At 43.0% G+C, this 57,671-nt stretch carries 50 protein-coding genes, 3 pseudogenes and 2 riboswitches (1 of these 55 only partly in view); of the genes and pseudogenes, 32 read left to right on the plus strand and 21 right to left on the minus strand.

The features are described from left to right. Positions 1–194: hypothetical protein (locus tag IEW67_RS00360; protein ID WP_188631066.1), on the plus strand; the 194-nt coding region annotated here is incomplete at its 5' end. Between the two features lie 649 nt (positions 195–843). Here the strand turns inward: IEW67_RS00360 and IEW67_RS00365 are convergent. The 3 genes and pseudogenes from IEW67_RS00365 to nrdD all read right to left on the minus strand — a co-directional run. Then, positions 844–1,179 (minus strand): annotated as a pseudogene (locus IEW67_RS00365) (DoxX family protein); the annotation flags it as partial. Positions 1,180–1,241: 62 nt separating this feature from the next. Then, a complete protein-coding gene (locus IEW67_RS00370; protein ID WP_188631068.1) occupies positions 1,242–1,901 on the minus strand; it encodes a 4Fe-4S cluster-binding domain-containing protein in 660 nt (219 codons plus the stop codon). A 21-nt stretch (positions 1,902–1,922) separates the two neighbouring features. Then, on the minus strand, positions 1,923–3,866 hold the full coding sequence (nrdD, locus tag IEW67_RS00375) for an anaerobic ribonucleoside-triphosphate reductase (RefSeq protein ID WP_188631069.1): 1,944 nt from the start codon (positions 3,864–3,866) through the stop codon (positions 1,923–1,925). 181 nt (positions 3,867–4,047) lie between these two features. Between nrdD and IEW67_RS00380 the strand changes: the two are divergent. Together IEW67_RS00380 and nagZ are read left to right on the plus strand one after the other, a co-directional pair. Continuing rightward, positions 4,048–4,206, plus strand: a pseudogene (locus tag IEW67_RS00380) (DUF2200 family protein); the annotation flags it as partial. A 275-nt stretch (positions 4,207–4,481) separates the two neighbouring features. Further along, on the plus strand, positions 4,482–6,185 hold the full coding sequence (gene nagZ / locus IEW67_RS00385) for a beta-N-acetylhexosaminidase (protein ID WP_188631070.1): 1,704 nt from the start codon (positions 4,482–4,484) through the stop codon (positions 6,183–6,185). 367 nt (positions 6,186–6,552) lie between these two features. On the opposite strand, the gene IEW67_RS00390 is transcribed toward nagZ, so the two are convergent. Then, on the minus strand, positions 6,553–7,326 hold the full coding sequence (locus IEW67_RS00390; protein ID WP_188631071.1) for an SDR family NAD(P)-dependent oxidoreductase: 774 nt from the start codon (positions 7,324–7,326) through the stop codon (positions 6,553–6,555). 98 nt (positions 7,327–7,424) lie between these two features. Further along, positions 7,425–8,312, minus strand: a complete 888-nt coding sequence (locus IEW67_RS00395; RefSeq protein ID WP_229671628.1) for a glycine betaine ABC transporter substrate-binding protein — start codon at positions 8,310–8,312, stop codon at positions 7,425–7,427. Positions 8,313–9,143: 831 nt separating this feature from the next. Here IEW67_RS00395 and IEW67_RS00400 point away from each other — a divergent pair. The 4 genes from IEW67_RS00400 (at position 9,144) to IEW67_RS00415 (ending at position 15,860) form a co-directional block, all read left to right on the plus strand. Further along, positions 9,144–10,754, plus strand: coding sequence for a BCCT family transporter (locus tag IEW67_RS00400; protein WP_188631072.1), 1,611 nt, complete (start codon positions 9,144–9,146; stop codon positions 10,752–10,754). A gap of 184 nt (positions 10,755–10,938) precedes the next feature. Then, complete coding sequence (locus IEW67_RS00405) at positions 10,939–13,110, plus strand: hydantoinase/oxoprolinase family protein (protein ID WP_188631073.1); 2,172 nt, start codon at positions 10,939–10,941, stop codon at positions 13,108–13,110. Between the two features lie 32 nt (positions 13,111–13,142). Beyond that, on the plus strand, positions 13,143–15,335 hold the full coding sequence (locus tag IEW67_RS00410; protein ID WP_188631074.1) for a hydantoinase B/oxoprolinase family protein: 2,193 nt from the start codon (positions 13,143–13,145) through the stop codon (positions 15,333–15,335). A 12-nt stretch (positions 15,336–15,347) separates the two neighbouring features. After that, positions 15,348–15,860, plus strand: coding sequence for an acetone carboxylase subunit gamma (locus tag IEW67_RS00415; protein ID WP_188631075.1), 513 nt, complete (start codon positions 15,348–15,350; stop codon positions 15,858–15,860). A gap of 227 nt (positions 15,861–16,087) precedes the next feature. On the opposite strand, the gene IEW67_RS00420 is transcribed toward IEW67_RS00415, so the two are convergent. Further along, entirely contained in the window at positions 16,088–16,633 is a 546-nt protein-coding gene (locus IEW67_RS00420; protein ID WP_188631076.1) for a TetR/AcrR family transcriptional regulator, read from the minus strand. A 272-nt stretch (positions 16,634–16,905) separates the two neighbouring features. Between IEW67_RS00420 and IEW67_RS00425 the strand changes: the two genes are divergently transcribed. The 3 genes from IEW67_RS00425 (at position 16,906) to IEW67_RS00435 (ending at position 18,761) form a co-directional block, all read left to right on the plus strand. Then, positions 16,906–17,658, plus strand: a complete 753-nt coding sequence (locus IEW67_RS00425) for an SDR family NAD(P)-dependent oxidoreductase (protein WP_188631077.1) — start codon at positions 16,906–16,908, stop codon at positions 17,656–17,658. 7 nt (positions 17,659–17,665) lie between these two features. Then, a complete protein-coding gene (locus IEW67_RS00430) occupies positions 17,666–18,094 on the plus strand; it encodes a MarR family winged helix-turn-helix transcriptional regulator (RefSeq protein WP_229671629.1) in 429 nt (142 codons plus the stop codon). A gap of 175 nt (positions 18,095–18,269) precedes the next feature. Then, positions 18,270–18,761, plus strand: a complete 492-nt coding sequence (locus IEW67_RS00435) for a PaaI family thioesterase (protein ID WP_188631078.1) — start codon at positions 18,270–18,272, stop codon at positions 18,759–18,761. A gap of 110 nt (positions 18,762–18,871) precedes the next feature. On the opposite strand, the gene IEW67_RS00440 is transcribed toward IEW67_RS00435, so the two are convergent. The 3 genes from IEW67_RS00440 to IEW67_RS00450 are packed head-to-tail and all read right to left on the minus strand — an operon-like array spanning position 18,872 to position 21,043. Continuing rightward, the gene (locus IEW67_RS00440) at positions 18,872–19,630 is read right to left on the minus strand and encodes a P-II family nitrogen regulator (protein ID WP_188631079.1); all 759 of its coding nucleotides are present in this window, start codon (positions 19,628–19,630) and stop codon (positions 18,872–18,874) included. Further along, positions 19,584–20,354 (minus strand): DUF1538 domain-containing protein, encoded by a 771-nt coding sequence (locus IEW67_RS00445; protein ID WP_188631080.1) that lies wholly within the window; start codon positions 20,352–20,354, stop codon positions 19,584–19,586. Before IEW67_RS00445 ends, IEW67_RS00440 begins: the two co-directional genes overlap by 47 nt. Further along, entirely contained in the window at positions 20,351–21,043 is a 693-nt protein-coding gene (locus IEW67_RS00450; RefSeq protein WP_188631081.1) for a DUF1538 domain-containing protein, read from the minus strand. Before IEW67_RS00450 ends, IEW67_RS00445 begins: the two co-directional genes overlap by 4 nt. A gap of 240 nt (positions 21,044–21,283) precedes the next feature. Between IEW67_RS00450 and IEW67_RS00455 the strand changes: the two genes are divergently transcribed. The 3 genes from IEW67_RS00455 (at position 21,284) to IEW67_RS00465 (ending at position 22,591) form a co-directional block, all read left to right on the plus strand. Then, a complete protein-coding gene (locus tag IEW67_RS00455; protein ID WP_188631082.1) occupies positions 21,284–21,856 on the plus strand; it encodes a TetR/AcrR family transcriptional regulator in 573 nt (190 codons plus the stop codon). A 73-nt stretch (positions 21,857–21,929) separates the two neighbouring features. Further along, positions 21,930–22,277, plus strand: a complete 348-nt coding sequence (locus IEW67_RS00460; RefSeq protein ID WP_188631083.1) for a DMT family transporter — start codon at positions 21,930–21,932, stop codon at positions 22,275–22,277. Then, the gene (locus IEW67_RS00465; protein ID WP_188631084.1) at positions 22,277–22,591 is read left to right on the plus strand and encodes a DMT family transporter; all 315 of its coding nucleotides are present in this window, start codon (positions 22,277–22,279) and stop codon (positions 22,589–22,591) included. Before IEW67_RS00460 ends, IEW67_RS00465 begins: the two co-directional genes overlap by 1 nt. A gap of 324 nt (positions 22,592–22,915) precedes the next feature. On the opposite strand, the gene IEW67_RS00470 is transcribed toward IEW67_RS00465, so the two are convergent. Together IEW67_RS00470 and IEW67_RS00475 are read right to left on the minus strand one after the other, a co-directional pair. Beyond that, a complete protein-coding gene (locus IEW67_RS00470; protein ID WP_188631085.1) occupies positions 22,916–23,977 on the minus strand; it encodes an NAD(P)/FAD-dependent oxidoreductase in 1,062 nt (353 codons plus the stop codon). Between the two features lie 371 nt (positions 23,978–24,348). After that, positions 24,349–24,804 (minus strand): DinB family protein, encoded by a 456-nt coding sequence (locus IEW67_RS00475; protein ID WP_188631086.1) that lies wholly within the window; start codon positions 24,802–24,804, stop codon positions 24,349–24,351. 148 nt (positions 24,805–24,952) lie between these two features. Between IEW67_RS00475 and IEW67_RS00480 the strand changes: the two genes are divergently transcribed. The 3 genes from IEW67_RS00480 to wrbA all read left to right on the plus strand — a co-directional run bounded on the left by IEW67_RS00480 (position 24,953) and on the right by wrbA (position 28,923). Next, positions 24,953–26,038: a carbohydrate kinase gene (locus tag IEW67_RS00480; RefSeq protein ID WP_188631087.1), complete on the plus strand. Its 1,086-nt coding sequence runs from the start codon at positions 24,953–24,955 to the stop codon at positions 26,036–26,038. Further along, on the plus strand, positions 26,035–26,952 hold the full coding sequence (locus IEW67_RS00485) for a pseudouridine-5'-phosphate glycosidase (RefSeq protein ID WP_188631088.1): 918 nt from the start codon (positions 26,035–26,037) through the stop codon (positions 26,950–26,952). Before IEW67_RS00480 ends, IEW67_RS00485 begins: the two co-directional genes overlap by 4 nt. Before the next feature lie 1,365 nt (positions 26,953–28,317). After that, positions 28,318–28,923 (plus strand): NAD(P)H:quinone oxidoreductase type IV, encoded by a 606-nt coding sequence (gene wrbA, locus IEW67_RS00490; RefSeq protein WP_188631089.1) that lies wholly within the window; start codon positions 28,318–28,320, stop codon positions 28,921–28,923. 691 nt (positions 28,924–29,614) lie between these two features. Here the strand turns inward: wrbA and IEW67_RS00495 are convergent. After that, positions 29,615–30,616 carry an LLM class flavin-dependent oxidoreductase gene (locus IEW67_RS00495; protein ID WP_188631090.1) on the minus strand — a complete coding sequence of 334 codons (1,002 nt, stop codon included), beginning with the start codon at positions 30,614–30,616 and terminating at the stop codon, positions 29,615–29,617. 293 nt (positions 30,617–30,909) lie between these two features. Between IEW67_RS00495 and rlmN the strand changes: the two genes are divergently transcribed. The 4 genes from rlmN (at position 30,910) to IEW67_RS00515 (ending at position 34,965) form a co-directional block, all read left to right on the plus strand. Continuing rightward, positions 30,910–31,977: a dual-specificity RNA methyltransferase RlmN gene (gene rlmN, locus IEW67_RS00500; protein WP_188631091.1), complete on the plus strand. Its 1,068-nt coding sequence runs from the start codon at positions 30,910–30,912 to the stop codon at positions 31,975–31,977. Positions 31,978–32,373: 396 nt separating this feature from the next. Next, complete coding sequence (locus tag IEW67_RS00505; RefSeq protein WP_188631092.1) at positions 32,374–33,546, plus strand: ParM/StbA family protein; 1,173 nt, start codon at positions 32,374–32,376, stop codon at positions 33,544–33,546. A 9-nt stretch (positions 33,547–33,555) separates the two neighbouring features. Continuing rightward, on the plus strand, positions 33,556–34,098 hold the full coding sequence (locus tag IEW67_RS00510; protein ID WP_188631093.1) for a hypothetical protein: 543 nt from the start codon (positions 33,556–33,558) through the stop codon (positions 34,096–34,098). A gap of 210 nt (positions 34,099–34,308) precedes the next feature. Beyond that, a complete protein-coding gene (locus IEW67_RS00515) occupies positions 34,309–34,965 on the plus strand; it encodes a DUF421 domain-containing protein (RefSeq protein WP_188631094.1) in 657 nt (218 codons plus the stop codon). A 33-nt stretch (positions 34,966–34,998) separates the two neighbouring features. On the opposite strand, the gene IEW67_RS00520 is transcribed toward IEW67_RS00515, so the two are convergent. From IEW67_RS00520 to dapA, 3 genes are all read right to left on the minus strand, one after another. Then, positions 34,999–36,411 (minus strand): Na+/H+ antiporter NhaC family protein, encoded by a 1,413-nt coding sequence (locus tag IEW67_RS00520; protein ID WP_188631095.1) that lies wholly within the window; start codon positions 36,409–36,411, stop codon positions 34,999–35,001. 64 nt (positions 36,412–36,475) lie between these two features. Next, the gene (locus IEW67_RS00525) at positions 36,476–38,113 is read right to left on the minus strand and encodes a BCCT family transporter (RefSeq protein ID WP_188631096.1); all 1,638 of its coding nucleotides are present in this window, start codon (positions 38,111–38,113) and stop codon (positions 36,476–36,478) included. A gap of 308 nt (positions 38,114–38,421) precedes the next feature. Continuing rightward, complete coding sequence (gene dapA, locus IEW67_RS00530; protein ID WP_188631097.1) at positions 38,422–39,309, minus strand: 4-hydroxy-tetrahydrodipicolinate synthase; 888 nt, start codon at positions 39,307–39,309, stop codon at positions 38,422–38,424. A gap of 113 nt (positions 39,310–39,422) precedes the next feature. Then, a riboswitch (Lysine riboswitch) is annotated at positions 39,423–39,603 on the minus strand. A 198-nt stretch (positions 39,604–39,801) separates the two neighbouring features. Continuing rightward, a riboswitch (cobalamin riboswitch) is annotated at positions 39,802–39,992 on the plus strand. 114 nt (positions 39,993–40,106) lie between these two features. On the opposite strand from dapA, the gene IEW67_RS00535 reads away from it, so the two are divergent. The 3 genes from IEW67_RS00535 to IEW67_RS00545 are packed head-to-tail and all read left to right on the plus strand — an operon-like array spanning position 40,107 to position 43,775. Next, positions 40,107–42,320, plus strand: a complete 2,214-nt coding sequence (locus IEW67_RS00535) for a ribonucleoside-diphosphate reductase subunit alpha (RefSeq protein WP_188631098.1) — start codon at positions 40,107–40,109, stop codon at positions 42,318–42,320. Next, complete coding sequence (locus IEW67_RS00540; RefSeq protein ID WP_188631099.1) at positions 42,317–42,751, plus strand: flavodoxin; 435 nt, start codon at positions 42,317–42,319, stop codon at positions 42,749–42,751. Before IEW67_RS00535 ends, IEW67_RS00540 begins: the two co-directional genes overlap by 4 nt. Next, positions 42,732–43,775, plus strand: a complete 1,044-nt coding sequence (locus IEW67_RS00545) for a ribonucleotide-diphosphate reductase subunit beta (protein WP_188631194.1) — start codon at positions 42,732–42,734, stop codon at positions 43,773–43,775. Before IEW67_RS00540 ends, IEW67_RS00545 begins: the two co-directional genes overlap by 20 nt. A gap of 129 nt (positions 43,776–43,904) precedes the next feature. On the opposite strand, the gene IEW67_RS00550 is transcribed toward IEW67_RS00545, so the two are convergent. The 3 genes from IEW67_RS00550 to IEW67_RS00565 all read right to left on the minus strand — a co-directional run bounded on the left by IEW67_RS00550 (position 43,905) and on the right by IEW67_RS00565 (position 47,188). Further along, positions 43,905–45,173 carry a hypothetical protein gene (locus IEW67_RS00550; protein ID WP_188631100.1) on the minus strand — a complete coding sequence of 423 codons (1,269 nt, stop codon included), beginning with the start codon at positions 45,171–45,173 and terminating at the stop codon, positions 43,905–43,907. 243 nt (positions 45,174–45,416) lie between these two features. Then, on the minus strand, positions 45,417–46,313 hold the full coding sequence (locus tag IEW67_RS00555) for an N-acetylmuramoyl-L-alanine amidase family protein (protein ID WP_188631101.1): 897 nt from the start codon (positions 46,311–46,313) through the stop codon (positions 45,417–45,419). Positions 46,314–46,852: 539 nt separating this feature from the next. Next, on the minus strand, positions 46,853–47,188 hold the full coding sequence (locus IEW67_RS00565; protein WP_188631103.1) for a DUF3889 domain-containing protein: 336 nt from the start codon (positions 47,186–47,188) through the stop codon (positions 46,853–46,855). Between the two features lie 287 nt (positions 47,189–47,475). On the opposite strand from IEW67_RS00565, the gene IEW67_RS00570 reads away from it, so the two are divergent. After that, complete coding sequence (locus IEW67_RS00570; RefSeq protein WP_188631104.1) at positions 47,476–49,164, plus strand: aryl-sulfate sulfotransferase; 1,689 nt, start codon at positions 47,476–47,478, stop codon at positions 49,162–49,164. An 84-nt stretch (positions 49,165–49,248) separates the two neighbouring features. Here IEW67_RS00570 and IEW67_RS00575 read toward each other — a convergent pair whose 3' ends face one another. Both IEW67_RS00575 and IEW67_RS00580 read right to left on the minus strand, forming a co-directional pair. Then, complete coding sequence (locus tag IEW67_RS00575) at positions 49,249–50,502, minus strand: ABC transporter permease (protein WP_188631105.1); 1,254 nt, start codon at positions 50,500–50,502, stop codon at positions 49,249–49,251. After that, entirely contained in the window at positions 50,495–51,421 is a 927-nt protein-coding gene (locus IEW67_RS00580) for an ABC transporter ATP-binding protein (protein WP_188631106.1), read from the minus strand. The genes IEW67_RS00575 and IEW67_RS00580 overlap by 8 nt, the downstream gene beginning before the upstream one ends. 506 nt (positions 51,422–51,927) lie before the next feature. Between IEW67_RS00580 and IEW67_RS00585 the strand changes: the two genes are divergently transcribed. After that, the gene (locus IEW67_RS00585) at positions 51,928–52,146 is read left to right on the plus strand and encodes a hypothetical protein (RefSeq protein ID WP_188631107.1); all 219 of its coding nucleotides are present in this window, start codon (positions 51,928–51,930) and stop codon (positions 52,144–52,146) included. Between the two features lie 176 nt (positions 52,147–52,322). Beyond that, a complete protein-coding gene (locus tag IEW67_RS00590) occupies positions 52,323–52,835 on the plus strand; it encodes a DoxX family protein (protein ID WP_188631108.1) in 513 nt (170 codons plus the stop codon). Here the strand turns inward: IEW67_RS00590 and IEW67_RS00595 are convergent. Further along, positions 52,822–52,968 carry a hypothetical protein gene (locus IEW67_RS00595; RefSeq protein ID WP_188631109.1) on the minus strand — a complete coding sequence of 49 codons (147 nt, stop codon included), beginning with the start codon at positions 52,966–52,968 and terminating at the stop codon, positions 52,822–52,824. The genes IEW67_RS00590 and IEW67_RS00595 overlap by 14 nt on opposite strands. A 54-nt stretch (positions 52,969–53,022) precedes the next feature. Here IEW67_RS00595 and IEW67_RS00600 point away from each other — a divergent pair, with 54 nt between their 5' ends. From IEW67_RS00600 to IEW67_RS00625, 6 genes and pseudogenes are all read left to right on the plus strand, one after another. Further along, the gene (locus IEW67_RS00600; RefSeq protein ID WP_188631110.1) at positions 53,023–53,616 is read left to right on the plus strand and encodes a superoxide dismutase family protein; all 594 of its coding nucleotides are present in this window, start codon (positions 53,023–53,025) and stop codon (positions 53,614–53,616) included. A gap of 577 nt (positions 53,617–54,193) precedes the next feature. Next, positions 54,194–54,475, plus strand: a complete 282-nt coding sequence (locus IEW67_RS00605; RefSeq protein ID WP_373288462.1) for an MFS transporter — start codon at positions 54,194–54,196, stop codon at positions 54,473–54,475. Positions 54,476–54,709: 234 nt separating this feature from the next. Then, a pseudogene (locus IEW67_RS00610) lies at positions 54,710–55,651 on the plus strand (MFS transporter); the annotation flags it as partial. Between the two features lie 122 nt (positions 55,652–55,773). Continuing rightward, positions 55,774–55,998: a DUF1659 domain-containing protein gene (locus tag IEW67_RS00615; RefSeq protein WP_188631111.1), complete on the plus strand. Its 225-nt coding sequence runs from the start codon at positions 55,774–55,776 to the stop codon at positions 55,996–55,998. 31 nt (positions 55,999–56,029) lie between these two features. After that, positions 56,030–56,164 (plus strand): YvrJ family protein, encoded by a 135-nt coding sequence (locus IEW67_RS00620; protein WP_188631112.1) that lies wholly within the window; start codon positions 56,030–56,032, stop codon positions 56,162–56,164. A 201-nt stretch (positions 56,165–56,365) separates the two neighbouring features. Beyond that, positions 56,366–57,671, plus strand: partial view of a DEAD/DEAH box helicase gene (locus tag IEW67_RS00625; RefSeq protein ID WP_188631113.1) — the 5' end (the start) only. It continues 1,859 nt past the right edge of the window; 1,306 of the gene's 3,165 nt are visible here — the first part of the coding sequence; it begins with the start codon at positions 56,366–56,368; its stop codon lies beyond the right edge, outside the window.

The following is a 57,671-nucleotide window of genomic DNA, read 5'->3' on the forward strand; positions in this document are numbered from 1 at the left end:
AATTTTCAGTTCCAGGAAAGGGAAAATTCACCCTTGTACTACAGGAAGAAGATGAAAATTCAATCAACTTTGATGTAGAAAAAAATCCTCAGCTTAAACAAATGATTAAGGAAAGCAGAAGTGAATATAAAAATGGAAAAGGTATGTCAACTTCAGAATTATTAAATTCACTTTCTGCAAGGGATTTCGAATAGTGAGTGTTTAAAATATAATCTGGCTACCGGTTGTAAGAGAAAAGCTTCTACAGTTTAGGAGTGAACGTTTCACATCGGAAGAGACCCTGGAATTTATATTTAAATTGATTTTAGATATTGAGGAATTCTTGCAAAATGAGTTTGTTGAACAAACTTACACAGAAGAATTTGGTACCTATAAGGGTCTATCCCGAATCGTTATTAAAAAATTTCGGGTTTATTACGAAAAAAATCAGGATAACATTATAGTCCTTGGTATCCTGGATTCCCGGAAAAAACACGATTTTATAACGGGAAATGCTGGTATAACAGGATTTTTAAAATTATTAACTCGTTATATATGCATTTATGTAACGAGAGGAGAATGTTGCTTTGTCGGTAATTGTAGACTGTCTCGTTATACATTCCGGAAACGCAGGTTGGTATACTATTTCCTGGTGAATAATAAATTCTCCTTTAGCAACGATTCCCCTGTGACAGATTATTGGACTAAGAAAATCCTGTATTGCAGAATTGGGCCATTTTATTGAGTAACTTGTTGTGAAAAATGAAGGAAATCAAGGTGAGGTGATTTTAACAAACTGACAGGATTACTTGTTCCAGGGTAGGACACGCGTGACAATGTTTTTCGTATGCATGACGGTCTTCATTAAAAAGTGAACGTGTCGATTGCCCATTTGCCGGGATCCGCTAAATCAATACCAACGGCAATGGAAAGCTTAGTCAGGGGGAATTCATAGCCGCCATTGCTGCTAAAAGATCCACTTTTAATGTGGACTTTGAAAATAGCAACAACCATCGGGATAGTGATTAAAAGGGAAGCAAGTGGTGTCAGTAAGCCAAGAATAAACAGGACCCCTCCTCCGATCTCCGAAAGATCCGCCAAAAAAGCCATGGTGACACCATTCTTCATTCCCATCGATTCAAACCTTTTTCCCATACCCTGCAATCCGAGGCCACCAAACCATGCGAATAGTTTTTGCGCCCCATGTCGTGCGGCCTCAACCCCTTATACATAGATGATCCGCGAGACTTATATCTTTACGATCAACTTTCTGAATAAATAAAATCATTCAGAAAATAAGGTACAACGCTCTCATAATAGGCTTTTCGGTCCTCTACAAAATGCCTTATCTCTGTAAAAAAAGCCTCTTCCAACAATGGGTATCGCACTGTTCGAACTTGGTCTAAGATTGAGTTATGTTCAATAACTGCGTCAACACTTGCTATTAATTGATCAACAAGTTTTTTGCTAGGTGTTACTCCCATAATATCCTTATAAATTTGTGCATCTTCTTTTACATCTAGTACATGATATGGCAGCTTCATATCGATATGGATGCCATCAACGAGATTTTCCTCGTATAACGTACGGATTTTTTGGTAATAGATTCCGCTTGTTGTGACAATTATTTTCCCGTTAAAAAGTGTTCTCACTTTTTGTAGCAGGGCACGTATCTCATCTAAAGGGTTTTTCAGAAATTCACCGCCGCTAATCATAACGGCATCGAATAAATAGCCGCTCTTCTTCAGATAATCATATAAATCATCTGTCGTTTTATATTCTTTTGGTGTGCTGGCAATGATTTCGTTGTAATTAAGACAGCCGAAGCATTTCAACGGACACCCCGATAATGAATGGATCAGTAATGTCGTATGATTGGGAAGATCGGTAAATGTGCGAATAAAGTTATTGTATAGTTTCATTGTTATGCATGCACCGGTTAATTACCGGTGCATAACCTCCTTCAATCCATCATCTTTCAACCGTTTTCTGAAGGTCCAGTCATGTCTTCTTGCTTTCGACCAAAAATTATATTTTCCTTCATAATAACCTTTATCATCTACATGTATGTTATTTCTGGAAATCATTTTTAAATACCCAATCACCCTGCTGAATGTTGCAATATCTGTTGATTCACAGACAGGGCAGTGATGAATATTTTTAGCATCTTCCGCAACAATCTTCTGACCGCATGTCATACAGGATGTAATCGTTGGTGTCAAGGTGATATAATTAATCGGTTTGGTAAATATTTTATCCAGATAGTTTGCCAAGTTTTCAGGTTTTACTTTTGATTCGAGAAAATGATGCAAAACACTGCCAGATGTAGCATAGCCTTGAAATTCAGCACTATTTTCCAGTTGTTCTAAAAGATCCTCTTCAGAGTACGGGGTCATACAACCGCTTGTTAAGTATGGATTTTCACCTTCTCCTTGTACGAAAATCTCTCGTCCATTGACTTTTGCCCATTTTAGGTCATGGCGAGCAAGTTTGATAGCAGCATTTTCAGCAGGTGCATATTCGATGCCGCATGCCACTTTATCTCTCACGATAAATTCGTTCACAATTTTAGTCATGTATTGCATTATTTCATGGGCAATCATTTTCCCGCTATTGTTCTTAATTCCGTCCTTATAACCTATATTCATGAGGCCTTCATTCATACCGGTCAAGGCGAATACGTTGAAATAATTTTTCAAATCCTTATTATAGGCAAAAAAAGTCGGATATAATTCTTTGTTTTGTTCAATCCACTTCCTTTTTTTTATGTGAGCTTCCTGCATGACTTCCATATATTCACGTATTTTGACTTTTACAAGATCCAGATCATGTCCGAATTCCAGTAGCACTCTATTCATATTTAAATTGAGCACCTGCACTGCACCTGTGGAACCTGTTGATGATCCGAATACACCGCCACCCGCTTTGGAAAGTGTTTCTAAATTAATTTGCAGCCGACAGCAAAGGCTTCTACTCACTTCTGGGTCTTTTGCCTGAATGAACGGATTTAATGCTTTGTAATAAGAGTCTTCAAATGGATTTGTTTTAAAGTTTTCAAAATAAACACCACCCCAATGATACATTTTATCCAATAGCTCGATAAATAATGGGTTTTGGTAATTAAAGTGATCATCGATTTGCACTGTTATTAATGGAAAAGTAAAAGGAATCCCATCACTTCCTGTTCCGTTTTTCATCACATCAATAATAGCTTGGTTTATGCGGTCAAAGAAAGTTGCCGGGATATCCTTATATTGTATATTCCGTCCTTCACCTCCGATGACAATGTATTGATCTTTTATTTCTTCAGAGGGTTTCCCGAACTCTAATGTAATATTGGAAAAGCTGCTTTGAGCTCCAGACCTCAGTGGCATATTTAGTTCCCAGATGAGACTTTGAAACAATTCAACGAGTTCCTCATCTGTGTATGTAATACCTCGACTTTCCTCATCATGCAAGTAAGAAGCAGTAATTGTTGATAGTTGTGCCAGCATGACTGCACCTGATACTTGTTGTGATATTAATGTTACGACATTACTGAAATGTCGTAATAATGTTGAAATCCGCTTAGTTGGTTTGGAAGAAATCATATTTTTTGCCAGAGACGGGATCCCTTTTGTAGCGATGTCCATACAACTAATGGATACACAGTATGGTGCGAGCTGTTTATCGTGTACATAGACAACCCCTTCATCATATAACTCTTTTATTTTTGGAGGAAGAATATGATTAAAAAGAAATGCTTCTTCCCCATGATTCGTCAAATTATGCCTTAAAAGTGACAAGGAATAAACATAATTACTATTCTCATGTCTGAGATAATCTGTTTGCTTGTTTTCTTGCTGCGAAGTAAATTTGTTGATAATATCAATCGAATTTTGGAACATGTACAAACCTCTCCTTTAGTTTTTAATGGTTAACCTTTAGTTAATTCATCCTTACTATAAAACTATATAAAGTGTTATATAGTGATGTTAGTCACTATATGTTGATTAAATTTAAAGGGAAAGGTTTGATGCAGTACCCCCTCAAAAAATTTCACAGGATAAAAACATACCCTTTCCTCAAGAAAAACAGACAGACTTTGAGACCTTCTTTGCGGAAGCTCCCCAACTGAATCCTTCCCGGACTTTGATCAAAGGTGTGGTCTGTGGTGTCCGAGTGGAAGACGTTGAAGAACCAACTATGCAGGAAATTCGTGATTTAGAGAAGCTAATCGGTGAGTGAGCAAAGGGAAAAGAGGTGAAGAAAATGTGGTGTTGACCCGAAAATTTTTTCGAAAATAATAATTAAGGCGAAGAAGTGGGAAAAGTTGATTCGTAGTGGAAAAGGTGACTCTCCTCCATTTTTTCTGAAACAGGCCATTTTATGAAGGGAAGGAAGGAGTTTTTAGGCGGAGCCCTACATGTTAAAATAATAGTCCCCTTATGGGGAGTTGGAGATGTATATGGGAAGTAACACTGCTATCTAATTATGGCATAACTATTTTCGGAGGAATTACTGTGTTCAAACGTATTACAATTATAGTCATCATTGCTGTCATCGCTCTTGGGGCGGTATTCTTTTTCATCCGTTCATTGGGTGATACACATGATAAACAAGCAGACCAACAACCAAAGAATCCATCACCGGATCATGAGAATGAAGAGGCCCAGGAGCCTGGGACAGCTTTGGACAACATATTCAACTTAGCCAAACAAGGAAAAATCCCGGAAAGCAATATCGTTGTCGGTGAAACGACCACCGATGCCGTGCAAAAAACTTGGGGGAAACCGGATAAGACCTCAGATACGGATGTTGGTCGTTTTTTGATCTATCCGTCACATGACATCAAGGTCGGTATTACAGACAACATTGTGTCAGATTTGCGCTCTTCGCAAGATCCATTCACATCATTTGATCTGGACGCGATAAAGTCATATGAAAAACCCGATGACTCGCATTACTATCAGGATGACGATTACAATCAAATCATTCTTGTTTATAAGCTTTCCAATGGTTATGTCTTGAAATGGGTGCTGCCGAAGCCTGACAGCGATACAGATAATCCTGATGTAGATCATATTTCCTTATCGAAGGAAGTAAGCGAAGATGATAAAAATGGAGAGGAAGGCATTCAACCAGGTGATATAGAAAATATGAGCCTTGATAAAAAAATTGGGCAAATGATTTTCAGCGGGGTCGACGGAACGGAAATGACCGCTGAGACAAGACATATCATTCAAAAGTATCATGTGGGAGGTATCATTCTATATGGTGATAACATTGCAGGCACGACGCAAACTGTCAACTTTTTAAATGAGATGAAAGCTGTGAATGCTGACAATCCATATCCATTATTGCTGGGAGTCGATGAAGAAGGCGGCAGTGTGACGCGAATGCCTGATGGGGTGAAAAGCCTGCCCACGAGCCGTTCAATTGGGAATTTGAATGATCCGGATGTATCCTTCAATGTCGGTACTATCCTTGGTGAGCAGATGCAGGCACTTGGTTTCAATTTGGACTTCGCGCCTGTCCTGGATGTTAACAGCAATCCGGATAATCCTGTCATCGGCGACCGTTCGTTTGGTGACAACCCGGATATCGTGACCCGGCTGGGCATCCAGACGATGAAAGGGCTCCAGAATGAGGAGGTTATTTCGGTCATGAAGCATTTTCCCGGGCATGGGGATACGGGAAAGGATTCCCACTTGAAACTTCCGAAAGTTGATAAAAGCTACGAGGAACTGTCCAAGTTGGAACTTGTGCCATTCAAGAAAGCCATTTCGGAGAGTGCCGATGTCAGCATGGTTGCCCATATCCTGCTGCCAAAAATCGATGAAAATTATCCTGCATCCATGTCGAAAGAGGTGATTACAGGCATTTTACGAAAGGATTATAATTTTGATGGTGTCGTTATTTCCGATGACTTGACGATGGGTGCCATCACGGATCATTATAATGTTGCTGATGCAGCAGTTCAGACAGTGAAAGCGGGTGGAGATCTATTACTTGTTGGACATAATCCGGATTTGATTGCCACTGTTTTTGATAAACTGAAGACGGCTGTTGAAGATGGGGAAATAAGTGAGAGCAGGATTGACGAAAGTATCGAACGCATCACACATTTGAAGGCAAAATATCAGTTGTCGGATGAAAAGACACCAATACCCAATTTTCAATCGATTAATGCGAAAGTGGAAGCCATTCGGGAAAAGGTGTCCTGATTAACCAGAAGGCAGTATACTGAGTCGTTGAATGAAAGCGCATAGCCACCTATTTCAACACCTATCTTGGACATAAGTGAAATAATCAGGCATAAACACGAATGATGAATCCCTTTAGCGCAGGAAATATACGGAGACTCCTGCGGGAGAAAAAGCATAGGTGAGACCCTGCAGTGCGACAGCACTAGGAGGCTCACCAGCCGCCCTAAGGTGCGCGGAGTATATTTCCGGAGCGGGTAATATCCAATAACTTAAATTCGGATTTTCCTGTAATAAAAATACTTTTGTCCAAGCCTCCTAGGGCACCTATCCAAGTATAGATGCCCTAGCTCAAGCTTTTGACTATTATTTTACACTCAAACCATTATCAATGTTTTGCACCTATACCGCCATCAATGCGATACTGACTACCGCTGATAAAACTACTATCATCGGAAGCAAGAAAGAGGACAAGATTGGATATATCATGTGTTTCCCCGTAGCGTGCCATCGGTATTTCATTCATGAGGGCTTCCTTTGCCTTAGAGTCGTCTTCAGGATTTACCCCCGATTCTATGGAGCGCATCATTCGCGTATTCACAGAGGTAGGATGAATAGAGTTCACACGAACATTGTCACTCGCCACTTCTAAAGCGGCTGTTTTAGTGAGTCCTACAACTGCATGTTTTGATGCTGCATAAGGGCCGATCCCAGGGTCTCCCGACAATCCAGCATCAGAGGATGTATTGATAATGCTACCACTTCTTTGCTTACTCATGACAGGAAGGACATGTTTCAATCCCAGAAAAACGCCATGTACATTCACTTTAAATACTTTATCGAAATCTTCTATTTCCTGAGCAACAATTGGAGCAACCTTTCCTTCAATACCCGCGTTGTTAAAAAAGATGTCAATGCGCCCAAATTTCTCAACAGTCTCATTGACATAGTTTTTGACATCATCTTCATTAGAAACATCAGCTTTAATCGTGATGACTTCCCCATAATGTTTAAGATTTGATTTTGCCTTATCAAGAGAATCTCTATTCATATCTACAAGAATAACCTTGGCGCCTTCTTTCAAAAACTTCTCGCCTGTTTTTTGGCCGATTTCCCCTGCTCCGCCTGTAACAATAGCAACCTTGCCTTCTAATCTTGGCATTTTTGTTTCTCCCTTCATTACTTAAATTTGTTTGTTTACTAATTGTTTATGTCATGATTGAATTATCCATATGAAAGGTTTTAATAAATAGTATGTCATCAATTCGTACCCTTCATTTTATTAATCTTGTCTTGATTATTATCAATCCAGGTTTGTGCAACATCTTCAGGATTTTTTCCTTTGTCAATTTTGGTAATCATATCTTCAATATCCTGAATGGATATACTCCAATTGCTTAAAAACTTATAAGCATCAGGTGCCTTCTCTTTCAATCCCTTATGAGCAACAACGTGGACAGTAGAGCTGCTAAAAAGGTTTGGTGCTTTATTATTTGTTAATAATTTTATATCAAGTTGATTAAACATGCTATGCGGTCGCCATCCAAACAGCACAACCGGTTTTTTCTTATCTATTCTCTCTTTAGCTGCAGCTAACATGGCTGCCTCTGAGGAATTTACCATTTTCATGTCTAGATCATATTTGTCAATGGCCTTTGGGATATCTTTCACTGCTGGATCACTTTCTGCTATTGCCAATGCTTCATTGTTGACTGTGTCTTCCTTACCTTTTAAATCCCCGACGTCATTCACATTCTTCATATATTTAGGAACCGCCAATCCCCAATCCGCATCTTTATAACTTGTAGATACAATCTTCACTGAATCAGAGTTTTCTTCTAGGTAATGTTTGTGTTGTGGTTCCCAGTAATCCATAAATATGTTAACGTCGCCATTTGATAAACCTGCAAAAACGACTCCAAGATTGGCCTGTTTTTCCTTTACTTTATAACCCATATCCTCCAAAACCTTTTTAGCTATTTTTGTTGGTGGAACAGTACTTGTCCATGGCGTTTTGCCAAAAGTTAATGTTGGTTTTTCTTCCTTGTTGTCACCTGTATCATTCGATCCATCACTACTTGATACGCAACCGTACATAGTGATTGATAATAAAAGTGTTACAACAATAATAATTGTTTTAATTTTCACGTTAAATCTCTCCTATAAATTGGATATTCCTTTCTTTGGTATATTCCACATTGTGTGTTTTGCCAACTCCCCGACAAGATGGATTACGTTTTTCCTTATGCCTTTTCCGGTTCTGTTATTTTACAATTATATCCGTTGATTTGAAGAAGTTATGTGCCTCCAGATGACAAAGGTACTCCTACTTTTATCCAACTGTTACCAGCATACCGAACATTCGCACCCTCCCGATTTTTCTTTGTAACGTCAGAAAGTATAAATTATGGATGACCTTATAAGAAAAGCTTCGGCATTCACTATAAGACGAACGAGGCGAATGCCGAGTTTTTCTAAAATCGATATTAATCTCCAATAGTCCTTCCTTACCACATGTTTACCTCCTCAATTAATTTGAAGCTACCATACCATAAACGAGAAGAGATTCCCAAATGACAATTTTCGAGCATTTCAAAGTAATATTGAGGAATTCTAAAATAAATGCACAAATAACGTTATACAGAAACAATTTTACAAACCAACTGGACGGTATAGATTGTATAAACATTTTATACAAAATTTTCTTTACGATATAATGTTCAATTTAGAAGGAGATTCCTTAATCTTGGGATGCTATAAAAAATACCTTTCGGGGGGATGTTTAATTATAAACTAGAGAAATCGGCAGAGTTGCTGAGAAGAAATGAACATCTTCAATTTCTGACTCCAATTGATTTTAAAAAGATTTCAGGTCTTTAACACGAATTCGGGTATTATGAAAATTTCGAAATTCAGGTGCTTAAATGGGGTAACGTTATAACCACTTTAAAAGTATTAAATTTAAAAGGAGTGCATAAAGTGAAAAAATTGGATGTTGAAAATAAAGTGCTATGGCCTGTTCTAGTAATTTTACTGTTAGGGTTAGTTCCTGTTGGAATAAATCCTTCAGCTGCGGCAAATATTGTAGGTACAATATTAGGCTTCATCACAGGAAATTTTGGTTGGATTTTCGTCATGTTCCCATTAATGATACTTATCTTTTTTGCTTGGCTTGTTTTTAGCAAGTTTGGTCAAATCAAGTTAGGGGGCCCTAGCGATAAGCCGGAATTTTCAAATTTCAGTTGGTTTGCCATGATTTTTACTACGGGAATAGGTGCGGAAATTATGTACCTATCGATTATCGAGCCTATCACCTTTTTTAATGGCCCGCCCTTTGGAATAGAATCTGGAACATTAAGTGCAGCAGAGTGGGCTATCCCTTATGGTTTCTTTAATTGGGGAATACTCGCGTGGGCTATTTATGCTCTTCCCAGTATTCCTATGGCATATGCCTTATATGTGAAAAAAATACCTCACTTTAGACTTAGTGCTGCTTGTAAACCAATTCTAGGTAAACATTCTGAAGGTTTACCAGGTAAAATCGTCGATATTGTAATGATGCTTGGTTTGATCGGGGTAGTGGGAACAAGCATAGGATTGGTAGCTCCCATGATCGCACAGCTTTTGGGTGAAATGTTTAATATACCTGTAACTTTTGGGTTATTGGTAATCGTTATAGCTCTTTGGGTGATTCTATTTGGAGGAAGTGTATATTTGGGTCTAAGGAATGGAATTAAAAGATTATCAGATTTTAATCTAATCATTGTTGCAGCAATACTTGTCTTTGTGTTCCTTGTGGGTCCAAAAACCTTTATGCTAGATAATTCCATACAATCTTTAGGTACAATGTTTAACGATTTTTTTAACATGAGTTTAAGTTTGGGAGCCATTAATAATGCAAGTTTCCCTCAAGATTGGACTGTTTTCTATTGGGCATGGTGGATTGGTTATGCATCATTAATAGGTTTGTTTACTGCCAGGATATCCAAGGGACGTACAATAAAACAAGTGATCATTACCCAATGCTTGGTAGGACCGGTGGGTTGCTGGGTATTTTTTGGTGTTTTTGGAAATTACGCATTGAATCTTCAATTATCCAAAGTAGTTCCAGTTAATTCAATAATGGCTAATAGTGGACAAACGGAAGCTATAATGGCAGTTATTAACACGTTACCTTTTAGTACGATCATAATACCGCTACTAGTAATCGCCTACCTAATATTTTCGGCAACTACTTTTGATGGTGCTTCATTGATTTTGTCATCTGTTGCGAGTAAGAAACTGGGTAGAACCGGTCAACCGCCTCGAATCCATAGATTATTTTGGGCGTTAATTCTTGGAGGGGTAGGCATAACTATATTAGCCATAGGCGGGTTGGAGGCAGTTCAATTGTCTTCAGTTATTGTCGGTGTCCCCATGATTTTGGTCTTTTCCTTGATGACGTTCTCTTTTGTTAAATCTGTCAAAGAAGATTTTGGACAGGAAAAAACAACCTTAATAAAATATTCCGAACCACCTATATCGGATGCTAAAAATGATACGGTAGCTGAGAAAAAAGAAGGCGTTCTTCTAGGAGAGGAAGAGAGATAGAGCACTAGGGATGAAAGATAATTTTGAATAAAATTCACTTTTTAGTGTTGACAAAAAACCGTCTGGACGGTTAACCTATTTATAGGAGATCCAACCTAGGGGCGCAAAATTTTATTTAATTGATCTTAGTGCCCCTCGAAACAAGATTAAATCAAACAAGGCTAAACGAAGGAGGATACAAGCTATGAAAAAGACAACACCACTTGTGCTCGGCATCGATGCTGGCGGCACGATGACCGACACGATTCTTGTAGACAAACAGGGCAACTTTGCTGTCGGTAAGGCGCCAACCACACCTAATTACGAATCGGAAGGATTTATTGAATCTGCACAGGATGCCACAAACATCTGGAACCTGGATATCAACAAAACCTTTGAGGAATTGGAGGTCGCCTTATATTCAGGTACAGGCATGTTAAATACGTTGCTGTCCAGAACAGGTAAACGCATCGGCCTCATTGTGACCCGGGGCATGGAGGATGCCGTTCTCATGGGAAGAGGTTTGCAGTCATGGGCGGGCTATTCATATGAGGATCGCTTGCATGCGGTCACTCACGCCCATCCTGATCCCCTTGTTCCCCTTAGCCGAGTGCGTGGCGTGACCGAGAGGATCGACCATTTCGGCCAGGTAGTCATTCCCGCTTATGAGCATGAGGCAGTCAGCGGTGTAAAAGAGCTCTTAGAACAAGACATCGAAGGGCTATGCGTCTGCTGTATGTATTCTCATGTCAACCCCGAACATGAGCTGCAAATTGGTGAAGCGGCTCGTAGGGTATTTGCGGAGCAAGATATCGACATCCCGATTTACTTAAGTCATCATGTTCGTCCTATTATCCGTGAGCAATCCCGGTTAAACAGCACGCTCATTGAGGCATATGCAACATCCCAGGGCCGCGAGCAGTTGTTGGGTGTCGAAACCGCCGCCAAGCAACATGGTTTTTCAAACAGTATGCAAACAATGCTCTCATATGGGGGGCTCGCTGATGTGCGCTATCCCCGTCTGCACGAGACAATGATTTCAGGACCGGTTGGAGGGCTTTTGGGAGCCAGGCATGTTGGCGAGTTGGTCGGAGCAGACTCGGTAATTGTCAGTGATATGGGTGGTACAAGTTTCGATATCGGTGCCATTACCCGTGGTAAAGTTCCTATTGAAGATGAGCCGACCTTGGCTCGATTTAAGTTGAATCTGCCGACGCTGGCGATGGATACCATCGGAGCTGGTGGCGGTACCATCGTCAAGGTGGATCCTTATACGCACAAGGTCAGCCTGGGGCCGGAGAGCGCTGGTTCGGTTCCGGGTCCGGTAGCGATGGATATGGGTGGTACAGAACCAACGATTGCTGACTGTGATGCGATAATGGGTCGCTTGAACCCGGACAATTTTCTTGGTGGCAAGGTTCAACTCAATGTCGACAAAGCAAAGCAGGTTCTGAAGGAAAAAGTGGCCGATCCGTTGGGGGTCGATGTGTATGAAGCTGCGGAAGGAATGGTGAACATGCTGGAGATGGAAGCCAAGTCTTCCATTGAGTCTATCATTTCGTCCCGTGGTGTAGATCCAGGTGAGTACCATTTAATGGCTTATGGTGGATCAGGCCCGCTTCATATGGCTGAGTACAGCCGCGGCTTAGGTTTTAAAGGTGTCTTGTCATTCCCGTTTGCAGCAGCATTTTCAGCCTTTGGTTGCACAACGGCGGATTACTTGCACAGGCACAGCCAATCCGTCCATATTATGACCGGACCTGATTCCTCAGATAAGGATCGGGAAGAGGCGCGACGTCAGATTAATGAAATCTGGAGCGAACTCGATTCCCAAGCCCGTTCTGAGTTGATCTCTGAAGGGCATGAGACGGACGCAATCGTTTGTGAACCATTCGCTATGATGCGCTACACTGGCCAATTGGAAGATGTTGAAGTTGCAGCACCAGTGACCAAATTAGAGTCAGATGAAGATTTAGATAAGCTTACACAAGCCTTTGAAGACCTGTACGAACAGATTAACCGCAGTGTGTCCGGTTATGGCACAGCCGGATTCACAATTATGGAACTCGGCTTAAATGCTCGCGTGGAAAAAGTGAAGCCAGAGCTGAGTCGCCGTCCTTTGGGATCCAAGAATCCTGATCCTGAGGCCGCCAAAGGAAAGCGGTCCATGTATTACAATCGTGCGTGGCATGAGGCACAGCTTTGGGAAATGGATATGCTGAAGCCTGGCAACGTACTTGAGGGCCCTGCCATTGTCGAGCACCCTGCTACGACTTTGGTCATCCCAGCGGGGGACCGGGTCCGTGTAGATGAATGGACTATTCTGCACTACGAACACGGCGAGGACACGCAAAATTCAGTTGGAAACGTTTTGTAGGCCGAAGTTCAATCTAAAAAAGGAGGATCCTTATGAATGATGCAGTAGAAAACAAAGCCATAGGGCTTAAGGAGCAATTACTCGAGAACGATCGTAAATTCCAAGAAACAGGCTGTTATGCCGGTATAACGGAGCTAAAATACCGTGAGGAAGATCCTCTGCGCTATGAAAGCCTGCACACAAAGCTTCGGTCCATGTCGATAGCAGCGCGGGAGATGGCCAGAAGCATTTCAGCTTCTCCCGGTGTGCGTGAGGTAGGGGAAATGGTTGTAGCGTTATACACTCCTGAAGGTGACGCCATTAGCCTTTCCACCGGAATTATGGTTCACGTACATACGATGAGCCGGTTTATTAAATGGATGATTCAAAATGGTTACGAGGATTCGCCTGGCATTTGTCCTGGCGATGTATTCGCCAACAATGACGCTTTTATTGGAACTGTACAAGTACCAGACGTAATGGTTGTCATACCGATTTTCCATAATGACGAACTCGTCGGCTGGGCCGGCACAGTCGCTCATGAATTGGAGGTCGGCGGCATCACACCAGGTGGTGACGTATACTTGGCTCAAGAACGTTTTACTGAAGGCTTGTTCGTTTGTGCCGAAAAAGTGGGTGAGAAAGACGAACTACGTCGGGACTATCTGATTCGATTGGAACGGAACCTCCGTATGCCAATCTACTGGATGTTTGACGATAAAGCAAAATTAGCAGCTAACCTGGAATTGCGGGATCAGGTGAAAGAGCTTATTGATGATGTCGGTTTGGATTACTACAAGCGGGCTACCCGTGAATTCATTGAAGAAGGTCGCCGCGCTCAGCTTTCGAAGGTGCAACAGCTAATGGTGCCCGGTCGTTACAGAGGACATACGTTTTATGGCCACCTGACTGAAGGTAAACCTGGAATCTTACCTTTAGGGGATGAAAACTTGCTGTATTCCATCCCGCTTGAATTAGATGTGGGCGGCGATGGCCACATGCATTTGGATTTTGAAGGCACCGGCTCTTGGGGCTATCATTCGATGAATTGTACGCCAGCTGGTATGGACGGCGGATTGTTCGTTACCCTAACTCAGTCTATGAACTTTGAAGGCAAGGTGAACGACGGCGCCTGGCTCGCTACAGATATGAATTTACCGTCGGGAACATGGACCAACCCAGACCGCCATACCGTGGCAACGGCTACGTCCTGGGCACTGCTGTTACCGGCCTTTGGCATCTTTCAGCGGTTGCTCAGCCGAGGTTTTGTAAGCCGGGGATTCAAAGAAGAAGCGTTTGTTGGTCAGGTCAACAGTCCAATGGTAGAAATGGGTGGTCAAAGCCAGTACGGCAGCCAGTTTGGTATGGCTATGTTTGAGTGCTCCGCAGCCGGAAGTGGCGCCCTTGGTATAAAAGACGGGATCGATAATGGCTATGTTGGTTGGAATCCCGAATCTGACATGGGCAATATGGAAGTTTGGGAGCAGGGTATACCGATGCTCTACTTAGGGCGAAGCATTGCGGCTGATTCGGGCGGCCCCGGCAGTAACCGCGGCGGTACGGCATTCACTTCACTTTGGCTCGTGCACAATACAGACGAAGTGACGATAGCTACGTCCGAACATTCAAGTCGTGTGTATGACAACGCCGGCATGTGCGGTGGTTATCCGGCACCGACGGCACACAGGCATTTCACTGTGCGAGACAGCAATATTCAACAGTTGATTGGAGAACAGAAACCGTTACCTCACACGTTGGGTAAAGACCCATACACGTCCGATTTTGATCGGCTGGTTGAAGGTGAGAAGAAAGAAGTTGAAGGTCCGCATATAGACAAACCATTGAAAGCCGGGGATCTGTTTGCACATTCATACAATGGGGGAGGCGGCTATGGCGACCCCATTGAACGGGATCCGCTGGATATTGTCAGGGATGTGGAGAACGGCTATGTGACGCCGGAAATTGCCCAACGAACTCATGCTGTAGTGCTTGAGCATGACGAGGAGCGTAACGCATGGCGTGTCAACTCAGAAGCAACCGAAGCCCGGCGCAAAGAAGTCCGGAACAACCGGTTAAATAAGGCAATGCATGTTAAGGATTGGATTGCATCCGAGCGCGAGCGTGTGTTGGAAAAGGACTTTGTTACCGAAGTGCATAAAATGTATCAGGACACAATGAGCATTTCCAGCCAATTTGCCAATGAGTTCCGTGAATTCTGGCAGCTGCCGGAAAACTTTACAATGTGAGGAGTGATAACGATGGCAAGCTATGATAAGGAAATAATTCGTGACTTAATTGACGGTACGCTGCCTTGGCAGTCGACGAAATCAATTATGAGTCAGTATAAAGATGACGACCGGTTTTTTAAGTACATCGATATTCTGCAAGAACGGGTGAAATTTAACGACCAGATCTTGTTGCCGATTGGTGAGCATTTGTATATTGTTGCTAAGAAAAGTGAGCCTCAAGGCGAGCGCGTTGTCAAATGTGGCTGCGGTCATGAGTTTGGGCATTACACCAACAACTGGAAGTTAAATGCTGTGATCAATGTTCGGGATGAAGAAGAAGAGATTGCTGAAATCTATCCTGGACGTCATAGCTATGATCCGGACTGGATGGAAATCCGCGAGTTTATTTGTCCGGGTTGTGCCACGCTGTTGGAAGTGGAGGCAGCTGCGCCGGGATACCCGATCGTATTTGACTTCTTGCCGTACCTAGAGACGTTTTATCGCGATTGGCTCGGTACGGAGCTACCAGCCGAGCCAAGGTAATCGCTGGCACCATCAAAACACGAAAGCCCTTATTTCAGGACGACCCCAGTTAAGTAGACAGTGAAATATTAAAATTATGATAAACGGCCTTGACCCTGTACTAAGAAGGGTTAAGGCCGTTTAGATTTTTTGTAACGTCAGAAAGTATAAATGATGGATGACCTTATAAGCTACGGCATTCGCTATAAGACGAGGCGAATGCCGAGTTTTCTAAATAATAGTTATGTTCATTTCTCCTTTGTTAACTGAATGAGTCTTTCTAGAACACGTTGACGGCGATTATCTTCTAATGGAGCCAACTCAAAAATTTCGGAAAACCAAAGACCATCCACGGCCAGTCTTAAAATAGTAGCGTTAATGGGATCGAGGCCATCGTCGTCAATATGATGCTGCCATTGTTCATAAGCATCTTGAACAGGCTTCAGTAAATCGCGATTGATTGCGGCTGCCGCCATTAACCCAGCGTCCATATGTTTATCGGGATTTCTTTGCTCGAATGTTCCTTTGATGAACGAGCGTGTCCATTTTCCTCTCTCATGCTGTAATGTATCCTGATCAACATTTTTTTCGATATTATCTATATAACTTTGCATGGGGTCTTGTACCATACCGGCGACTAAGGCATCTTTGGACGGAAAATGATATAATAACCCTCCCTTACTCACACCGGCTTGCTCTGCTGCAGCTTCGAGTGTTAAGTTTAATATGCCATCTGATTGAACGATATATGCCGCCGCTTTGAGAATTTTAGAACGCGTGTCATTTTTAGACATAAACAAATTCCTTTCAAATAACCTTCTTCCCTTATTATACCGTGCAGAATGAGTGATAGTCCATTAATTATAGTTATTTAAAGTTATTTTGAATTTACCCATAGCGTTTATTTGTAGAAAAAAACCCCTGTTTGATCATCACATAATATTTAAAAAGACTGCATTACATGACATTAATTAAATGAAGCGGTTTGTACATTTCCTATGTGCATTATTGTTTGTCGTTAAATATTTTAATGTTAAAATAAATGTATAGACAAGGAGTGATGATTATGGATAAATTAAAAGATAAAGTCGCCATTATTACCGGCGGGGCAGGCGGTATTGGTAAAGGTATGGCGATGGCCTTTGTAAAAGAAGGTGCTAAGGTGGTCATCGTGGATCTGAATGAAGAGACTGGAAATGAAGCTGTCAAAGAATTGCAACAGTACCAACCAGAATCTATGTTCATTCAGGCGAATTTGGCTGAGCATGATAAATTGAAACGTATAGTCGATCAGGTTGTCGCGCAGCATGGTAAACTGAACATTCTCGTCAATAATGCACATGCGTCAAAAAATAAACCTTTTGTGGAAACAACACGAGAGGACCTGGATTTGTCTTTTGATACCGGTTTTTATCCGACATTTTATTTGATGCAGGCAGCCATACCGCACTTGAAGGAAACGAACGGCAGTATCATAAATTTTGCATCCGGTGCCGGTATTCAGGGACATGCCAAGCAAGCGGCATATGCTGCAGCAAAAGAAGCAATACGTGGTATGACAAGAGTTGCAGCCAATGAATTTGGTAAAGACGGTATTAACGTGAATTTAATAGCGCCTATTGCCAATTCACCTGGTGTGCAACAATGGGCAAAGGAACAACCGGAATATTATCAGGAGGTTGTTTCCAATATTCCAATGCAACGATTCGGTGAGCTGGAAGAGGACATTGGACCTGCAGCAGTGTTCCTGGCAAGTGATGATTCCAATTATATAACCGGTCAGACCATTAATGTTGATGGTGGGTCTGTCAAATTTTAAAGGTGACATGATGAATGAAAATATTTTTAAATTAATCCGTACAGTTGAATTATTTACCAATGAATCGATTATCCATTTTAACAACGTCTATGAGCATAATATTGGGATTTCATCTATCCTCGTTCTGGCAGAGCTAAATCAGAAGGGGCCGCAAAAATCAACCGCGATTGCAAAGGAGCTCAGTTATACGCCGGGAGCCATGACGAATATTGCAAATAAGCTGATTGAAGAGGGCTATGCCGTTCGTGAATTTGATGATAAGGACCGGCGGAGAGTCATGCTGGTTATCACCGATGAGGGAGAACGTGCACTTCAAGATGCACAAAAGACAGGGCAGAAACTGCGTAAAGAAGTATTTGAAACTTTGACCAATGAAGAAATTCGACAATTTCAATCTATTTATGAAAAATTGCTGAATCAGCTTAAAAACAAATAGTGAGTCTGAAAGAACCGCGTTCCGCCTAGCGACTATTTTTAATTCGCGCGGCTCATACCAGGGCCGCGCAACATTTTATATAATGGTCAGCCTGAATCATGCAACAAGAACATGGATATGCACTAAAAGAGTAATCGCCTTCATGATATAATGAAATGAAAGGAGGCTTCACAAAATGACTGAACAGGTAAAATATGCGATACAGGATGATTATCCGGATGATTTTTCACATTGTTACGGTTGTGGCCGGCTTAATCATGAGGGCTATCATTTTCGTACAGGATGGGATGGTGACTACACGGTGACCATCTACACACCGAAATCGAAGCATACGGCCATTCCCGGCTTTGTGTATGGAGGTTTGATTGCATCACTGATTGACTGCCACGGGACGGGGTCAGCGTCACTTGCGCTTCACCGAAAAAACGGGTATAAGCCGGGGAGCGGTCAGGAACCGCCGCGGTTTGTAACGGCATCTTTAAATATCGATTTTCTTAAGCCGACACCGAAAGGCACTTCGCTCAAAGCTATAGGAACACCGGAAGAAGTACACCCAAAGAAATTCAATATACATACAGAAGTCTATGCAGGTAATACGGTATGTGCAAAGGCTGTGGTGACAGCAGCTGTTATGCCAGCCTCATTCACACAGCAGATGAATGAGTGAATCACCGGAATTAGATATGTTATTGAAAAAACGCCGGTTTTGGTATCACTATAAAATAATTGACGTGTCAGTAAAATAAGACATGGGGATAGAAGAAGACGTAAAAGCGATCACTTTTCCTTCTTCTTTTTCTTTTGTTTTTTAAACTCTTCACGGACTTTCTCATTCATATCCCGGCTGATGCCGACTGTGCTTTCAACATCCAGCACAAAAGCGATTCCTTTGCCTGGTTTTTTTAACTCAGCATCTTCATTGATAGTTCTGAGAACTTCCTGTGTCTTTTCTTTATCGATGAGCGTTAATACCATTTCTTTCTCAGGTTCGATCATAATGTTGAACAGTTTGGCTTTTTCGTGAACGCCGGTACCGCGCCCATGCAGAATGGTTCCACCTTCTGCCCCGGCTTTTCTGGTGGCATCCACAACTTTTTCCGAATCACCCCTGTTAACGATGGTGATGATTAAATCATATAGAACTTCCTGGTCTTTCTTCATGGTATCAACACCTTCCTCATCAAGTGCATCACCTTCTTCACCATTCCATCCGAGCAAATGGTTGATTCCGGCAATTTTTTTCGTATCGATCACAAATCCGATGCCCTGTCTTGGTTTATTCAGCTGAACCGAATCGATGATGGCGTGTTTTACATCATCAAAAATCTCATCGGATACGAGTGTCAGTATGACGGCTCTTTCACGCTCTACCGGTATACCTAGAATCCGCATCTTTTCATTAAGCCGGATTCCTTCGCCGAGCAGTGTGGTTCCGCCTTGCGCTCCAGCATTGCGTGAAGCCTGCACAGCCTTTTTAGCCTTATCTTTTTTAACGATTGTGATGATGAGCTTTTGCCCTTGAATCTTCACTGACATACTGACTTTTCTCCTTTCTGCTGAACAGAATACCAAGTGTTAATACTGATAATATAGGAGCCAGTGCAACCATTGCAACCATTCCAAATCCATCAAGCAGCGCATCCCGACCTTCAATTTGCCCTGCGATACCAGTGAACATGGCTAAAATGAATGTTGCTGTCATAGGCCCGGATGAAACCCCGCCGGAGTCGAATGCGATTGTTGTAAACGTCTTTGGTGAATAGCGTATCATTACAAAGGCTATTATATAACCCGGAATGATAAAATACCATAGGGAAAATCCATAAATCAGTCGAATCATCGAGAGGGAAACCGAGATACCGACACCGACCGATAGTGTGTACAGCAGCAATTTCTCCGGAATATAACCGCCGGATACTCTTTCGGCCTGCTCAACCATAACGGCCACAGCGGGTTCAGCATAGATGGCAAAAAAACCAATGACGAAACCAATGGGAATTAAAACCCATTTATATGGTAAGCTGCCCAGAACATGTCCCATTTGTTCTCCAAAAGGCATAAAACCGATATGTACTCCTTGCAGAAAGAAAGCAAGTCCAAAGAATGCCAGAATGAATCCGATGCCGATGTCCAACAATTTTCGTATCGGTAGTTTTAGAAAAACAAAGTGGAAAACAGCAAACAAAACAGCCAGGGGCAGTAGTGCGATGGCTACCTCCTGCATAGTTTGGGCAAACCCCTCAAATATTTCCAGTTTCATCCGTAAATCACTCCCAGAATCAGCACTGATAAAATGGGGCCGATTGAGGCAAGCCCGACAAGACCGAATCCATCACTGGAGGCTGTTTTACCTCTTATAACTGTCGCAACACCGACTCCCAAAGCGAGGATGAATGGCACTGTCAGCGGTCCTGTTGTGACACCGCCTGCATCAAACGAAATCGGGACAAAGCTGGATGGCGCAAAGGCGGCCACCAAAAAAATCAGGGCATAACCGCCTGCCAGCAAGTAAACAATGCTGATGTTGAACACAATTCGGAACATGGCCAACGCCACAAAAATGCCTACACCAATTGCGACTGATATGATAAGGGTGCCCTGGGGAATGGCTCCCCCGGAGACATCATCAATTTGCGAGGAAAGAACACGGACATCAGGTTCAGCAAATGTTACGACCAGTCCGAGCAGGAAGCCGAACAGTACAATAACCCACAGTTTTTTGGTTTTGGATAAAGCTGATCCGACCATCTCACCGACAGGAAGCAGTCCGACATTAACACCCAGAAGAAAGAGAATGAGGCCAATACCAACAAACAGGACACCAATCAAAAATTGCACAAACGCTTCCACGGGCAACCAGATAATGGTGAATTGCAATACCGTTATCACAAGTGCAATCGGTAATATGGAATTAATGACTTCAAAAACAGTATCTTTAATATTGCCCATAAAAACCCCCAAGGTGTTTGGCGATCTGTTTCAACGTAGAAGTGTGTTTATTGGAAGAAAAGTTCAAAAGAGGATAGATACATGTGAGTTTCTCTTTAATTATAGCATGATGCGGGAAAAATCAGAAATAATATGTATCAAGGCATACAAAGTAAGCTATTCTAGACCCTGTTACGGGTTGACAAAACACGCCGTTTTCAAGTAAAATGAATGATAGTCAGTCATATGGAGGATGTATTCGTGGATAATAAAAAAGAAGCCATTATTCAATCGGCAATTAATGTTTTTCGTGAAAAAGGCATAGATAAAGCGACGGTGTCGGACATCGTGAAAGGTGCCGGAATCGCGCAGGGTACTTTTTATTTATACTTTTCATCGAAGTTAGCGGTCATGCTTTCGATTGCGGAAGTGATGACCGATAAGATATTAGCGGAAGTACAGGAAAATGTGCATGACGATCTGCCGTTTGACCGGAAGCTGGAAATAGTCGTTGATATCGTGTTTGATTTGACAAAGGAGTACCGGGATGTGTTCGCATTGATTTATGCGGGACTGGCATCGACGGAATATATGCTCGAATGGGTAACGATTTATGAATCCTATTATGCATGGTTCAGCGATCAGCTTGAACAGGCAAAAGCGGATGGCGTCATCCGTGATTCACTGAATCCCAAACGGACAGCTGAAATTCTAATCGGGTTGATTGAAGATGCGGCAGAACAAACGTATATGTACAGCCATCAAGATGATAGCAAAGCTGCGTTGAAGAAGAAAGAAGTGTTGGATTTTGCCGGGCATGCACTGGGGATTTAACCCGGTGCCGTGTCCTCATAAAATTTAACACATAATGACTGATTATCAGTCATTATGTAAGGAGGCATTCCGAATGAATAAATCATGGATCTATCTTGTGCTTTTATGCCTGCTTGAGCTGTGCTGGGTATTTGGATTTAATGCTGCTTCAGCCTGGTGGCATTGGGGATTGATTGCACTGGTGATGTGGCTCAATATGGAATGCATGCGCAAGGCTTGTGAGGAACTGCCGACCGGAACTGTTTATGCCATTTTTGCAGCGGCGGGAACAGCTGGGACGGCACTGATGGATGTTTTTTTGTTTGACAGTCATTTGAATATGGCGAAAGTCTTATTTATCTTATTGCTGGTTGCCGGTGTGATTGGTCTGAAACTTGCAGATCGGGAAGAGGAAACACACACAGAGGGAGGTTATCACTGATGGAATGGCTATTTATTTTATTGGCGTCGATATTTGAAATGATCGGGGTGATCGGTCTGAAATTAGCGAGTCAGCAAAAATCCTTGCATAATAGCGTCATGTATGTCGGCGGTTTTTGTGCGTCTGTGGCATTGCTGTATCAGGCGTTTGCCTATTTACCCGTGAGTGTCGCCTATGCAGTCTGGGTTGGTATTGGGACAGCCGGTGCGGTTTCTATGAACATGATATTTTTTGGCGAGTCGAGAAATCTGTCACGTATGATAAGCCTTTTGGCGATTATTATCGGGGTAATCGGACTGCGGGCGTTGTCGTGAAATTTTGCCGTCAAACATCTATAGAACTTAATAAGTCCGGACAGTACTATCCAACAAGCTGTCCGGATTTATCGAAATCATATTCCGCTAGGAACCTTGGACAGAATTAAGATATACAATACTAAAGACGATTGATGCTCCGTTTTAGCGGAGGAAATATACGTAGCCTCCTGCGGGAAGATAGGCATAGGTGAGACTCCGCAGTGCGGAGCACGAGGAGGCTCACCAGCCGCCCTAAGGTGGGCGAAGTATATTTCCGGAGCAGTGTATACGCTCTAACTAGTTCGGATTTTTCCTTAATAAAACGAGTTTTGTCCAAAACCCCTAGTGACGTTTGTTGAGCCAAAGCACACCTGATTTGGCCAGGCGCGGAATAAAACCTACCATTGATTGTGACATCATTTCGCCAAATCCTTCTGAGCTTCCCAGCGATCCGAGGGTTCCTTTTAATTTAAGTCTGCCGGGCTTTTTTGGCTTTTTATCTTTAAGAACGGCGGCGAGAATATCGGCGATTTGCTCTCCCTGCTGACGGGCAAGCTGTGCGCTCGGGGAGTGTTCAGAGGAAGCACAGTCACCGACAACATAGATGTGCGGCTGATCGGGCACTTGGTAAAAATCATTGACGATAATTTTTTCCTGATCGTCCTGCTTGAGCGGCAATTCGCGTACCAGGTAGTTTGGTCTGACGCCTGCTGTCCAGAGGGTGATATCATTTACGAAACAAATGCCGTTGTTGCAGACACCGTCCTTTTCGACATACTCAACATTAGCGCCGTGTTTGATTTCAACGTCATTTTTCATAAACCAGTTCTCAACGTAGTTCTGGATTTTTGAGTCAAATGCTTTTAACACGGATTGCCCGCGGTCAAGGAGCCGAATGTTCAAATCGGGGCGGCTTTCTCTAGTTTCAGCTGCTACTTCAATACCGCTCAGGCCTGCACCGACAATGGTAGCTTTTCCATAAGCGGGCAAATTGCCGATCGCCATTCCGGCATGGCGCGCTCTGTTAAAGGTCTGAACACTTTCCGTGAATTCACCTGCTCCTTCAACACCATGATAGTTGTCTTCACATCCCAGTGCTATGACTAAATAATCATAAGGGACATCCTCACTTCTTTCCTGCAAAGCAATCTGTTGTTCGACAGTGTCAATTTTGGTGATTTCAGAGAATACATAGCTCACTTTATCGTGTTCTGGAAAATCCATGCGTACATCTTTATCAGCCGATGTGCCTGCTGCGATCGTGTAGAACTCTGTTTTGATCGAGTGGTATGGATTGCGGTCGATCACTGTAATATGCAACTCTTCCGGCAAATTGTGCTCAATTAGGTTTTGCAGGATATTAACGCCGCCATAGCCACCGCCAAGGATTACTAAATTTTTCATTGCTAAAACTCCTTAACTATCTATAATGATATGTTCAAAAAGGAGGGCTAAAAAGAACTTCGATGCGTCAAACTCACCGGCTTTTTGAACATCATCTATAAGTGCTCTTACTGTTAAGATTACCAAATGTCGAAATGGAAAACTAGGGAAACACAGAAATTGTTATGTATCCTCAAGGTATCCGGTGATGACTGAGGGGAAATTGGTGGTAACCGTGAGAACAAGAGGGTCGCTTGCGCCGAACTTGGAGTAATTCAGAAGTGCGAATTGGCGGTGCCTTAAAGAATAGGGATACCATGCTTTTTATCCTCCTTTTTGAACACGCACATAAAGAAAAACCACGCCGGGGGAGCGTGGCTTTTCTTGTATCATTACTTATTAAGAACTTTCTTCATAGCATTTACACGGCCGGTATGGTTGCCCTCGTGAAAAGCTGCAAGTGCTGCGAGTTCACCGAATGTTTGAGCTCCCATGACAGCTTCAGGTAGCTTTTCATCAAACTTCTCTGCCGGGATGCTCTTGATCCGTTTCAATTGGCTGGTCAACTGCTCCGCAAGTTCATCAGCGCTTGGCACATCTTCAGGCCAATCCGCTGGTTCGGAGCCATTCCCGAATAGCTCTTTATAGCGTTCAGGAAGATGTTCGGAATTATCCGGAAAACCGAACAGGAATTGTTCGTTTACAGTTAGCACATGACCGATATGCCAATGGATATTGTTATTGAATCCTTCAGGTTGGATATCCAGCTGCTCTTTGCTAACATCTTTAATTTCATTCATAAATGCGCTGTGTGTCGTATTAAACTGCGAAATAATTAAATTACTCATTTTAAAACCCCGCTTTGTAATCATATTTAAATCTACTTTAACAATTATTGTCTAATCTTTAAACTATGACGTTTCAACATATAAATTCTTGACTGACACAAAACAAAAGTTTAAAATAAAAACAAATGTTTAAATGGGGTAAGCAAATATGAATCCAAACGAACAAAAACTTTTTCAGCTGATTAAAAAGGATCCATATATTTCACAGCAGAAATTGGCGGAAGCACTTGGACTTTCCCGGTCCTCTGTTGCTAATTTGATCTCTGGGCTGATGAAACGGGGCTACATTCGCGGAAAGGCATATGTACTGAATGAGAAAAAGGATATCATCTGTATCGGTGGCGCGAATGTTGATCGTAAATTCTATGCTGATGAGAGTTTGCAGCTGGGCACATCCAATCCGGTTACGACAACGCAAAATGCCGGCGGTGTTGCCCGTAATATCGCTGAAAATCTCGGTCGGCTCGATATGGATACCAAATTGCTGACTGTTAGCGGTATAGATAAAGATTGGGACTTCATTGCCGAGGTGTCTGAGCCCTACATGAATCTTGAGAATATAACACAATTTACCGAAGCGTCAACTGGCTCGTATACCGCTGTTTTGGACAGTTCTGGTGACCTCGTTTATGGACTGGCTGATATGGATATATTTGAGCTGATGACGCCAGAATGGCTGCACATCCACATGCCTGTTCTTCTGCAGGCAAAATGTATTCTGGCTGATTTAAATTGTCCCAAAGACACCTTAGACTTTTTATCTCAATTTGCCGGATACCATCAGATTCCGCTTATCTTGATAACGGTCTCCGCCCCGAAAATGGCACGCCTTCCTGAAGATTTGGACGGGGTGACATGGGTTATTACCAACAAGGCTGAATCTGAGGCATATTTTGACAGCGGTTTTTCAACACGGGATCTGGCAGCTAAATGGCTGGAGAGCGGCGTCAGTAATGTAATTATCACCAATGGCAAAGACGGGGCGGTTATCGGTGCTGGGCCGGATGACATACACCATGTTTCGGCTGTGAAAACAGAAGAAATTGTTGATGTTACCGGGGCGGGGGACGCATTTTCAGCAGCGGTTGTCTTTGCTTGGCTCCAGGGTAATGGGCCTGGTGATATTGCCTGGACCGGGGTTGTCAATGCGACCAAAACATTGCTGTCCCCCTACACCGTTCGCCCTGAGTTAACAGCATCACAACTACAAAAAGATTTGGAGGAACTGTCATGAATCAATATTTAGCGTTATCAGAAGAAGTTAAGAAAGCACAAGAAGAAGGGAAGCCTGTTGTTGCACTTGAATCCACAATTATTTCGCATGGGATGCCATACCCCAGAAATGTTGAGACAGCGCGTGCAGTCGAGCAGATTATTCGCGACCATGGTGCAGTGCCGGCAACAATCGCCATTTTGGATGGAAAAATTAAAATCGGCTTAAGTAATACGGAACTGGAAGACTTCGGGCAGGCTGAAGGTACTGCAAAAGTTTCCAGACGTGATTTGCCGTATCTCGTAGCCACCGGGCAAAAAGGTGCGACAACGGTGGCCGCAACGATGATTTGTGCTGATCTTGCCGGTATTCGTACGTTCGTCACCGGCGGAATTGGCGGTGTGCATCGAGGAGCCGAAACGTCAATGGATGTGTCGGCTGATCTTGAAGAACTGGCCAAAACGAATGTTGCGGTCATTTGTGCCGGTGCCAAATCCATTCTTGATCTCGGCTTGACGATGGAATACCTTGAAACAAAAGGTGTACCGGTCATTGGTTATGAAACTGATGTACTGCCGGCTTTTTATACCCGAACAAGTGAGTTTCCGGTTAACTTTCGGGCGGATGATCCGGAAACTGTGGCTGCTGCCTTGAACACGAAATGGGATCTCGGGCTTGTTGGCGGTGCGGTTGTTGCAAATCCAATCCCGGAAGCACATGCTATAGACGAAGCGGAAATCGCAGCAGTTATTGATCAGGCGCTGACTGAGGCTCAAAAAAACAGTATAAACGGAAAAGATGTAACACCATTTTTGCTGGCCAAAGTTGAGGAACTGACCGGTGGGAAAAGTCTAGATGCCAATATTGCACTGGTAGAACACAACGCACATGTCGGAGCAGACATTGCTGTGAAATTAGCAAACAAAATGGATTAAAGCCTGATAAGCACATGGGAAACCTTTCCCATGTGCTTATTTTTTAATTTAGATAAGAGGCTGTTCACCAAAATCTATGGTTGACAAATTAGATGTCATTTTGGCGTCAGCAGTCGCTTCAGAAAAACACTAGTGTGCTCGTCGTGTTGCAAGTTTTTCGGTGAAGCAGCACTCCTCGCAACTCGTAGCTCATTCGGTGGATGTTTCGCTCGTCTCTTTCCGTGGGCTTGCCCTCAGCCTTCTCGAAAAAGAAGGTCGCTTTTTCTGCGGGGTCTTCACACGGCGCATTCTCACAGGAGTCTTCGTGTTTTTCCTCCGCTAGCTAGTTTTACTACCATATTCACTCATTCATTTCAATCATAGATTTTGGTGTTGACCCAGATAAGAAACTATAAAATTTGAGTTTATCAATACCCAATACTGTGGTGTTTTAGCGTACCCCACTGTTGGCAGTCTAGGTGGCCCGAATCCACATGATAACTTTTAAGTGTCGTAGCCGGAGTAAGGTCAGGTCCTCGCCCTGAGGCGTGGGATTGACAGGATGTCCTCTGTGAAGAGGCATTTGGATGTGTAGTTCAATTAAAGATCCTGATTCCGTTATTTGCTTTTTTTCGCTATAGTTTGTTCAAATAGCGGAACGAGGATTTTTTTTCTGTCCGGAAAATCCAACCTCGGCGGTTCCTCATTCCGCTATTTGCGTCAACTAAGGCTTTTCCAGTACGTTAGCAGATCCTCATTCCGTTATTTCCTCTTTCCGTCTTAGTTTTGTCCTGATTTTAGCCGAATAGCGGAATGAGGATTCATGATACCACTAAATAGGGTGATTTATGTCCATTTAGCGGAAGGAGGATTCGTTAGGTTTGGATAATCCAGTTTAGGCGGACGCTCTTTTCCGTTATTTGTTTCTTTGGATCGTGAACCTGGGTGGTTACGGTAGAGGCCGTCGGAATATGTTTCTGAAATTCAAAATATGTTCCTGGCAAAAAATCAGCTGTGAACATTGTGTGGGAGAGATGTATCCTGAATATTATAAAGGCATACATGGACAGGAATATAAATTAATGCGCGGTATCGCTGACCCAGTTGCGACGCGCAGGCGCAATCCGTACGTCGCTAAACGTATGCCCCGTGCCTTTGTTCTTAAAAAAGCAATTTAAGCAAACTAATTTGACACAAAGGATAAAATTCGCTATATTAGTTACATAAAGTAACTAGGTAACTGTACACTAGTTACATATTTTTTTGAAAGGACGGGATTTATAGAAGCTGTGAAATAGTCAGAATCACCCGATATAATTTGGGAAAACTAGATGACAGCATGTGCATTTTTGAGAAACTAATTATACAATCAAGGAGACAGATATCATGGCAAACGTAAAATTAGCAATTGTTTATTACAGTTCAACTGGTGGCAATTATCAGATGGCACAATGGGCTGAGAAGGCAGCAAAAGACGTTGGAGCTGAAACGAAACTGGTTCAAGTGCCGGAACTTGCACCGGAAGAAGCTATCGCTTCCAATCCTTTATGGAAAAAACATTATGAAGCTACAAAAGACGTTCCCGAAGCAACCTCGGGTGATATTGAGTGGGCTGACGCTATAATCTTCAGCGCACCGACCCGTTTTGGAACCTTGCCGGCCCAAATGAAGAACTTCATTGATATGCAAGGCGGACTATGGGGAGCAGGCAAAACCATTAATAAAGTCGTCAGTGGAATGACTTCTGCACAAAACCCGCACGGCGGACAAGAAGCAACACTGCTTTCACTATATACATCTATGATGCACTGGGGTGCTATTATCGCAGCACCGGGCTACTCAGATGATTCAATCTTCGCAAGTGGCGGTAACCCTTATGGAGCCAGCGCTGCCGTTCAGAACGGTGAAATTGTGGAAGACATTAAAGGTGCGGTTGAACATCAGGCGCGCCGTACTATCGATGTTGCAGGCCGCGTTGTGGCAGGCAGCTAATCTGTTTTTGAAAAAAGCCGCAGTCCCGATTACAGGATTGCGGCTTTTTTATGACGTAAGGAAGAATTAATTGTGGAAGACCTTATAGTGCGTGTTCAAAAAGGAGGATAAAAAGGATCAAGAAGTTCGAGACGGCGCAGTTTCGAGCAGCGGAGTGTATGCCTTTAGATACATGAGCACAAGTAATGCTACCCTGAAGCCGCTTCGCACGCAGGAAAAGTGTTTTTCTTTTACAAGGAGCGGAGAAGCAAGCCAACGAAGAAATTCGAAGTGTCATGTTTACCGGACTTTTTGAACACGCTCTTATAATAACATCTTAGGTCCTTGCTTTCAGGCTAGGAGTCTTAGACAGAATTAAGATACACAATGCTAAAGACGAACGATAATCCGCTTAAGCGGAGGAAATATACGTAGACTCCGCGGGGGGAAAGGCCTCGGTGAGACCCCGCAGTGCGTCAGCACGAGGAGGTTCACCAGCCGCCCTTAGGTGTGCGAAGTATATTTCCGTAGCGAGTTATATACTCTAACTAGTTCGGATTTTTCCTTATCAGAACTACTTTTGTCCAAAGCTCCTAGGCGAATGCCGAACCTTTCAAACGTTGAAGCTTGATTTCATGTAAAATGCAGAAGTTCATAATTCATGGGAAAGCAAAAAAGCCTGGCAGTTGCCAAGGCTTTTTTGATCCAAAAATTATTTCATCAGCTCACCGACAATCTCATATGAGCGCATGCGGGCTTTATGGTCATAAATCTGTGAGTTGATAATTATTTCGTTTGCTTCAGTTTTTTCCAGTAGTTTTTCCAATCCTTGTCGTATCACTTCCTTGTCACCAATTAAGGTGTATGGTGAATTAGCTGATTGTTCAATGACTGCCTTTTCCATTTCTGACCAGGCTTCTTTTGTATTTTCAATCGGCGGTTGCAGTTTTATCGGTTGACCGCGCCGGATGCTGAGTAATTGCTGCTGTTGGGTAGTGGCAAGGTATTTTGCCTCTTCATTGGTATCAGCCGCGATCACATTGACGCCAATCATGGCATAGGGTTCAGTAAGTGTGTCAGATGGCTGGAAGTTATCCCGATACAGATTAAGCGCCGCAATCGTATTATCTGGGGCAAAATGACTTGCAAAGGAGAACGGCAGACCTTTTTGTGATGAAAGCTGAGCACTGAAGCCACTGGATCCGAGCAGCCAGATTGGAATGTTCAACCCTTCACCTGGAACGCTGTGCACACCGGCTGTACCGGCAAAGTAGTTTTCCAACTCTTCAACTTGCATTGGGAAATCCTCGACGCGCTGATTCAATGTGCGACGAAGGGCATAGGCTGTTGCCTGATCAGTGCCCGGTGCACGTCCGAGTCCGAGGTCAATTCGGCCGGGATACAGTGTTTCCAATGTTCCAAACTGCTCAGCGATAATGAGTGATGCATGGTTGGGCAGCATGACACCGCCTGAACCCACACGCATCTCACTGGTCGCCCCGGCGATATGCCCGATTAGTACAGATGTAGCAGAACTGGCAATCCCTGGCATATTATGATGCTCTGCCAGCCAGTAGCGATTATAACCGAGTTTTTCTACGTGCTGTGCTAAATTCACGCTATTTTTGAATGACTGTTCTGGTGTGCCGCCTTCCAGAACGGGGGCAAGATCCAGAACAGCCAGTGGAATATCATGAAATGTTTTGTTCTGCATTAAACTCACTCCTTAACAAAGATGATACGAGCTTAAATCAGAAAGCGCCAATATTTTGCCCATTAATTCTTGGAAAATGCGTGCTTGGTCTTGGCAGTAGTGATTTCATCCCATTCTTGACATTCGAGCTGTTTAACACGCGAAATAAACATTTTGAGATTAACCAGAGGATAAGAAATTATTATGCTCATTCAGTTTTTTAAAAGCCTGATGGCGTTCCATTTGCCACATTGCTACGCATGCCGTAATATTGTATAATAAATGATTGGAATGTATGGAAATGAGGGATATACATGAACAACAATTCCATTTATGGATTGACATATGAGCAATTGAAGAACTGGCTCATCAATCACGGGCAACGCCGCTTCCGGGTTGATCAGGTATGGAACTGGCTGTATAAAAAGCGTATCGGGCAATTTGCAGATATGAAAAATGTAAATAAAGAGACGGTTGCACTGTTGGAGGAAAATTTTGTGTTGCACACGACAAAAGAAGAACTCAAGCAGGAGTCTGAAGATGGAACAATTAAATATTTGTTTAGATTGTCAGATGGTAACCTGGTTGAAACTGTGTTGATGCGTTTTAATTATGGTTTGTCGGTCTGTGTGACGACGCAAGTGGGATGCAATATTGGCTGTTCATTCTGTGCGAGCGGTTTGCTTCGTAAAAATCGTGACTTGGATAGCGGTGAAATCGTGGAACAGATTATGAACGTTCAAAAAGACATGGACGCCAAGGGCAAAGAAGAGCGCGTCAGCCATATAGTTGTTATGGGAATAGGAGAGCCATTTGATAATTTCAATAATCTGATGGACTTCATCAATGTCGTTAATGATGATGCAGGGCTGAATATAGGAGCCAGGCACATCACCGTTTCAACGAGCGGGCTTGCCCACAAAATTTATCACTGGGCTGATACTGGTACACAAGTTAACCTTGCTATTTCATTGCATGCACCGAATAATGAATTACGCACATCAATCATGAAAATCAATCGAGCCTTTCCGATTGAAAAACTGATGAAAGCTGTCGATTACTACCTCGAGAATGTCAATCGACGCGTTACCTATGAGTACATTATGCTGAAAGATGTCAATGATCACAAGGAAGACGCAGATGAGCTGATTGAGTTGTTGGCAGATAAACGACATTTGTCATATGTGAACTTGATTCCATACAACACAGTTAGTGAGCATGACCAGTACCAGCGAAGTGATTCATCTACCATTCAGGCTTTTTATGAAACTTTAAAAGCAAATGGGCTCAATTGTGGTGTGCGCTGGGAAAATGGTGCGGATATTGATGCTGCGTGCGGACAGCTCAGAAGCAAACAAATTAAGAAGGAAAATGCGAGATAAAGTAGGCGTCCCAATATGGGGCGTTTTTTTATAACGTCAGAAAGTATAAATGATGGATGACCTTATAAGAAAAAGCTTCGGCATTCGCTATAAGACGAGGCGAATACCGAGTTTTTCTAATAACGTCAGAAAGTATGAATTCACCTCGAAAACAAAAAAGAATACATGTGTACAAATTGTATTCTTAGTGTACACAAATCCGAACACAAGTACACGAACACGTACTCAAACCGATTTGTCAACGTGTGCAAAAATTGCATACAAGTGTTCATAAAAGATTGCTTGTGCACAAAAAAAGAATACGAAAAAAGTCTGATTGCTTATTTTTGATAAAAAGTTTATTCTATTAATAGTACTTGATAGATTAAACTGATATATGGAGGGAGAAAAACATATATGAAAGATTCAAGAGTAGCTGCAGTTGACGTGGGAAATGACGCAGTTAAAGCAAATTTTGGAAAGATGGATAATTCTTATTACATACCGAATGTGATTGCACGGGATATGGAGGACAGACCGGTAATTGGTATAGAGGATTTGGATGAAAAAGAACCGATTGATAATTTGCACATTCGGGTTCATTCCCCTGCTCTGGAAGAGAACAACGCTGTTTATCGTGTCGGAACATTGGCGACAAAAACGAATAATTCAACCGAGCTTGATCAAGGAAGCAGTAAATCAGAAGAAGACCAAACGTTGGTGATGCTGTTTGCGTCAATCGCCTTGGATGCCGTCAGCGCCAGTTCCTTTAAGCCAGGAAAGAAAGATGTGATTGATGCGAATTATACACTGGGGACCGGTCTCCCGTTAAGGGAAGTCAAGGAAGGTAAAGATGTCGGCTACCGCTCACAGCTGCTCGGCTCGGTCCATCAAGTTGAATTTCTGGTGACACCGCAATACCAAGGAAAGAAAGTGAATATCAATTTTGAAGAAGTGAAAGTGTATCCGGAAGGCTTTGCGGCATATGTGAACTTGATCATGGATAACAACTTGAATGTCATTAATCAGGAATTGATCGATAAACAAATTCTGATACAGGATATCGGTGGTTTATCAACCGATATTGCTGTTATCCGTAACCGGAATGTTGACGATGACAAAGCACAGGGTTTTCCTTTGGGAGTTGCTGAATCGCTCGAAGAAATCCGCGATGAAATCAGGACACGGCATGGTGTTGAGCTGGACAGCCGTCGCGACGTGGTTGATATCATCACGCGAAAGAACGATCGTCATCATATTATGGTGCGGGGCAGCCGAACTAATATTCACGATATTACGGATCGAATTCTGCTGGAGCTGGCCAAGAAAGAATACCGTAATCTGCGGAACGTATGGCAAAAAAATTCTCAGTCAGAGATTTGTTACTTTGTCGGCGGAGGATCTGCTGTGCTGAAAGATTACATCAAAGCGCTTAATAATAAATTAGACGGCTTTAACATTGATTTTTTTGAGGATGAGAAAGAAAGTATCTGGATGATGGCCAATGCCTATTATAAGCTTGTTATGGATTTTGTGAACAAAAACACGCAGGCAGAGACGAAGGATAAGGCCGCAGCAGAGAAAAAGTAGGGTGATAGCATGCAAGGGTCAAAAAAGCAAATCGAACGCGGGCAATCGATTACCTTTCGCGTTCCTTCCGATACACCTGACTATTTATTAAAACAGCTGCAAAAATTGAAAGAAACTGAGCGGCGAAATTTTTCAAGTCAAATTGCCCAATATGTTCTGAAAGGTGTCAATGAAACCTACACACGTGAGCGTGAAACAGTCACAATTCCTCTGCCGCGTCAGCTTAGCAAAGAGCAGAAAAGCTGGCTCAAACATGAACACTCGGAAGCGCTGATTGGTTCGATAGTTTATCAACTGCTGCAGGATCCAATTCGGGCGACGTCTATTTTGTCCACATTGAACGGTAACCAGCCAGCAGAGTCTGAACCTGAACGTGTACCGGAACAGTCCGTTGAAGAGGAACCAGGTGAAGAGCTACCTGCAACAAAAAAGGCTGACCTGGATACGGTTGATCTGGATCATTTGGACAATTTGCATGAAAGCAGTGAGGAAGAAACGGAAAAGCCTGAACAAGATCCGCTGGCGGATTTCTTCTCTAAAATGAATAAATAAAGCAAACTGTCTTGATATTTATCAGGGCAGTTTTTTCGTAAGATAAGAAAGTATAAAATTTTTAGCTTTATCGATGCTTTGTCGTATATTGCCACGTCCGGCTCCAGCGTCTTTGTTCACTTTGTACATATGACGGATGAGAGAGTGTTAAAGTTCATGTATAAGATGAAGCGTTACAAATAAACTAACGTTAGAAAGGAGTTTGATAAAGTGGAGCTTGATTGGGTCTGGAAATCCATTTTGATTGTGATTGCTGGGACGTTTTTATTGCGGTTGGCCGGACGAAAATCCATCTCTCAGATGACGCTCCCGCAAACAGTGATTATGATTGGAATCGGATCTTTACTCATCCAGCCGGTTTCCGGCAAAAATGTTTGGGTAACGATAGCTGTTGGCGTTATTCTAATCATGACGTTATTTGTTATGGAGTATGCCCAAGTGAAAGGGAATATTTTTGAAAAGATAATTACCGGCAAATCCAAAGTATTGATCGAAAACGGTACGGTTAACGAACAAAACATGAAAAAATTGCGAATGACAGTCGATCAGCTAGAGATGAACTTAAGAATGAAGAATGTTAAAAGCATAGACGATGTCGAATGGGCTACGCTGGAACCAAACGGACAAGTGGGATTCAGTCTGAAAAACGAATCACAGCCGGTTACCAAAAAGGAATTTAATCAATTATCATCAGACGTTCAGCAAATTTTGGGCCAGTTGTCAGTTGATACACATATCACTCAGCTCAGAGCACAATTGGCAGATCTCAATGATGAAATTGTCCAAATGAAGACGAAGCGTGACATGTTTAAGGAACTTGACGAAAATGAACCGGAAGAGCATTCCTCGCCAAAACACATGCAGTGATGGCGAGGTTTTTTGACGCCAAATTAGAGTTTTTTAGACAAGGAAGAACCCGGCAACAAGGTAAATGACGGCAGCTATAGCGGCGCCGAAAGCACAAATCTTCAATTTGTAGCGTGCGTAATCGACCAGGGGTAATTCGAGAATCGAAGCTGTGGTGATCGTCGTGTCCCCGAGAGGTGAGGTCATGGCACCGAATGATCCACTGGCAAACACAGCTCCGACAGTCAACGGGATTGAAGCTCCGGTTGAAACAGCCAGTGCGATTCCAAGCGGCATGAATATCCCCCATGTTCCCCATGATGAACCAAGAAAGTAACTGACTAGAGCTCCGAGAATAAATACAATGGCTGGAATTGTGAAACTTGGCAAAAAGGACCCGAGTGTTGCATTAATAAATTTTGAAAAGCCGAGGTCCTCAGTAACCAGTGACAATGCCCAGACAAGAACGAGGAGGATAATAGCCTGCATGAGCTGATTGCCGCCATCGTAAAAATGGTAAATGGTCTCTTCCATGGACTGCCGTCGAATCATGTAAAACACAAATGACAAAATCAGGGTGATAAATACAGCGAGCAGCATGACAAAGGTGGCATCCGCTTTTGAAAACGCTTGGAAAAGAGTATCCGCTCCTTTAGCTAAACCGTCTTGCCATAATAGGTATAGGGATAAACCTAATAACAAAAACAGGGGTACAATTAAATTCCACGGCTGCGCTTTAACGGTCGAAATTTCTTTTTCAATACCTGCACGGTGATAATCGGGACTATCGTCAGTCGATTGATCAGCTGATTGCGGGCTCTCTTTGTCGGCAGACGACCAAAACGTTCGGATAAGTCCAATGATCAACATGACAATCGCAAAGAAATTGAACAGAATACTGAGTAAAAAAATATGATACGGGTCCATGTCCAGATTATGTTTTTGCACACCGCTCTCGACCAGTGAAATCATAAACCCGACAAACGCGGTTGCAACAGGAAGGAGAACGATTACCGAACTCGTTGACACATCCAGTGTAAACCCGACTTTTTGTTTGGTGATCCGCATGTCTTTCATAAGCGATTTGACAACAGGGCCAATCATCATTGTCCTAAACATTGGCATCATGAATGTAAAGGGAAGTGTCAGCCAAATGAGACTGAGTAAACCGCGCTGTGACTCAATTTTGTCACCAACCCATTTGGAGAAGCCTTTAATCCCGCCTGATATTTGCATCATGCCGATTAAGCCACCAAACAAGTATAGAAATGCAATTATTTTAATGTTATTTTCATCCGACAGTGTTGTTACGATATAGTCAACTGATTGCCGGGTTCCGCCCAATGGACTTAACTCAACGAGCCAAGCCCCGACAAGTACCCCCAGCACCAGTCCGGGCAAAATCCTTTTCAGCCAAATTGATAATCCAATCACAATTAAGAATGGAATGAATGAAAGCCAATCCATCGCTTATCCCCCTTCCATTTGTTACATTGTCCAGATGGAAGGGATCTCATTCGCGATAAAAATTTTATTTATCAGGGGTTACATCCTCAGACGATTCAGATGTTGATTGTTTTTGCGAACGCTCCGGTGTTCGCTGTAAAATTTCCCGGCGATTTATATAAATCGTAGGCGGTTCATAACCTTTGGATGCCCGCAAATCCTCATTGGAAGCTTTCATGAACGACCAAGTAAGAAGCCCCATAATGAATAATACCGGAAACCCGGCGACAATACTGGCTGTCTGCAATGTCTTGAGATCACCCACATACATAAGTACAAGTGGCATCAGACAAAGTGTAAAAGCCCAAAATAGACGATTCCAGCGCAATGGCTCCCGCTGCACTTCCTTTTGAACAACGGCCGCAAGGATATAGGAAGAAGAATCGAACGTTGTTGCCAAAAAGATAATGGCGAGAATCGTAAATAGGCTCACCATGATTCCGGCCATCGGCAGATGACCTAAAATGGCGATGATAGCAGCTTGAGCACTTGTTTCATTCATGTATCCGACAACATCAAAGGTTCCGGTAAGCTGCAGGTGCAGTCCGTAGTTCCCCATAATTCCGAAAAACAGAACACTGCCAAGCGTTCCGTATATAATCGTCCCAAGAATCATTTCCTGAATCGTGCGTCCACGGGAAATTCGGGCGACGAATAACCCGACAAATGGAGCATATACAAGCCACCATGCCCAGTAGAAGACTGTCCAGGCTTCCGGGAATCCTGTTTCCGTGAAACCGCCCACATTAGCGAAGGGTTCCAGCCATGTTGCCATTTTGAAAAAGTTATTCAAAATCAGCCCTAAGCTTGTAAAAGTCGTCTCGCTGATGAATACAGTCGGACCGACAACAAAAATAAAGGCAAGTATAAAAATGGCCAGCCATAAGTTTATGTCACTCAATACTTTAATGCCACGCCGGAGCCCCGAATAGGCGCTAACAGCGAATATAGCTGTACATAACAGCATAATGACAGTTTTCGTCGCCAGATTAGGCGGAAGTCCTGTGATCTCATTGACTCCTTGGGCAATCATTGGTGTTCCAAGGGCAAGTGTGGTTCCGGCACCACCCATAAGCCCGAACATAAAGAGTACATCAATTAGATTACCGAGCGGTGTATCGACTGCTTTACCAAGTACGGGCCGGACCGCCTCACTTATTTTCAGAACCGGTTTTTTCCGCACATAATAAAAATAAGCGATTGGTAGGGAAGGTAATGTATAAATGGCCCAGGCCATTGGCCCCCAATGGAAAATACCATATGCCGGTGCCCACTGGATGGCTTCCTTGGATCCTCCTTCTATACCGAATGGCGGACCCTGGTAATAATGAGCCCACTCAATCATTCCCCAGTAAAGAATACTGGATCCGATACCTGCAGCAAACAGCATGGCTGCCCAGGATATGGTTCCAAATTCTCTATCTTCGTGTTTGTCGCCGAGTTTGATATGGCCATTCTTGCTAAATGCAACAAATATAAGAAAGGCAAAAGCGGCCAAACCGAAGATTAAGTACATGACACCGAAATTTCCGGTTACAAAACTATTTGCCATATTGACAATGACTTTACCTGCTTTCGGAAAAACAGCCAAAGGAATTGAAACAGCTAGCAAAAGAATTAAAGCAGATATAAAAGTAGGCCAGTCAATTAACTTTTTGTTCATTATTTTCATCCTTTCTAACAATAGCTTTTCGAAAAAGACGCAGGCTATTCATTGTTGACGAAATGATTGTGGATCACTGAATCGGTTTACAAAATTGCCGAAAAACGTGATGGGGACGGGGAGGTGATTATGAAGATACCCGGATTTGCTTACGTGGACTAATGTTAGCATAGTTAATAAAGAAATTGAACAGAATTCACCGGATTTTGTCGAAAAAGTGGGAGGGGATCCATCATTTACCAGAGTAGTACATGAAATAAAAAACCCGCTGTTATGAATGGCATATCATCACAGCGGGTTAATTCCCTTTAACCGGCATCTGTTATTTTATTTGGCGGGAGCATTTGCTGTAATTGCTTTTTTTCCTCAATTGAGAGAGGCACCATTGGCAGTCGAACGTCTCCAACATAAATACCAATCATATTAAGGGCTGCCTTAACCGGTGATGGACTTGGCTGCGCAAACAGCGCCTTCATCGTCGGCAACATATCCTGATGGATAAGTGCGGCACGTTGCACATTGCCGTTTTGGTAACTTTGGACCATTTCTTTCAAGTACCCCCCGATAATGTGCGAGGATACAGATACGATTCCATTGCCTCCGATAGCAAGTACAGGAAGCGTTAAACTGTCATCGCCACTGTAGAGGGTGAAATCGTCAGATGTTTTACTGATGATGTCAGTCATGGCATCAAGGTTGCCGCTCGCCTCTTTTACGGACACGATATTATTGATCTCAGACAGCTGTATAATGGTTTCAGGAGCAATTGTCACTGCACTGCGTCCCGGCACATTGTAGAGCATAACAGGAAGGGATGTTGCTTGTGCAATTGCTTTATAATGGTGATAAAGCCCTTCCTGAGAAGGCTTATTGTAGTATGGTGTGGTGAGCATGATAGCATCAACACCTGTCGCTTCTGCCTGCCGGGTCAAATCGATGGAAGCCCGCGTATTGTTTGAACCTGTACCTGCAATAACAGTTGCTCGTCCATCTGCAACTTTTGCAACGAAGCGGAACAGGTCCAGTTTTTCGTTGCTTGTAAGTGTTGGGGATTCACCTGTCGTCCCTGCTACGACTAATCCGTCCGAACCATTTGCAATTAAATGATTGATCAATGTCCGAGCTGCGTGGTAATCAATATCACCATTTTGATCGAATGGCGTTACCATTGCAGTTAAAACCTGGCCGAAATTCATCGTTTGTCACACCCTTTTAAATTTGTTTTTTAAAAAGGCTATCCCCATTTTCGCAATAAAAAAACAACAACGAGGGTTCGCTGTTGCAGCAGGAACGCCAGATTCGTTCCTTTGCGCAAGATAGCCCTCCATATAGTCCCCTATATGACAGTCCCGTATTTATTCAATAGCAGAACCAACTTCGAGAATATGAGTTTCTCTTAAGTTTCGGCGAATAACCCTTTCCACAACGATCAGCGGATCCCCATAATCCTTTCATTGCGTACTGATGATGTTCGCTCCTCTACCTACTTCACTTAAATGAAGCAAGAAATAATATTTTATTATATATAGATTACCACAATTTACATGAGCTTTCAAGGCATAAACGTAAACGCATTAATTATAGTACTAAATCTGTATCTTTTGCTTAAATCTATTGCGTCGGGAGTTTTTCTATGATAGCCTATTAAATACAATATATATAAATTAAGTTTAGTAAATACACTATATATAGTGTTCGCGAATTAAGGTGACAACCTTGTCTTAAAAGGGAATCCGGTGAGATCCGGAACTGTCCCCGCAACTGTAAATGTGGACGACCGGGCTATCCACTGTATTACAAACGTTATGGCAGTGATACGGGAAGGGCCTCAGTAGAAAGAAGCATAAGTCAGGAGACCTGCCTTAGTTCGGACGTTGCGATCTTCGGGGTAAGAGATGGTGGAACGATAGGAACATAATGCTTATTTTCTGTCGTTTTAAGACCGTTTATCCCCGGGGTGAGCGGTTTATTTATTTTTTTAGGAGGCAGAAGAATGACGCTGACAGTAACCGAGAACGATCTTGAATCTTTAATTGAACAGGCGACTGAAGGATTGAACGTGAATAAAGAGACCATTTTGGAACAAACGCACAAACAGGGTGCTGCGGTTGATAAAGATCACTTAATGAAACGCGCACTAGAAAATATTGATGAGGCTGACCCTGATTGGACGTTTGTGGCCGCCCGTCTGTACCTGCACACACTATATGATCAGGCAGCGGTAAACAGAGGATATGAGGTCAGCGCCCAATACGGTAATCTTCATCAGCTTATAGCAGGATTGACCGATAAAGGTATCTATTCAGAGAACTTGCTTAATACATACACTAAACAGGAAATTGATTATTTCGGCAGTATCATTGAACCTGAGCGAGATTTGCTTTTTAACTATCTTGGTCTGTATACACTGGCAACGCGTTATTTGGCAACAGACCACGATAAAAATATATATGAACTGCCGCAAGAGCGCTGGATGATTATTGCCATGCACTTGATGCAGGAGGAGGATCCCGAGCGCCGCAGCCAATTCGTCACGGAGGCTTATTGGGCACTCAGCAATCTCTACATGACGGTTGCCACACCAACACTTACCAATGCGGGTAAAACACACGGTCAGCTATCGAGCTGTTTTATCGATACCGTCGATGACAGTCTGCAGTCAATTTACGACAGTAATACTGATATTGCCAAGCTTTCGAAAAACGGCGGCGGAATAGGTGTTTACATGGGGAAAGTTCGCAGCCGCGGCAGTTCGATCAAAGGTTTCAAAGGGATGTCAAGTGGGGTTGTGCCGTGGATTAAGCAACTGAACAACACCGCTGTCAGTGTCGATCAGCTCGGGACGAGAAAAGGTGCGATTGCAATTTACCTGGATGTCTGGCATGCAGATATTGAACCGTTTCTTGATTTAAAGCTGAACAATGGTGATGAGCGGCTCAGGGCTCACGATATTTTTACCGGCGTCTGTCTGCCGGATTACTTTATGGAACAGGTAGAAAAACGCGGTGACTGGTACCTATTCGATCCGCATGAGGTGCGGCAGGTGATGGGTTATTCACTTGAGGATTTCTATGACGAAAAGCAGGGTACGGGTTCATGGCGCGAGCGCTATTTGGAATGTGTCCGGTCTGAGGAGCTTACCAAGCGCGTTGTACCGGCAATCGATATTATGAAACGGATTATGAAGTCGCAATTGGAGTCTGGAACACCATTTATGTTTTACCGTGATGAGGTGAACCGCCAGAACAATAATCCGCATGAAGGTATGATATATTGCTCTAATTTGTGTACAGAGATTACACAAAATCAGTCACCAACAGAATTTTTGGAAGAGCTGACAGAAGCGGATGGCACTATTGTGAAGAAGTATAAACCCGGCGACTATGTTGTCTGTAACTTGAGTTCAATCAATTTAGGGCGGGCAGTTCCGGAGCACGTTCTGGAGCGACTGATTAGCATCCAGGTTCGCATGCTTGATAATGTAATCGGCATAAACACGCTGCCGCTTAAGCAGACACAAATGACCAATCAGATGTACCGCGCGATTGGACTTGGAACATTTGGCTGGCATCATCTGCTGGCAAAGGAAAATATCCGATGGGAATCAGAGCAAGCAGTCAATTATGCAGACCGGATGTATGAAAAAATCGCCTACCTGACAATTAAAGCCAGCATGGAACTGAGTCAGGAAAAAGGTAGCTATCCAGCGTTCGGAGGAAGTAAATGGCAATCAGGCCGCTATTTTACTGATAAAGGCTATACAGATGTAAAATGGGATGAGCTCAGACAGGATGTGATGAAACATGGTATCCGCAATGGCTATCTGATGGCTGTGGCACCCAATTCATCGACATCAATGATAGCCGGCTCAACTGCCAGTATTGACCCGGTTTTCAGACCATTTTACTTCGAGGAAAAGAAGGACTTTAAAATACCGTTTACTGCGCCGGAACTGAATCATAACACGTACGACATTTATCGCCGATCAGCGTATATACTGGATCAGCGCTGGTCAGTCAGACAGAATGCGGCAAGGCAGAAGCATATCGACCAGAGCATTTCGTTTAATATTTATGTGCCGAACACGATTAAAGCGTCTGCGCTCCTTGGACTGCATCTGCAAGCGTGGAAAGAAGGCTTGAAAACGACGTATTATGTCCGGTCAACGGCGAATGACGTCGAGGAATGTGAGTGGTGTGAAAGTTGAAAACCTTGATCGCTTATTTATCCTATAGCGGCAATACGATGGAAACGGCTGACATAATGGCTGATTATCTGGAGACGGATGGCGTGATCGTTGATTTGCACCGAATTGGGATCGACCCGCCGGTTGATGCGTCCGCATACGATTTGATTTTTATCGGTACGTTTACGTGGGATATGGGCGCAACCCCTGATGAGGTGAAGGATTTTGTGCTGGAAGTTGGCTATAAACCGGATAATGTTGCCATATTCGGGACAGGAGAAACACAATTCGGTGGTGATGATCTATTTTGTCTGGCTGTGAATAAACTGGTCACGTTTTATCAAAGCAGGTGGAGCGGTTTGAAAGTCGAACAATCACCGCGCGGCTCACAGGAGAATATCGTGAAAAATTGGTTGGAAGGAGTGCTGCATGATGTCAAAAGTCTTACTTGAGAAAGCAAAAACGTTAGAACCGATTAATCCGAATAAATCAACCGCCTTATTTGGCGGAAGATCAAGTGGTATCCTGAATTGGAATGATATTGCTTATCCGCACTGGTACAAAATGTATAAGCGGCTGATCGGTAATTACTGGCAGGCAGATGAAATAAATATGTCCGATGATTTGCGCCAGTTTGCATCACTGACTGACGAGGAGCGTGATGCGTATTTGAAAATCATTGGGTTGCTTTCGACACTGGATGCCCCGCAGACACGGACGGCACTTTTGTTGTCATTATATGCGACTGACCCGTCTGTCCAGTCGATTATGGCGGTTATCGCCCAGCAGGAAGCTGTGCATAATGAAAGCTATTCGTATGTGTTGTCCTCGGTGGTGTCGTTTGATGAACAAAATAGGTCATTTCAACTTGGGCGAACCGATCCTGTGCTACTGAAACGAAACGAAACGATTATGCAGCAATATAATGCGTTTGTTGAGGAGCCGACAATCGATAATATCTTGAAAACAATGGTTTATACAGCGCTTTTGGAAGGAATGTTTTTCTATTCCGGGTTTGCGTTTTTCTATCATCTTGCACGGAAAAATAAGATGGTCGGTACATCGACAATGATAAGCTATATTAATCGGGATGAACTCGAACACGGACGGTTTATTGCCGAATTATTCCGGGCAACACTGGATGAGAACCCTGAATTGAATACAGCGGAATTTGCAGATTGGGTTTACAGCAGGTTCAGCGAGTCGGTTGAGCTTGAAATCGAATGGTCTGGATATGTACTCGCGGATATTGAGGGGATTGATCTCGATGAAATGAACGGGTATATCAAGTACCGTGCCAACAAAATGTTGCGTATGATGGGTCTGAGCGAGATTTATCCCGAACATACGGACAATCCGATGAAGTGGATTCGCGCGTATGCCGATAACTTTGACGGGACCAAGACCGATTTTTTCGAACAAAAATCACGGCAGTATACGAAAACAAGTGATCTGAACGGTTTCGACGATTTGTAAGATGCGCGGATGTGTGTGGATAATCGAACCCCCGAAATTCGGGGTGGTTTTCCGAGGTTCACCATTAGAATCCCGAAGTTCACTTGTTATGCCTGTAGAATAGCCGGTGTGCACCAAAAGTGCAGCCGGCTAAACTATTTCATTCAACGCAACCACTTTGCCTGTCACCGCATTGATGCCATAAGCACAGTCCAGTTTACCGCACATGATATAGCTGCTACGCCCGCTGTCATACACATAAACCGGTTCAACTTCCATATGCTCACGCAATGACTCAAAGGCCTTATCAAGCGATACAACTGCATCATCAGCTATTGTAAAATGGCTATAAGCCTTAAACAGTACGTTCTGATCGATATAATTAACCGCTGTTAAGGTATCCCTGTCTATCAGCAGCTTCACCTTCATATAAGGTGCATTTTTTGATGCGTCCTGAACAGGTTGAATTTCGGCCACGATATAACCATCCTTTAAATAAACCCCGGTCAATTCACACGTGCCGTTTTCATCCGGATAAACCTGACGCATAAAGCGAAGTACTTCTTGCACAGCTGCCGTGGTTTCAGATTCCAATAATGGTATCGTGTCAGGATGCGGTTTATTTGCCAGTACAGTCTCAAGTTCGACTTCTGGAGACAAATCAATATCCTTTTGTTCAAAAAAACTATCGAGCGGCTCTTCCCATTGCAACAGCTTATCCATCGCAATAAACGAACTTCGATTCGCACCGAACATAAATGGAATAGTTCTCGCTGCATCATTTGTCAGAAAAACTTCTTCGATTCCATAGACCGAAAGCCACTTTTCTTGTTCCTGATCAGGGAGTCTCCATAGCTGGCACTGAATTTTTGCAAAGGGTTCATACTTATCAGGTGTCAACGCGAATGGCTCCCATTCGATTTGTGCTTCATCCGGAAATTCCCCATCGATCGAAAAGACCGTCAATAAGCCATCTTTGTTGAATTCAACCCTGATCATACCACTGGGTGAAACAGGAATGTTATCAACCGCAGCAGCGAATTTCAGCACCTGCTCTTTTTCATGTGCTATCAGAAATTGCCGTCCAAATGTGAGTCCGGTCATCTCTTCAATCCATTCAATCACATCTTCTTTGGCAGTTGATGACGGGTATAAGCTGCTGTCTGCATTGTTGACACCTCCGATGAATTCGACCAATCGTACTGCTTTCGTATAAAAATTGATATCGACAACTGCAGTTCCTGCCGGATTCAACGCATCATCAGCATTACCAATCGGATGCCATTCCATATTTAATATAAAGTTTGTTTCGTTAAAATGGTTTTTATCACGAAAAAATTGATACCGCTTAAGTTGGTGATCATGTAAACCAAGCGAGTCACGCGCGTAGTCGACTGCTGCCTGCAATTGCTTATCCACTGTGATCCCTCACTTCCTTGGATTTATCTAAAGTATAACACCTTTGTTGTTATAATGAATGGAGGAGTTAATCAGGTGTTATTTCCCGGGTAATGATTCCTTTGTGACGTTATTAGAAAACGTGGCTTATCGCCAAGCTTTAATGGCGAAAGCCTTAGTTGCACTTATGCAGTAAGAAATAATTTATACTTTCTTAACTGCAAATAAAGAAGCTGCCCATTAAAGGACAGCTTCTTTGCGGCGTTAATTAAAATAATTTCGAACACCTTCAACAATTCCATCCGCAACGTTTGTTTGATGGCCGGCGGTACGAATAACCGACAAATCATGCGGATTGGTAATGAATCCGAGTTCTACGAGCACCGCTAAATCACTATTCTCACGCAATACATGATAGCCGTCCTGCTTAATGCCGCGGCTGTTCAATGTCATGTGCTGTTCAAGGCCCGACTGGATCTCGCCAGCTAGTTCTCGATCATTCCCATTTGTATAGTAATGAGTGCTGAATCCATTGACACCCTGAAACGGGAATGCATTATAGTGCAGACTGATGAAAGCATCTGTCGCATACGCACTGCTCATATTGACCCTGTCTTCAAGTGATACATATGTATCACTTGAACGTGTCATTATAACTTTTGCGCCAGCCTTACGTAAGCCTTCTGCTACACTATGCGCCATGTTCATGGTGTGCGTTTTTTCGAAGGTGTTTCCGTAGCCAATAGCACCGGGATCGTTCCCGCCATGTCCGGGGTCCAGAACGATGTTGTAACCATTGAGCGTTCCGGATGGTTCGGCTGACTGCTGCGATTCCGTTGTATTGGCTGCCTTTTCGGCGGATGCATCGTCTGTAGCTGCTTCATTCTCCATTGGGTAAAGAAAATGCGCGGCCACCCAGGCAACTTGTCCATCATAATAGGTTTGTGCCCAGCCGTGTTTTTCCTGGAAGACGACAGCCTGGTCACTGGAAGAAAGCTGACCGATTACATTGGCACTGTGTGACGGAGCAGACCTGACGTTAAGGTTATCAGCTCCCACACCGTAAATTTGACCCTCATTTGCCAGGACATTCGGAGTAAACATGAAGAATGATAATAGCAGAAGCCCGGCAAAAGTGAATGATATGCGTGTTTTCCCCACAAAATCCTCTCCTCTCTTTTCTGTTGCATAATTCCATATTAGCCAATACAAAAAAATGCTAAACACTGTTTTTGAAAAATAAATCAAAAGTTCCAGAATGAATAGAGATCTCGAAAACCCGCAAACAATGCGGAAAATCCTGTGAGAAATATCATACCATGAGAGAAACTGAAATAACAACCATATATCAGGACGAGGTTACTGCATTAGGGAAACCTTTGATCCATATGATTCGTATAGGGGATAAGTTCGCCCGATATTGAATCAGGCAATAGAGGTGAATGTAATAAATGACAACGAAACATGAGGGTACGAATAGACAGAGAAAGATGAGAGAACGGGGCTGGATCGTGGAGTTGCTTCTTAATATACCGGAATTAATTCTCATGGCGGTTAAAGGGCTGTTTCGGGGAATAACCGCTCTGTTCAGGAATTGGTGAAAGCGGTAATGCAAAGGTACCACTAGGAGCGGAGATTGAGTTCACCGTGGAACGGGGCAGGAACAAAGAGACCTTCACACTGAAAACAGAAGAATAGGGTTAGCGTGATGTCTCCCTGAACCTAATATCGATGACATCTTCTGTTTCGGTATCGAATTCGATATCGATGAATACACCAAACTCTTTCTCATCCTTCCGAAGCCATAGCTTGAACTTTTCGACTGATGTCGCATTTTTATCCTCGCGTCCCCGGTGCAGGTAATCGATGATGTCTGAATCCGGGTACCTGGACTGTGTTTCCTTCATTGCAAGCCGTCCCCATTTGGCATAAGATGGGATATCTTTTTCCGCATGAATGACAGATTGGCTATATTGGAGTCCCCCAAGGTCTGTTAAAAGAACGATAATACCTAAAGCCATCACTATTGTCCGCAATGAAATCATCTCCTTACCGTTAGGGTGACACGACAACGAATTTTTATGACTTTTTTTATAACGTCAGAAAGTATAAGTTATGGATGACCTTATAAGAAAAGCTTCGGCATTCGCTATAAGACGAGGCGAATGCCGAGTTTCTCTAAATAAATCATAGATGATATTATAAAAACCTCGGTACTCGCTACTAGGCGAGGCGAATACGTCTTCACTTGTGGGCATGAGCTGTATCATTTATACTGGAAAATAGATTAACATTTAATGTTTAAACGGAAGGCGGTGGCATAATGCGAAAAGCCTTGGCAACCTTTGTTGTATTGGCGGTTATCCTAGTGGTATTTTTCATCGTGATCGAGTATACAGGAGAGAGCTCGGATGATGCTACAAAAGGTACCGGCGAAAAGGTTGAAGCATCGGAAAGTACAGCTGTTTCATTTCACCCTGACGGTGAGGTGGAACAGCTTTCCAATTATGACACGCGCCGTATGACGAAACAGGAAGAGACGGATCAGGCACTTCAGAAACAATATGAACAAGGATCTTATTCGCCGGAGGATCCGTTTGTTAAACTTAATCCATATGGGGTGACACCGTTATCAGCACTTGCCATGTTTGAAACGGACAAGCCTGTCAAACTTACTGTAACTGTCGAGGGAAAGGAAGAACAGGGCGACATTCCACGTTCCTATGATGACTATAAGACACAACATGCCATACCTGTTCTGGGTCTATATCCCGACTATGAAAATACCGTCACCATAGAGGTAATTACTAAGGATGGTGAGACATCAACGAGCACTTTTACAATAGAAACGGATCCGCTGCCGGATGATTTTTTGACGAATGAAACGGAAGAGACTCATCCTGCAAAAATGGAAAATGGGCTAACTTTTGTGACGCCAAGTACTCGATATGCTTATGGCGTTGATCATAATGCCGAAGTGCGCTGGTATTCAACGTTGTGGAATTCACATGTTTTCAAGCGTCTGGATAACGGTCATATCCTATATGCGACAAAAGAAAAGGGCCAGAATCAATACAACGAAATGCTTGAGATGGATATGCTTGGGAAAGTGTACAATTCCTATTTGATTCAACTTGATGATTATGAGGATACAAATGTGGTGCACCACGAAATGATTGAATTGCCGAATGGGAATTTCCTTGCCACCGTACACGATACGGAGTCACCGTACATTGAAGATGAGATGATAGAAATTGACCGCGAGACAGGTGAAACAGTGCGGGACTTTAGTATCCGTGATTTGTTCCCTGAAGATTTTTACGAGGAGTACGGCAATGTATTTTCCGATGATGGCGACTGGTTCCACCAGAATGCCATCTGGTACGTGGAGAAAGACGATTCGATTCTCATATCAAGCCGGCATCAGGATTTGGTTATGAAGCTTTCCTATTCAGAGGGGAAAATCGATTGGATTTTGGCCGATCATGAAAAATGGCCGGATGCCTATGATAAATATTTGCTTGAGCCCAAAAGCGACAACTTTAAATATCCGGCTGGCCCGCACGCCCCAATGACGATGCCGGATTTTGACAACAATGACAAGACCAATGATTATTTGCTATTTGACAATAATGTCGTGATCACACGTGGAAAGGATCCGCTTAGCGGAGACTTCAGTCGTAGTGTCCAGTACCGGATAAATCCTGACGAAATGACGGTGGAGCAAGTCTGGCAGTTCGGCAAAAGCCGTGGTGAAGAATTTTATTCAAAAATTGTTGGTGACGCGGACTACCTTAAGAATACAGGGAACCGGCTAATAACTTCAGGTTATATTGAAGCAGATAAAGGTATGAACAGCCGGGTGGTTGAAGTCAATGATGAGGAGCCGGCGGATGTGGTTTATGAACTTGTCATATCAGGTTTTGAAAAGGAAAGCCACAGGCAAGCATATCGTGCAGAGCGCATGCCGCTTTATCCTAAGCAGGAGTGGCATATCGAACTGGGCAAATAATTAACAGGAGGGGCAGTTCATAATACTGCTCCTCCTGTTACTTTGGAGACGTATAAACTATGATTAAAGCCGCTTCACTCACTTTTAAGATCTTATCCATTTCCAAATTTCAGCCGGTGTAGCATTTTTTCCGTACATAAGAATACCGGTCTTAAAAATCTTTCCGGCAAGCTTCATTAAAATCCAGATACTTACGACAAGAATTGCCAGCGCGATGATAATTTCCGACCAAGGCCACTCTTCCATCACTACGAGCCGCATCAACAATACACCAGGTGTCGTAAAGGGAATATAAGTTCCGACTTGTGCTACAAGTCCGCTTGGATCGCTGATGACCGGGCCGATAAAAATGAACGGCAAAAACGGCAGCATCATAACCATGCCCTGAAAATTGCCGGCTGACGACATATCTGCCATTGTGGCACCTACACCAACGAACAACGCAGCAAACAGGAAATATCCGAGGATAGCAATCGCAACCATCAGAATCAATTCAGGCACAAATAAGTACTCCAAAATTTGTACATTATCCAATTGCCATATACTGATCGGAATGGCAAACGCCAAAAATACAGCCGCCTGAATCATGCCGAGTCCAAAATAACCCATAATTTTTCCCTGCATCAATTCGCCGGGAGTGATGGATGATAGAATGATTTCGGCAATTTTGTCCTTTTTCTCATTGGAAGCACTCTGGAATATATACATTCCGGAAACAACGATGGAAAGTAAAATAATCCCAGCAAAGGCTCCGGGAACAGCGCGTTCAAACGGATCGCCACTGAACAGCCCTCCGTTGCCACTTGTTGTTTTTGCTTCATCTGAAGCAGCCATTTCGTCAGAGGTAGTTTCTTCAAATTGAATCGTCATCGACACAGCGGCAAGTTCCTTATCCGATAATCCGAGCTGCTGCATTTGCATTAATTTGACCGGATTAGACAGGATTTGCACCTGATTCATAAAATCCGAGGCAATTTCCTCGCTTGTGTAAACCGGAATGACCCCATCATCAAGTGCTCGCTTATCCAGGAAGATATAGGCGGTATTTTCACTGGATTTCAGTTCAGTTTGTACATTATTCTCTTGAACATCGGTCGTTTTCATGTTCCAGTTCAATTCACTTGTTTCAGCCGTTTCTTCCAAAGTTTCAAATACCCCAAGCCGGTCATTGACATAAACCTGTGTTGTCTCAGCACCGTCTTCAGAATCCCCAAAAAGACTTCCAAAAAACATAAATCCTAAAAATAAGACCGGTGTCAAAAATAATCCGATTAAAAACGATTTGTTTTTCAAGTTCCGTTTAATTTCCCATTTAGCTACTTTCATAGTATTACGCATGCGTGACACCTTCTCTCTGGGCAATGTTCCCATCGGTTGCGATATCAATAAAGATTTCGTGCAGAGATATGCGATCAATCGATAATTCCTGAACAGATAAGTTATCCGGTAAATTTTTTAGCCAGTTTACGGCTTGAACATCTTTAGCCAAGTAAAGGACGGATGTATCTTCATCCTGCTCGACACGTTCAAGATCGGGAAGCCCTTGCAGTACATCCAGGTCACTTTTCCCGCGTACGGTACATTTGAAGTTGGCATAGCGCTCTTTAACATCATCCATATTTCCATAAATGATCCGCTCACCATTATGCATCATGAACAGGCGGTCACACATTTCTTCCACCAGATTCATCTGATGCGAGGATAATAGAATCGCAGTGCCGTTCTCCGCCAGATGACGGATTTCGTGTTTGAATAGCTCCTGGCTGACCGGGTCCAAACCGGAAAAAGGCTCATCCAGGATCAGTAATTCCGGTTCATGGATGATTGAGGAAATGAACTGCACCTTCTGTCCCATTCCTTTGGACAACTCCTCAACCGAGCTGTTTGCCTGGCCTTCGAGACCAAATTTTTTTAAATAACTGAGTGCGCGTTCTCTTGCTTTTTTTAGCGGATAGTCTTTCAGCTCAGACAAATAAAGGAGGATATCCATCACTTTCACATTTTTGTACAACCCGCGTTCTTCCGGCAGATAACCGATTTTATGGCGTGGTATTTCCGCGTGGCCCCGGAAGGAAATGGCGCCTGCATCAGGGTACATGATTCCCATAATATTGCGGATTGTTGTTGATTTGCCTGCACCATTCGGTCCTAAAACTGCCATTATTTCACCTTTTCGGACATCAAACGAGATATCTCTGATGACCTGTTTGTCTTTAAATGATTTGTTTAACTTTTCGACTGTCAGCATTGTTTCCATATGTTATGTCACCTTCCTAATTTAAACGTTGTAACCCGCTTTGTATTAAAAATTTTCCGTCGAATAGTTAGATTGAAATTCGGAGCAAACTCCCCGTATCACGGGATGCACGGAGATGACGGACTATCTTACCCATGTCAAGCTGATCAATAACCCATCCAGTAATACGCACAAGGAGTTCACAAGTTTCATAATATCAAAGGATTGATAACGGGCCTCCTATTTTGGCACTAAACATATACAGTATATAAGATTATGAGAAAGTCAAGTGAATCTGGGAAAAAACATTGAAAAAGTGTAAAATAGGAGAAGTGATTTACTCATTCGGTTGAAATTGCCGTACATCGGCTGAAATCGTCACAAATCGTTTGAAGTCTGCACGTTTTAGACTGAAGTTGTCACAATATGGTGCTGGAAAAGAGGGTGTTATTTTCCGTCGATATGTCGCAGATTCAGTTGATATTCCAAATTCGACCGCACAAATTTTTTTCAGGAAGGTGAACCAAATGGGATGGATCACAGCAATTATCACAATGGCAGCGCTGGTTTCAGCTATTTATTTATTGGATAAAAAGCCGAACCTTAGTTTGACGATTGCCATTATCATACCATTTGTCTGTTTTTATTTAATCGGACGTTTGGATGGGGGCGTCATCTTCACGTTTTTTGCAGCCATTTTTGTTGTTATTATGAATGTGCTGAACCAGAGTAAAATAGAAGATTGACAGTTGGTATTGGCGGAAGAAAGTATTGTTCATAAATCCGCCATATCTTTGTTACTATATTGTGAAATAGTAAACATGTTAGTTATTTTTAAAATAAAATAATGCTATAATATGGGTGTAATAAAGATATATCTTTATATTTAAATGTGAAATATTGAGCAAAGGAGCTGTTTTCGATGTTTGTTAAATTCATTCGTAACAACAAAGTTCTCGCAGGAATATTGGCCTTTTTAAGAGTCTATATCGGTTATCAGTGGTTAACTTCGGGGTTTGGGAAGATTATGAGCGGCGAATTTGATGCCAGCGGATTTATTCAGGGTGCCGTTGCCAGTGCGGGGGGCGAGAATCCGACTGTGCAAGGTTGGTGGGGCGCCTTCCTTGAAACAGTTGCTCTCCCTAATGCAGAATTGTTCAGTATTATCGTCATGTGGGGAGAATTCTTGGTTGGTGCAGCTCTTATCCTTGGTATTTTTACCAACTTTGCTGCACTCATGGGGATTGCAATGAACTTCGCATTCCTGTTCAGTGGCACTGTCAGCACAAACGCCCAAATGGTTCTTATCACCATGTTCCTGCTCATAGCAGGGTATAATGCCGGCCGCTTCGGATTAGATCGATGGGTCATTCCATTTTTAAAAGAGCGCAACGCACGTCACAAACGTAAAGACCATGAAGTTACTGCAGCATAGTTACTGCAAAAAAGCTGATCTCCATTTCGGGACCAGCTTTTTTGATTTTTAACAGGTTTATCAGTGTTTCGGCTGCCGATTTAGGTTCTTCCAGTATATCAAATTCGCACAAGTTATTGTATAACTTTTCCAATGATGCACATCCTAAACACACATACATGTCCATCAACTGAAAGGAGAATACCTTATGAAAAAGTGGGTGCTGTTGTTCGGGTTGGTATTTGCAAGTATTTTGGGTGCCTGTGCGGATACAAATGATGAAATGGAGGAATCGCAGAAATACAGTTCAAATCCCGGGGTTGAGACATCTGCCCCAATGAGTGAAAAAACGGATAAGCTGGAGGTCACGATGTACAACAACAATAAGGAAAAAATCGGCACAACAACAATCCGGCCCGCATATACAGGGGTGAAGATCACACTCGAGGCATCTGAGTTGCCCTCAGGGACGCATGGATTTCATATTCATGAAAATGGTATCTGTGGAGCTCCAGACTTTCAATCAGCCGGCGGGCATTTTAATCCGACCGATGCCAAACATGGGTTTGAACATCCGAAGGGACCCCATGCGGGAGATTTGCAAAATATAAAGGTTAATCAGAGTGGTAATGTTTTTGCGGACGCTGCAGCGAATATGGTCACTCTGGAAAAAGGCAAAAACAATTCATTGCTTAAAGAGGGTGGAACAGCGCTGATCATTCACTCAGGCGCGGATGATTATAAGTCACAGACGTCAGGTGACGCAGGTGAGCGGATAGCCTGCGGGGTCATCAGCGAGTGAGTATAATGAGTGTTATACGAGACCCCGGTGGATACCCGGGCTTTTTGCTCGTAACGTCAGAAAGTATGTAGTTTTTAGCTCTATCGATGCTTTGTCGAATATTGCCACGTCTGGCTCCAGCGCTAAGCGCAGTCCATACGTCACTTAACTGGTCCCCAGCGCTTTTGTTCCTGTCGTTTTCTCCTGTTTTACCCCGATAGATTCATTACAACCCTGAATAGGGTGGCTTGTATCCATTTTATGGAACGGGAAAACGCTCAGCTTCGGCGGTTCCTCATTCCGCTATTTGCGTCAATTAAAGCTTTTCAAACACGTTAGCGGATCCTCATTCCGCTATTTCACCATTTCGCCCTAGATTTGCTCTGTTTTTACCCAAATAGCGGAATGAGGATTCATTACAGCGCGGAATAAGGCAGTTTTGCTCCATTTAGCGGAACGAGGATCCGCTCAGTTCGAATCATCCAGCTTAAAAATTAAGCCAGTTATACTGCTCACATGTTCCTATACCATGTTCTAATAGACTCATGTATACTAAAAGTCTAAATAGAAATATGTTACACAAAGGAGCGGTGAATCCATGACAACTGGAGAGGGTACACAAACAATACCTGCTGCGGATAAAATTTGGACAAAAGATTTTGTTCTCATCTGTTTGGCAAATTTTTTTATTTTCCTGGGTTTTCAAATGACGCTGCCAACGCTTCCATTGTTTGTGGACGAACTTGGTGGAAGTGACAGGCAAATCGGTTTAATTGTTGGTGTTTTCACGTTTTCTGCTCTTCTGTTCATACCTTGTGCGGGCCATGCACTTGAATCAAAGGGGCGTGCATTTGTTTATAACGTCAGAAAGTATAAATGATGGATGACCTTATAAGAAAAGCTTCGACATTCGCTATAAGACGAGGCGAATGCCGAGTTTTTCTAATAACGTCAGAAAGTATAAATGATGGATGACCTTATAAGAAAAGCTTCGGCATTCGCTATAAGGCGAGGCGAATGCCGAGTTTTTCTAATAACGTCAGAAAGTATAAATGATGGATGACCTTATAAGAAAAGCTTCGACATTCGCTATAAGACGAGGCGAATGCCGAGTTTTTCTAACATGACGGGTCTCATCATTTTTGTATTATCTGTCGGGTCATATGCGTTTATTTCCATTATTGCGCTGTTATTTATTATGCGCGTTGTCCAAGGCGCCGGCTGGGGTTTATCAACAACAGCGACAGGCACCATCGCAACCGATCTTATTCCACCGAAACGACGTGGAGAGGGTATGGGCTATTTTGGTTTGTCAGGTAATCTGGCGTTGGCTTTTGGTCCCGCACTTGGATTGACATTAACAGGCTACATTACGTTCACGTCACTTTTTTTAATATGTGCGACGCTGGGACTGACAGCTTTTGTTTTGTCGTCACGCATTCGTTACAAGCGTGTGGAGCAGTCGGAACATAAATCAACAACCGTTAAATTCGATATATTCGAAAAGTCAGCGCTCAGACCATCAGTGCTGTTATTATTTATTACCGTTACATTCGGCGGGATTGCCTCATTTCTTCCTATTTATGTCGAAAAGAGCGGTGTAGACGGGATTGAATTATATTTCTTAGTCTACGCCTTGTTTCTTATGATTTCGAGGCTATTTGCGGGAAAAATCTATGATCGGAAAGGCCATTTGTATGTTTTTCCGCCGGGAACAGCGCTCATTCTTGTTGCTATGCTTTTTCTATCATGGCTTCCAAATATCGGTGTAATGCTGATTGCGGCTGCATTATACGGGCTTGGTTTTGGTGCAGTACAGCCGACGCTCCAAGCGTGGGCTGTAAATGATGCACCAGACAACAGACGGGGAATGGCTAATGCCACATTCTTCTCCTGCTTTGATTTTGGTGTGCGTGTCGGGGCAATATTGTTCGGTCAGATTGCCTCCGTGTTCGGTTATCATATGATTTATTTAACGGCGGCAGGCTCTGTGCTGTTTTCGCTCCTGCTATATGTTTATTTATATATAAGAGCTAATATCCGGGAAGCCAGCTAACTGCTCGGATATTTAGACTGAAATCGCCCACCTCTTCCGGATTAAAGTAGCCAATAAATTGGGCTGTGGCACCCCTTTTTGTGCATTTTCAACGATTATAGGGGTGAAGGGAGGTGATCAGCATGGCGGCAGCACAAAAAGGGGGATCACGGCTAACGCTGGTGCTGGATGACGGGGACGACATGATGACAGGGAAACCCATTTATAAAGCAAAACGTTTTAACAATGTAAAACCGGAAGCGGCAGCCGATCAATTGTATGCTATCGCAACTGTTGTTGCAGGGCTTCAGGAACGTCCGCTTTATATGGTTGAACGTCATGATGAGTTTGAAATCACCCGGACATAAAATTAATCCAAATCAAGAGGAGGTCATATCAGTGGAAACTTGGGTGTCATTTGTCACGGAAGTTGGCTTTCCGATCGTGGTAACATTTTATTTACTGCACCGGATTGAAGGCAAGCTGAACGATTTGATTGAATCCATCCACGCACTCCCGGATAAGATGAAGTGACGGATTTAAATGGAGAACTCTGGCGCCTGCTGGAGTTTCTCATGGCATGTTCGCCGCACAACAGCACTCTTTCAAGAATATACGTTTATAATCCGTTTAATGCTTCCATCCTATTAAAAATAGTCTTTAGTTTAAAAATGGCATCGTCTCATATACAATGTTAATAGTGAATAAGATGCCAGAAGGTAGGGTAAATGTGTTTTGAAACAAATCCGTGATCTTAATATACAAAAAATGTTTTCAACTGCCGTCTACCAGCGCGGCTGGCGATATTATCAAAAAGATCTGGTAAGCGATCTGACTTATGATAACAATTTTAAAATCTGGTCCGCATCCGTACATGGGTCTGAGGAATACTTTGTGGAAGTCAACACGTCCGAGTTAGCCGATGGTTCGATGGATGTGTATTGCGATTGTCCGGCATACTCCACGTTTGGTCCCTGCAAGCACATCGCGGCTGTCCTAATAAAAATTAGCAATAGTAACATTGATAATCCGATCAGAATGTCGAAAGATTATCATATGACCGATTGGCTGATGAACTCCATTGCATCGCTGAACGCATTTCAGCCGGTTTCCGAAATCACATTGCAAAAAGTCCCGCTTCACGTCGAGTATTACTGTAGATGGAACTATGAACATAATCTGTTACTTGAGCTGAAAGTCGGTGAGAATCGGCCGCTTGTCGTCAAAAACGTACAAGGTTTTCTCGACAATGTCTTTTCAGGGAATGAACACTATTTCACGAAAACGTTCACCTATAACCCGGAAATCCATTATTTCCATGAACAGGACATGGAAATTCTCGAGACGCTATACACCATTTTGAACAACGAAAAAGTGTATTTTGACCGAAATATCTACCGGTTTATGAATACCCCTGAGCGGGCAGTCATTATGCCGCCATTAATTGCCGAACAATTGCTGCAGAAACTGTCGGAACGCGATTTCACCGTTAAGGCTGCAGAGGCGTCCTATCAAAACATTAAGCTTGTGGAAGATGAGCTGCCGTTTCAGTTTGACCTTTCCAAAACAGAGGAAGGCGAACTGTCTCTCTTGATGGATAATATCGAATCCGTTACCTTTTTTGAACACTATAGCTTATTATTTTCACATGGGACGTTCTATTTTCCGACTAAAGAGCAGATTCCGATTATTGAACAACTGTCTTTTGCCGGTAAGCAAAATAATCAATTACCGGTACCCAAGGAAAAGTCTGATGACTTTATTTCACAAGTGGTCCCGTCCCTGAAAAAAATTGGTGACGTGCAGATATCTGAAAATATAGCTGATGACATCACACAGTTTCCACTGAAAGCTAAATTATACCTCGAATTACAAGAGAATTGGATTGCCGGCGAATTAAACTATCATTACGGCAGTCATGAACTTGACCCGTTTAATGGGCGGAAGCAATCTGATGACGTTATCATTATCCGTGATGTGGAAAAAGAACAGAAAATCATGAACTTGATTGAGCACGCAAACTTTCGCTACAACGGCAAAG

It is taken from the genome of Lentibacillus kapialis (genome assembly GCF_014646635.1).
Classification (GTDB): Bacteria; Bacillota; Bacilli; order Bacillales; family Amphibacillaceae; genus Lentibacillus; species Lentibacillus kapialis.

Bases quoted from the DNA above. Each gene is read 5' to 3' on its own strand.
- IEW67_RS00420 (WP_188631076.1), bottom strand. From the start codon at position 16,633: ATGTCTAAAAATGACACGCGTTCTAAAATTCTCAAAGCGGCGGCATAT.
- IEW67_RS00525 (WP_188631096.1), bottom strand. From the start codon at position 38,113: ATGAACAAAAAGTTAATTGACTGGCCTACTTTTATATCTGCTTTAATT.
- IEW67_RS00425 (WP_188631077.1), top strand. From the start codon at position 16,906: ATGGATAAATTAAAAGATAAAGTCGCCATTATTACCGGCGGGGCAGGC.
- IEW67_RS00390 (WP_188631071.1), bottom strand. From the start codon at position 7,326: ATGCCAAGATTAGAAGGCAAGGTTGCTATTGTTACAGGCGGAGCAGGG.
- IEW67_RS00495 (WP_188631090.1), bottom strand. From the start codon at position 30,616: ATGCAGAACAAAACATTTCATGATATTCCACTGGCTGTTCTGGATCTT.
- IEW67_RS00445 (WP_188631080.1), bottom strand. From the start codon at position 20,354: ATGAAACTGGAAATATTTGAGGGGTTTGCCCAAACTATGCAGGAGGTA.
- IEW67_RS00465 (WP_188631084.1), top strand. From the start codon at position 22,277: ATGGAATGGCTATTTATTTTATTGGCGTCGATATTTGAAATGATCGGG.
- IEW67_RS00590 (WP_188631108.1), top strand. From the start codon at position 52,323: ATGTTTGTTAAATTCATTCGTAACAACAAAGTTCTCGCAGGAATATTG.
- IEW67_RS00585 (WP_188631107.1), top strand. From the start codon at position 51,928: ATGGGATGGATCACAGCAATTATCACAATGGCAGCGCTGGTTTCAGCT.
- IEW67_RS00580 (WP_188631106.1), bottom strand. From the start codon at position 51,421: ATGGAAACAATGCTGACAGTCGAAAAGTTAAACAAATCATTTAAAGAC.
- IEW67_RS00370 (WP_188631068.1), bottom strand. From the start codon at position 1,901: ATGAAACTATACAATAACTTTATTCGCACATTTACCGATCTTCCCAAT.
- IEW67_RS00605 (WP_373288462.1), top strand. From the start codon at position 54,194: ATGACAACTGGAGAGGGTACACAAACAATACCTGCTGCGGATAAAATT.
- IEW67_RS00475 (WP_188631086.1), bottom strand. From the start codon at position 24,804: ATGAGTAATTTAATTATTTCGCAGTTTAATACGACACACAGCGCATTT.
- IEW67_RS00460 (WP_188631083.1), top strand. From the start codon at position 21,930: ATGAATAAATCATGGATCTATCTTGTGCTTTTATGCCTGCTTGAGCTG.
- IEW67_RS00615 (WP_188631111.1), top strand. From the start codon at position 55,774: ATGGCGGCAGCACAAAAAGGGGGATCACGGCTAACGCTGGTGCTGGAT.
- IEW67_RS00435 (WP_188631078.1), top strand. From the start codon at position 18,270: ATGACTGAACAGGTAAAATATGCGATACAGGATGATTATCCGGATGAT.
- IEW67_RS00405 (WP_188631073.1), top strand. From the start codon at position 10,939: ATGAAAAAGACAACACCACTTGTGCTCGGCATCGATGCTGGCGGCACG.
- IEW67_RS00485 (WP_188631088.1), top strand. From the start codon at position 26,035: ATGAATCAATATTTAGCGTTATCAGAAGAAGTTAAGAAAGCACAAGAA.
- IEW67_RS00570 (WP_188631104.1), top strand. From the start codon at position 47,476: ATGCGAAAAGCCTTGGCAACCTTTGTTGTATTGGCGGTTATCCTAGTG.
- IEW67_RS00600 (WP_188631110.1), top strand. From the start codon at position 53,023: ATGAAAAAGTGGGTGCTGTTGTTCGGGTTGGTATTTGCAAGTATTTTG.
- IEW67_RS00520 (WP_188631095.1), bottom strand. From the start codon at position 36,411: ATGGATTGGCTTTCATTCATTCCATTCTTAATTGTGATTGGATTATCA.
- IEW67_RS00480 (WP_188631087.1), top strand. From the start codon at position 24,953: ATGAATCCAAACGAACAAAAACTTTTTCAGCTGATTAAAAAGGATCCA.
- IEW67_RS00510 (WP_188631093.1), top strand. From the start codon at position 33,556: ATGCAAGGGTCAAAAAAGCAAATCGAACGCGGGCAATCGATTACCTTT.
- nrdD (WP_188631069.1), bottom strand. From the start codon at position 3,866: ATGTTCCAAAATTCGATTGATATTATCAACAAATTTACTTCGCAGCAA.
- IEW67_RS00535 (WP_188631098.1), top strand. From the start codon at position 40,107: ATGACGCTGACAGTAACCGAGAACGATCTTGAATCTTTAATTGAACAG.
- IEW67_RS00505 (WP_188631092.1), top strand. From the start codon at position 32,374: ATGAAAGATTCAAGAGTAGCTGCAGTTGACGTGGGAAATGACGCAGTT.
- IEW67_RS00430 (WP_229671629.1), top strand. From the start codon at position 17,666: ATGATGAATGAAAATATTTTTAAATTAATCCGTACAGTTGAATTATTT.
- wrbA (WP_188631089.1), top strand. From the start codon at position 28,318: ATGGCAAACGTAAAATTAGCAATTGTTTATTACAGTTCAACTGGTGGC.
- IEW67_RS00415 (WP_188631075.1), top strand. From the start codon at position 15,348: ATGGCAAGCTATGATAAGGAAATAATTCGTGACTTAATTGACGGTACG.
- rlmN (WP_188631091.1), top strand. From the start codon at position 30,910: ATGAACAACAATTCCATTTATGGATTGACATATGAGCAATTGAAGAAC.
- IEW67_RS00440 (WP_188631079.1), bottom strand. From the start codon at position 19,630: ATGTCAGTGAAGATTCAAGGGCAAAAGCTCATCATCACAATCGTTAAA.
- IEW67_RS00450 (WP_188631081.1), bottom strand. From the start codon at position 21,043: ATGGGCAATATTAAAGATACTGTTTTTGAAGTCATTAATTCCATATTA.
- IEW67_RS00410 (WP_188631074.1), top strand. From the start codon at position 13,143: ATGAATGATGCAGTAGAAAACAAAGCCATAGGGCTTAAGGAGCAATTA.
- dapA (WP_188631097.1), bottom strand. From the start codon at position 39,309: ATGAATTTCGGCCAGGTTTTAACTGCAATGGTAACGCCATTCGATCAA.
- IEW67_RS00575 (WP_188631105.1), bottom strand. From the start codon at position 50,502: ATGCGTAATACTATGAAAGTAGCTAAATGGGAAATTAAACGGAACTTG.
- IEW67_RS00545 (WP_188631194.1), top strand. From the start codon at position 42,732: ATGTCAAAAGTCTTACTTGAGAAAGCAAAAACGTTAGAACCGATTAAT.
- IEW67_RS00470 (WP_188631085.1), bottom strand. From the start codon at position 23,977: ATGAAAAATTTAGTAATCCTTGGCGGTGGCTATGGCGGCGTTAATATC.